Annotated in this window: 44 protein-coding genes (1 of these 44 running past the window's edge); 19 read left to right on the plus strand and 25 right to left on the minus strand. The window is 46.2% G+C overall.

Annotated features, from left to right (window positions below; all coding sequences use genetic code 11):
* Nucleotides 1-87: 87 nt before the first annotated feature.
* The 7 genes from H6F52_RS03685 (at nucleotide 88) to H6F52_RS03715 (ending at nucleotide 10,022) form a co-directional block, all read left to right on the plus strand.
* Nucleotides 88-273 carry a hypothetical protein gene (locus H6F52_RS03685; protein ID WP_190531972.1) on the plus strand — a complete coding sequence of 62 codons (186 nt, stop codon included), beginning with the start codon at nucleotides 88-90 and terminating at the stop codon, nucleotides 271-273.
* Nucleotides 274-516: 243 nt separating this feature from the next.
* Nucleotides 517-1,254 carry a DVUA0089 family protein gene (locus H6F52_RS03690; RefSeq protein ID WP_190531974.1) on the plus strand — a complete coding sequence of 246 codons (738 nt, stop codon included), beginning with the start codon at nucleotides 517-519 and terminating at the stop codon, nucleotides 1,252-1,254.
* 324 nt (nucleotides 1,255-1,578) lie between these two features.
* Nucleotides 1,579-2,898, plus strand: a complete 1,320-nt coding sequence (locus H6F52_RS03695; protein ID WP_190531976.1) for a DUF4331 domain-containing protein — start codon at nucleotides 1,579-1,581, stop codon at nucleotides 2,896-2,898.
* A gap of 192 nt (nucleotides 2,899-3,090) precedes the next feature.
* Complete coding sequence (locus H6F52_RS03700) at nucleotides 3,091-4,506, plus strand: tetratricopeptide repeat protein (RefSeq protein ID WP_190531978.1); 1,416 nt, start codon at nucleotides 3,091-3,093, stop codon at nucleotides 4,504-4,506.
* On the plus strand, nucleotides 4,503-5,933 hold the full coding sequence (locus tag H6F52_RS03705; RefSeq protein ID WP_190531980.1) for a sulfite exporter TauE/SafE family protein: 1,431 nt from the start codon (nucleotides 4,503-4,505) through the stop codon (nucleotides 5,931-5,933). Before H6F52_RS03700 ends, H6F52_RS03705 begins: the two co-directional genes overlap by 4 nt.
* A gap of 884 nt (nucleotides 5,934-6,817) precedes the next feature.
* Nucleotides 6,818-8,152, plus strand: coding sequence for a hypothetical protein (locus tag H6F52_RS03710; protein WP_190531982.1), 1,335 nt, complete (start codon nucleotides 6,818-6,820; stop codon nucleotides 8,150-8,152).
* 145 nt (nucleotides 8,153-8,297) lie between these two features.
* Nucleotides 8,298-10,022 carry a hypothetical protein gene (locus tag H6F52_RS03715; protein ID WP_190531984.1) on the plus strand — a complete coding sequence of 575 codons (1,725 nt, stop codon included), beginning with the start codon at nucleotides 8,298-8,300 and terminating at the stop codon, nucleotides 10,020-10,022.
* A gap of 111 nt (nucleotides 10,023-10,133) precedes the next feature.
* Here H6F52_RS03715 and H6F52_RS03720 read toward each other — a convergent pair whose 3' ends face one another.
* Nucleotides 10,134-15,059, minus strand: coding sequence for a CHAT domain-containing protein (locus tag H6F52_RS03720; protein ID WP_190531986.1), 4,926 nt, complete (start codon nucleotides 15,057-15,059; stop codon nucleotides 10,134-10,136).
* A 1,007-nt stretch (nucleotides 15,060-16,066) separates the two neighbouring features.
* Here H6F52_RS03720 and H6F52_RS03725 point away from each other — a divergent pair.
* Nucleotides 16,067-16,771 (plus strand): DUF547 domain-containing protein, encoded by a 705-nt coding sequence (locus H6F52_RS03725; protein WP_190531988.1) that lies wholly within the window; start codon nucleotides 16,067-16,069, stop codon nucleotides 16,769-16,771.
* 178 nt (nucleotides 16,772-16,949) lie between these two features.
* On the opposite strand, the gene H6F52_RS03730 is transcribed toward H6F52_RS03725, so the two are convergent.
* From H6F52_RS03730 to H6F52_RS03790, 13 genes are all read right to left on the minus strand, one after another.
* Nucleotides 16,950-17,705, minus strand: coding sequence for a TIGR04283 family arsenosugar biosynthesis glycosyltransferase (locus H6F52_RS03730; protein ID WP_190411518.1), 756 nt, complete (start codon nucleotides 17,703-17,705; stop codon nucleotides 16,950-16,952).
* Between the two features lie 80 nt (nucleotides 17,706-17,785).
* A complete protein-coding gene (locus tag H6F52_RS03735) occupies nucleotides 17,786-18,676 on the minus strand; it encodes a M48 family metalloprotease (RefSeq protein ID WP_190531990.1) in 891 nt (296 codons plus the stop codon).
* A 222-nt stretch (nucleotides 18,677-18,898) separates the two neighbouring features.
* Complete coding sequence (locus H6F52_RS03740; protein ID WP_190531992.1) at nucleotides 18,899-20,023, minus strand: nucleotidyltransferase family protein; 1,125 nt, start codon at nucleotides 20,021-20,023, stop codon at nucleotides 18,899-18,901.
* Nucleotides 20,024-20,068: 45 nt separating this feature from the next.
* Complete coding sequence (locus H6F52_RS03745) at nucleotides 20,069-20,995, minus strand: SMP-30/gluconolactonase/LRE family protein (RefSeq protein ID WP_190531994.1); 927 nt, start codon at nucleotides 20,993-20,995, stop codon at nucleotides 20,069-20,071.
* 28 nt (nucleotides 20,996-21,023) lie between these two features.
* On the minus strand, nucleotides 21,024-21,902 hold the full coding sequence (locus H6F52_RS03750; protein ID WP_190531997.1) for an SDR family oxidoreductase: 879 nt from the start codon (nucleotides 21,900-21,902) through the stop codon (nucleotides 21,024-21,026).
* Between the two features lie 2 nt (nucleotides 21,903-21,904).
* A complete protein-coding gene (locus tag H6F52_RS03755; RefSeq protein WP_190531999.1) occupies nucleotides 21,905-22,624 on the minus strand; it encodes a glycosyltransferase family A protein in 720 nt (239 codons plus the stop codon).
* A 179-nt stretch (nucleotides 22,625-22,803) separates the two neighbouring features.
* Entirely contained in the window at nucleotides 22,804-23,514 is a 711-nt protein-coding gene (locus H6F52_RS03760) for a glycosyltransferase (protein ID WP_190532001.1), read from the minus strand.
* A 20-nt stretch (nucleotides 23,515-23,534) separates the two neighbouring features.
* On the minus strand, nucleotides 23,535-24,305 hold the full coding sequence (locus tag H6F52_RS03765) for a glycosyltransferase family A protein (protein WP_190532003.1): 771 nt from the start codon (nucleotides 24,303-24,305) through the stop codon (nucleotides 23,535-23,537).
* Nucleotides 24,306-24,308: 3 nt separating this feature from the next.
* Entirely contained in the window at nucleotides 24,309-25,391 is a 1,083-nt protein-coding gene (locus H6F52_RS03770) for a serine kinase (RefSeq protein ID WP_190532005.1), read from the minus strand.
* Between the two features lie 107 nt (nucleotides 25,392-25,498).
* Entirely contained in the window at nucleotides 25,499-25,960 is a 462-nt protein-coding gene (locus H6F52_RS03775) for a PqqD family protein (RefSeq protein WP_190532007.1), read from the minus strand.
* Between the two features lie 309 nt (nucleotides 25,961-26,269).
* The gene (locus H6F52_RS03780) at nucleotides 26,270-27,517 is read right to left on the minus strand and encodes a nucleotidyltransferase family protein (RefSeq protein WP_190532009.1); all 1,248 of its coding nucleotides are present in this window, start codon (nucleotides 27,515-27,517) and stop codon (nucleotides 26,270-26,272) included.
* Nucleotides 27,518-27,976: 459 nt separating this feature from the next.
* Nucleotides 27,977-28,312: a carbon dioxide-concentrating mechanism protein CcmK gene (locus H6F52_RS03785; RefSeq protein WP_190411529.1), complete on the minus strand. Its 336-nt coding sequence runs from the start codon at nucleotides 28,310-28,312 to the stop codon at nucleotides 27,977-27,979.
* Between the two features lie 214 nt (nucleotides 28,313-28,526).
* The gene (locus H6F52_RS03790; RefSeq protein WP_190411530.1) at nucleotides 28,527-28,838 is read right to left on the minus strand and encodes a carbon dioxide-concentrating mechanism protein CcmK; all 312 of its coding nucleotides are present in this window, start codon (nucleotides 28,836-28,838) and stop codon (nucleotides 28,527-28,529) included.
* A 323-nt stretch (nucleotides 28,839-29,161) separates the two neighbouring features.
* Here H6F52_RS03790 and ubiG point away from each other — a divergent pair, with 323 nt between their 5' ends.
* The gene (ubiG, locus tag H6F52_RS03795; protein ID WP_190532011.1) at nucleotides 29,162-29,917 is read left to right on the plus strand and encodes a bifunctional 2-polyprenyl-6-hydroxyphenol methylase/3-demethylubiquinol 3-O-methyltransferase UbiG; all 756 of its coding nucleotides are present in this window, start codon (nucleotides 29,162-29,164) and stop codon (nucleotides 29,915-29,917) included.
* An 85-nt stretch (nucleotides 29,918-30,002) separates the two neighbouring features.
* On the opposite strand, the gene H6F52_RS03800 is transcribed toward ubiG, so the two are convergent.
* Both H6F52_RS03800 and H6F52_RS03805 read right to left on the minus strand, forming a co-directional pair.
* On the minus strand, nucleotides 30,003-30,857 hold the full coding sequence (locus tag H6F52_RS03800) for a rhodanese-like domain-containing protein (RefSeq protein WP_190532013.1): 855 nt from the start codon (nucleotides 30,855-30,857) through the stop codon (nucleotides 30,003-30,005).
* A 129-nt stretch (nucleotides 30,858-30,986) separates the two neighbouring features.
* Complete coding sequence (locus H6F52_RS03805) at nucleotides 30,987-31,868, minus strand: alpha/beta hydrolase (protein ID WP_190532015.1); 882 nt, start codon at nucleotides 31,866-31,868, stop codon at nucleotides 30,987-30,989.
* Nucleotides 31,869-32,062: 194 nt separating this feature from the next.
* Here H6F52_RS03805 and H6F52_RS03810 point away from each other — a divergent pair, with 194 nt between their 5' ends.
* Together H6F52_RS03810 and H6F52_RS03815 are read left to right on the plus strand one after the other, a co-directional pair.
* On the plus strand, nucleotides 32,063-33,934 hold the full coding sequence (locus H6F52_RS03810) for a tetratricopeptide repeat protein (RefSeq protein ID WP_190532017.1): 1,872 nt from the start codon (nucleotides 32,063-32,065) through the stop codon (nucleotides 33,932-33,934).
* Between the two features lie 71 nt (nucleotides 33,935-34,005).
* On the plus strand, nucleotides 34,006-35,448 hold the full coding sequence (locus H6F52_RS03815; protein ID WP_190532019.1) for a bifunctional orotidine-5'-phosphate decarboxylase/orotate phosphoribosyltransferase: 1,443 nt from the start codon (nucleotides 34,006-34,008) through the stop codon (nucleotides 35,446-35,448).
* 19 nt (nucleotides 35,449-35,467) lie between these two features.
* On the opposite strand, the gene H6F52_RS03820 is transcribed toward H6F52_RS03815, so the two are convergent.
* The gene (locus H6F52_RS03820) at nucleotides 35,468-36,382 is read right to left on the minus strand and encodes a histone deacetylase (RefSeq protein WP_190532021.1); all 915 of its coding nucleotides are present in this window, start codon (nucleotides 36,380-36,382) and stop codon (nucleotides 35,468-35,470) included.
* 441 nt (nucleotides 36,383-36,823) lie between these two features.
* Between H6F52_RS03820 and H6F52_RS03825 the strand changes: the two genes are divergently transcribed.
* The 3 genes from H6F52_RS03825 (at nucleotide 36,824) to H6F52_RS03835 (ending at nucleotide 38,492) form a co-directional block, all read left to right on the plus strand.
* Complete coding sequence (locus H6F52_RS03825) at nucleotides 36,824-37,489, plus strand: ferritin-like domain-containing protein (protein WP_190532022.1); 666 nt, start codon at nucleotides 36,824-36,826, stop codon at nucleotides 37,487-37,489.
* Between the two features lie 276 nt (nucleotides 37,490-37,765).
* Complete coding sequence (locus H6F52_RS03830) at nucleotides 37,766-38,242, plus strand: SRPBCC family protein (RefSeq protein WP_190532025.1); 477 nt, start codon at nucleotides 37,766-37,768, stop codon at nucleotides 38,240-38,242.
* Complete coding sequence (locus tag H6F52_RS03835) at nucleotides 38,232-38,492, plus strand: hypothetical protein (protein ID WP_190411538.1); 261 nt, start codon at nucleotides 38,232-38,234, stop codon at nucleotides 38,490-38,492. Before H6F52_RS03830 ends, H6F52_RS03835 begins: the two co-directional genes overlap by 11 nt.
* 156 nt (nucleotides 38,493-38,648) lie before the next feature.
* Here the strand turns inward: H6F52_RS03835 and H6F52_RS03840 are convergent, their stop codons facing one another.
* The 3 genes from H6F52_RS03840 to H6F52_RS03850 form a co-directional block, all read right to left on the minus strand.
* Nucleotides 38,649-40,667, minus strand: coding sequence for a family 10 glycosylhydrolase (locus H6F52_RS03840; protein ID WP_190532027.1), 2,019 nt, complete (start codon nucleotides 40,665-40,667; stop codon nucleotides 38,649-38,651).
* Between the two features lie 82 nt (nucleotides 40,668-40,749).
* Nucleotides 40,750-41,289, minus strand: coding sequence for a hypothetical protein (locus H6F52_RS03845; protein ID WP_190532029.1), 540 nt, complete (start codon nucleotides 41,287-41,289; stop codon nucleotides 40,750-40,752).
* Nucleotides 41,290-41,359: 70 nt separating this feature from the next.
* The gene (locus H6F52_RS03850; protein ID WP_190532031.1) at nucleotides 41,360-42,346 is read right to left on the minus strand and encodes a threo-3-hydroxy-L-aspartate ammonia-lyase; all 987 of its coding nucleotides are present in this window, start codon (nucleotides 42,344-42,346) and stop codon (nucleotides 41,360-41,362) included.
* 625 nt (nucleotides 42,347-42,971) lie between these two features.
* Between H6F52_RS03850 and H6F52_RS03855 the strand changes: the two genes are divergently transcribed.
* From H6F52_RS03855 to H6F52_RS03870, 4 genes are all read left to right on the plus strand, one after another.
* The gene (locus tag H6F52_RS03855) at nucleotides 42,972-44,843 is read left to right on the plus strand and encodes an NAD(P)H-quinone oxidoreductase subunit F (protein WP_190426524.1); all 1,872 of its coding nucleotides are present in this window, start codon (nucleotides 42,972-42,974) and stop codon (nucleotides 44,841-44,843) included.
* Nucleotides 44,844-45,002: 159 nt separating this feature from the next.
* Nucleotides 45,003-45,716, plus strand: a complete 714-nt coding sequence (locus tag H6F52_RS03860; RefSeq protein ID WP_190532033.1) for a carbonic anhydrase — start codon at nucleotides 45,003-45,005, stop codon at nucleotides 45,714-45,716.
* 199 nt (nucleotides 45,717-45,915) lie between these two features.
* Nucleotides 45,916-47,427, plus strand: coding sequence for an NADH-quinone oxidoreductase subunit M (locus H6F52_RS03865; RefSeq protein WP_190532035.1), 1,512 nt, complete (start codon nucleotides 45,916-45,918; stop codon nucleotides 47,425-47,427).
* Nucleotides 47,428-47,599: 172 nt separating this feature from the next.
* Nucleotides 47,600-48,901: a CO2 hydration protein gene (locus tag H6F52_RS03870; RefSeq protein WP_190532037.1), complete on the plus strand. Its 1,302-nt coding sequence runs from the start codon at nucleotides 47,600-47,602 to the stop codon at nucleotides 48,899-48,901.
* Between the two features lie 149 nt (nucleotides 48,902-49,050).
* Here the strand turns inward: H6F52_RS03870 and H6F52_RS03875 are convergent, their stop codons facing one another.
* The 4 genes from H6F52_RS03875 to H6F52_RS03890 form a co-directional block, all read right to left on the minus strand.
* Entirely contained in the window at nucleotides 49,051-49,452 is a 402-nt protein-coding gene (locus H6F52_RS03875; protein ID WP_190411546.1) for a fasciclin domain-containing protein, read from the minus strand.
* A gap of 148 nt (nucleotides 49,453-49,600) precedes the next feature.
* Nucleotides 49,601-51,397 carry a diguanylate cyclase gene (locus H6F52_RS03880; protein WP_190411547.1) on the minus strand — a complete coding sequence of 599 codons (1,797 nt, stop codon included), beginning with the start codon at nucleotides 51,395-51,397 and terminating at the stop codon, nucleotides 49,601-49,603.
* On the minus strand, nucleotides 51,390-51,782 hold the full coding sequence (locus H6F52_RS03885) for a response regulator (RefSeq protein ID WP_190427114.1): 393 nt from the start codon (nucleotides 51,780-51,782) through the stop codon (nucleotides 51,390-51,392). Before H6F52_RS03885 ends, H6F52_RS03880 begins: the two co-directional genes overlap by 8 nt.
* Nucleotides 51,783-52,226: 444 nt before the next feature.
* Nucleotides 52,227-56,168 (minus strand): PAS domain S-box protein, encoded by a 3,942-nt coding sequence (locus H6F52_RS03890; protein ID WP_190532038.1) that lies wholly within the window; start codon nucleotides 56,166-56,168, stop codon nucleotides 52,227-52,229.
* A gap of 192 nt (nucleotides 56,169-56,360) precedes the next feature.
* Between H6F52_RS03890 and H6F52_RS03895 the strand changes: the two genes are divergently transcribed.
* On the plus strand, nucleotides 56,361-56,936 hold the full coding sequence (locus H6F52_RS03895; RefSeq protein WP_190532040.1) for a DUF924 family protein: 576 nt from the start codon (nucleotides 56,361-56,363) through the stop codon (nucleotides 56,934-56,936).
* Nucleotides 56,937-56,997: 61 nt separating this feature from the next.
* Here H6F52_RS03895 and H6F52_RS03900 read toward each other — a convergent pair whose 3' ends face one another.
* Nucleotides 56,998-57,671: the 3' end of a glycogen/starch/alpha-glucan phosphorylase gene (locus H6F52_RS03900; RefSeq protein WP_242033094.1), read on the minus strand. Its footprint extends 1,822 nt past the window's final position; 674 of the gene's 2,496 nt are visible here — the last part of the coding sequence; the start codon falls outside the window, past its right edge; the stop codon is at nucleotides 56,998-57,000.

Below are 57,671 nucleotides of genomic sequence, written 5' to 3' on the forward strand. Positions count from 1 at the left end.
GTGTTTTCTTGTTCGTATGCTTTGACTACTTTTTCTCGAAAGTCGATGGAGTAAGGTTTCATTCTACCTGTTCATGCACTGACCTCAATGTACTCTATATACCTGCAATCTGCTGTAGCAGGGGCGATCGCTCATCGGTGTTATGCAACGGCGGGTGATGTGAGTGTTGCACTTGCGATCGCTTTCTTTTCAATTGGGCAAATGTGTTCCCCATTTTTCACTAATCTTGCTACCCAATTATTTGTTTGTATCTATCACGAGATAGATTTTTAAAGCAAATTTACAGATGAGTCAAGTTACAGGCTCAACAGAAATATCCAAGGCGTTTTTCAGAACCAAGAACAAGAAATGCCTGCTGGATTTTGCTTTTCTTTGACTCGCGCTTCTAGTTTCATTCTCTATCTTGAGACATATATTGAGCTGTAAAACAATCCATAACCAATCCATCGCCGTATCTTTTTTAGTCAAGAAATCAAAAAGGGAATCCTTCCGATTCCACTGAGGTAGAAGCCGCCAATGAAAAAACTAGCGCAGATAACCGCCATATCGGTACTGGTTACAGGGTTATCATCAGCTTATGCCCAAGCTGCCACATTCACAGAGAAAAGTGATGCTGGGAAGACTCTAAATACAGCAAAAATTATCCCATCAGGGTCGCAAATACTAGAGTTTATTACTGGGACACTTTCTGATAATGATGCTGACTTATTCCAAATTTTTCTGACCGGAGGACAGACATTCTCGGCGACAACAATTAACCTAGATACGCTGGTAGGACTCCCAGTTGATAATGTTTTAGGTACCCCGACCGAGCTGCTTGAAGATCCGCAGTTATTCTTGTTTGATGCGGCTGGTAAGGGCATTTATGGGAATGATGATATTCCTGGCTTAAATTCACAATCAGTTTTATCCTCAGGTGGGTTTTCTCCCACTGAATCTGGTATTTACTATTTAGCGATTGCTAGCTCTGGTTACGATCCTGTAAGTGCATCTGGGAAAATTTTCTCGGCTGGAGCGGATGGAGTTCTAGAACCGACGGGTTCGGGTGGAAACCTTTCCTTGAGCGGCTTTACAGGTACGAGCGCTACCAGTGGAAGATACGCGATCGCACTAACCGGAGTTACAACTAGCGCTGAAAGTAGCACTGCAAGCATTCCCGAACCCTCTGGAACATTAGGCATTTTAGCTTTGGGTACTTTAGGGGCAGTTTCTCATGTGAAAAACAATAGAAAAAAACAAAAAATCACTAGCTGAGTTCCCAGCATTTTCTGGTTGGTTATTGAGGAAAGGTGCAATCGTGCCTTTGTTGGTGGGACGCCAATAAACCAACAGGGATTTGTTTTATCACTGTATTTTTGATAATTGCGATTTCCTCAATGCAGAGGTTAGGGAAAGAGCGAAAATCTAGTGGTAATAGAATTGCCAAAACAAGTTAAAGATTGATTTTTAACTTTCGGAAGAATCCATAACTAGCTCTGAGCCGTACTTCTTTTAAGCCTAGCGATTCAAAAGAAGATAAACCTCCCCATTCCGCGCCAATTAAGTGACTGAATGGATACATATTTAGGAAAAACTGAAATGAAGCAAAAAACTTGTGTTCCTGTGAAAGAAACTGCGGCTCCTCTCAACAAAATTGCGACTTCCCCTAAAAAACCTTCGCGTCGCTTTGGTTTAAGAAACCCAATCGGTTTGGGCGTACTTGTTTTAGGATTAGCTTTGATCGCTGGGATGACACCTCTCTATCTCAAAGCTTCTGACCATGATGATGGTGAGGTAGATGCCAAGGGACGCAACCTTAATTTAACTGACCTGTTTGTATTCCGGGAAAAAGATCAGAACCCGAATGCGTCTCAAAACGATCTGGTCTTGATTATGAATACGAACCCGCGATCGCTAGCGCGTCAGCAGTATTACTTCAGTACCAGAGCGAAGTACGAGTTCAAAGTGTCGCGGGTGAATAATAATGATGCCACTCCCACGGGTAAGGAAGATGTGGTTCTGCAATTCACCTTTAGCCCACCGGATGCAAATCGCCAACAAACCATTACGATGACCGCCATCCGGGACGGTGCAATTGTTCTCCAAACCAAGAACCTCCGCACCACGCCGCTAAATCCTAACCCCAGTGCGCCGCCAATTGTTAATCAGGTATCCGGCGGTGGCGCTAACTTAGCCGTATTTGCTGGACTGCGGGAAGATCCATTCTTCTTCGACGTTGAGCAATATTTCCGGGTTCGCGCTGCTTTTCTTGGCATCGGTCCCGCAGTTTCTGGGTTCCGTCCACCCGAACAAGCTATTGATTTTACCAAAGGATACAACGTCAACGCGATCGCAGTCCGAGTACCGATTAAATTCTTACAAGGCTCGACCTCCGCAACGACTTTTGATGTCTGGGAAACAATTTCAGTGCCCGGAGCAAACGGCAAATTTACTCAGTTTGAGCGACTAGCTCGACCGGCGATCAACGAGGGTCTAGTCGTCACAAACGACTTCCTGAACGCCCTAAACACCGTCAGTCCTGGTTTTGAAGCTGCTGCTTTGGCGGGTCAACAACCGGCTGCGAATATCGCAGGGCCAATCGTCGGGGAAGCGAAAAAGACGCTGCTAGCTTTTGGGAATACCGAGCAACGAGCGAACGCCTTGTTGGGTGCCTTTTTGCCAGACGTGATGCGAATCGACACCAGGGGACCCAGCGGATACGCCAACGCCCTGAATGCCAAAGGTAGTCCGATTCGGGGTCGCTTGATAAAAGATGATGTCATCGACATCACCTTAAGTGTCGTCACCGAGGGGAAGGTTACGAGTGATAACGTGTCCTACGACGGCGCACCTGGTAATCCAGCACAAGGACACAAGCCGTTACAACCCGCATTCCCCTATTTGGCTTTACCCAACTAGGTCAGGAGTGATGAACTGCGTACATTATCAGTGATGAAAATCTAACCTCCTTCTCACCTCTCCCTAACCCTCTCCCAAGAGGAGAGGGAAGCCCAATCAATCTTTTTTACGGGGGAGGGGGAATCACTGAAAACCCGTCCCCTACTAAGGGATGGGTTAGGGGAGAGGTTAACCGAGCTTAGAGACAGAAGCATGAAACGTGCTGAGTATTACAAATCCGAAAACTTGAAAGGTGGGTTGAGTGGGCATCTTGTGCTGAAGCGTTGGTGGATACCGCTCTTAGTGGCGCTACCGATTGCCGGAGTTTTGGTAGGCTGGCGTTTGTGGAATCCCAGTGCTGAACTCGACGCTCCTTATCGTTATCCCTTTTCTCAGTCACCCTCAGACAATATCACCACTGCTTTGGGACGGGAAATCGCTTTCTATCAGGAACGGATTCGGCGAAATCCAGGGGACGGATTAGATCGAACCGCCTTAGCCAAAGCCTATCTGAAGATGGCTCGGGCGACGGGGGATGCTAATTGGTATCTCATGGCGGAGCAGTCGGCAAAGCGATCGCTCGCTAATTTATCCTTTGATAATCAAGGTGCCATTTTGGTGCTGGCTCGGATTGCGGAAGCGAAACATGACTTCACCGAAGCGATTCGCTTGGCAAAACAGGTACTGCAAGCCGAGTCTGGAAATGAAGATGCGCTCTCGGTTCTGGTTACGTCAAACTTGGCAATGGGCAAGGTGGATGAAGCCAACCGCGTCGCCAATACTTTAGTAGATAAAATCCCCACGTTAGGCTCCTTGACACTTAGGGCTTTGGTAAAAGTTGCACAAGGTCAAGATGCAGCAGCCATTCAAGATTTCCAGCAAGCTCTAGCAGCCGAAGAACCAGGCGAGACAGGCAGTTCGGCTTGGACGCGGACGTTGCTGGGTCGGTTTTACTTCCAGCGAGGCAACCATCAACTTGCCAAAGAACTTTACCAGGAAGTTTTACGCATCCTGCCGCGATATCCCTTGGCTTTAGTCAATCTGGCAGAATTAGAGACTCGACTCGGACAGTATCGAGCAGCGGAGCGTCATTACTCCCAGGTCTTCGTTTCCCCAACCTACCAGAATGTATTCGATCACGTTGCCTTGCAGGGCATGGCACGGGTGAAGCATTTGCAGGGCGACGAGTCAGGCGCTCAGGAGTTATGGGGCAAAGCCGAAGCGTTAATCCGCCAGCATCAAAATATCACTTCTTTTGGGCACCGGCGCGAACTGGCACGCCTGTTACTGGAACGGGGGCGTTCCGAGGACTTGCCTGAAGCGCTTTCCCTAATGCAGGCAGAAGTCGCTATCCGCCGCGATGCCGAGACACTGGATACTCTAGCTTGGGCGCTTTGCCGTTCGGAACGCTGGCGGGAAGCTCAGCAAGTTGTTACTGAGGCTTTAGGGCGAGGCACTCGTGATGCGGGAATTTTTGCTCGCGCAGGCACGATTGAGCAGGCATTGGGGAATCGCGCTGAGGCGATCGCTTATTTCCAAAAAGCTGAAGAAATCGACCCGACTTTTGACGAACAGACACAGCGATCGCAAAGACTTAACTCAAATTCTGCAATCGAGGTGAATCAATGAACGCAAAGTGGCATCGATACGGCACGCTGAGCCTGCTGTCGTTTTTGGGAGCGATATTATTTTGGTTCGCTGCTGCTACCCCCAGTTACTCTCACTGGGCTGATTTGTCAGTAGCGGAGATTATGGTGGGCGAGACTGAAACTCAAATGACACTCACCTTTCCCACAGGGTTGATGGCATTTGCAGATGACAACCAGGATAGTCAGGTGTCACCCGATGAAGTCCGCACTCATCAAACTCAGTTGCAGACATTCTTAAGCGATCGCATCCGCCTCAGCGATAACCAGAAGCAAAAAGCTACCCTAACCATTAACGCATCAGAGACCAGCGCCCTACCGCCAAACTTGAAAGTTACCACGGGCACCCACAGCAGCTTACAGCTCACCTACAACTGGTCTCAGCCGGTTCAAGGACTCCAGATCCACTACAATCTATTTCTGCCTGGAGTGCCAACCGCCACTTGCCTTGCAACGATTCTGCATTCCGGACAGGTGCAAAACTTTATCTTCAGCCCCAAAAACCAGACATTTTCATTAATGCCGCCTGGGTTGGCGTGGCTTAACGGGGGAAGCTTGCTGATTGCGATCGCTGGCTCATTTGCGTGGGGTGCAATGCACGCCCTCTCTCCCGGTCACGGCAAGACGATTGTGGGAGCGTACTTGGTGGGTTCCCATGCTACCCCCAAACACGCCCTATTTTTAGGGCTGGCGACGACAATCGCCCATACTACCGGCGTGTTTGCCTTGGGAGCGATCGCGCTGTTCGCCTCACAGTACATCCTGCCCGATCAGTTATATCCCTGGCTCAGTGTCCTCTCCGGTTTGATGGTGGTGGCGATCGGTCTCAACTTGTTCATCAACCGCCTGCGGAGTCATAAAAGCGGCAAATCAGCGACTGCACATCAGCATCTTAGCTTTTCAGCTTCCCAGCGCCATTCCCACAGTCATCACACCCACGACGATTCTCATTACCACCAACCTCATCACCACGATCATCACCACGACGATTCTCATCACCACGATCACCCTCACGAACCTCATCACCACGGCGAACATTCCCACCACGACCACTCGCACTTACCCCCAGGCGCGGATGGATCGCCCGTTACCTGGCGTAACCTGCTTGCCCTAGGTATTTCAGGCGGTTTGGTGCCGTGTCCTTCAGCCTTGGTTTTGCTGCTAAGCGCGATCGCACTAGGACGGATCGGCCTTGGACTGATGTTGGTGTTGACATTTAGTTTAGGACTCGCAGGCGTGCTAACTGGGTTGGGATTGCTACTCGTTTACAGCAAGTGCTTCTTCGATCGGCTACCGATTCAGATGCGGATTGTGAGGATTTTGCCTGCCGTAAGTGCATTATTCATTGCCCTCCTGGGTGTAGGCATCACCACCCAAGCCTTGATGCAAACTGGGTTGGTTCGGCTATAAAGCGTGGCGTGTTAGCGATCGCTCCTATTGCATCGCTTGCCGAACCCGTTCTCTACAAAACTGACATTTATCCCGCTAAGTAGGTATGGCGATCTAAATTGAATTATGAAATATTGGCAACAGTAATGAGTGAGTTCCAATTTCCCATTGACCAAAGTTTTTTAGCCGTTTTTAATCTAAGATTTCACCCATCAAATCAACCATTAAAACTTAAGAAAACCCAATGTTCAGATGCTTTCGTTTAACAGCTACCGTATCTACTGCTCTCATTTCATTGTTTCCTGGTATAGCTTTTAGCCTCCCTTTACAGGCAGATTCTCCCTATCCAGTCGTGCCAGCTTCAAATATAGATATTCCGGTTTGCTATCTACAAACTGAAGATGGTAGAACGGTGGATCTCGGTAAATTATGCATTCAAGCCCCGAAAAATTCTAATGCTCCTTTAAGTAGTAATTTCGGGGCGGGAAATTGCTACTTTGTGGATTCGGCTGGCAAACCCTGTAGAGCTTCTTCAGCCAGTAACCCTCAGCAGTAACCGTCAAGAACTTGAATTGTTGAATAATACCAATTCACTGCTTTGATGCCACATTTACGAGTCCCCAATCCGGTTAAAAAGGGGGCAATATATGGATATGTGTCAGACATAAACTAACGACATAGGTTAGCGATACGACGTTCTTGCTGAGTCACCTGCCCTGAGCGGAGGTGGTTTGGGGCAAGCCGCACTATCAGTCAGTTGAAAAACCACTTTCCTAGTGAACTGACCCTAACTGAAATAGGTACTACCTGAGCAAGGCTTTGCAAAGTTTTTTTACAAGCGGTGTTCGTTCTTGGCTATTGACATCAAGCTTTGGATAGAAATATTTGATGAATGGAATTTATAGATGCCAATCGAAACAGTAGCCGGAACTTCTTTAAAGTATTACCTGCTATCCTTTGATGCCACAGGCAAAGAACGCGATGAATCTGGCGGGTTAATGAGCCAAAAAATCTTGGAAGCGCTGGCTAGCGAACCAATCACAGATGTATTCATCATGAGCCACGGGTGGTTGGGTGACATTCCCGCAGCGCGATCTCAGTACAACGGCTGGATTGGCGCAATGGCAGGGCAAACGGCTGATATTGAAAAAATCAAACAGGCGCGACCGGAATTTCGTCCCTTACTCATCGGACTGCACTGGCCCAGCAAGCCTTGGGGTGATGAAGAATTGACAAGTTCTTCGGTGTCCTTTGACGTGAACGACGAAGATCCAGTTGATCGGTTAGTCGATGAGTATGCCGATCGCATTGCCAACACTGAGGAAGCGCGGCAAGCCCTACAAATAATTCTCAGGTCGGCGATGGAAGACAGCGCACCCGATACCTTACCGCCAGAGGTACTGAGCGCCTACCAAGTGTTGAACCAAGAGGCTGGTTTGGGTAGCGAAGGTGAGGGTGGGGCACCAGGTTCGGATTGGGAAGGTTTCGATCCAGAAGCCATCTATGAAGCGAGTAAAGATGAACCAGTAAGTTTCAGCATCGACAGTAGTTCGGTCTTGGATAAGGTTTTAAACCCCCTGAGGTTACTGTCTTATTGGAAAATGAAAGATCGCGCTCGCCAAATCGGTGAAAGCGCCGGGTTCAACTTGTTAAAAGCACTTCAAGAGAAGGCTGCTCCAACTGTGAGGTTCCACCTGATGGGTCACAGCTTTGGATGCGTTGTTGTCTCTGCCATCCTGAACGGTTCGCAAGGAAAGGGCACGTTAGTCCGCCCAGTGGATTCTTTAGTGTTGGTACAAGGAGCTGTATCGCTCTGGTCTTACTGTTCAAAGATTTCATACGAACGCAATCATCCTGGTTACTTTCACTCAATCATCGCTCAAGGTAAAGTCGCTGGTCCGATCGTTACGACCCAATCTGAGTTCGACTATGCGGTCGGCAAGATGTACCCCCTAGCTGGAAAGATTGTCTTTAGTAGTGTGGACTTTGCCCCCGGTCAATTGCCTAAATATGGCGGAATTGGCAGCTTTGGTCTAGGCGGCGATGACCTGGGAGCGGAAAACACGGATATGCTCCCCTGCGATGCCTCTTATGATTTTAAACCGGGCAAAATCTACAACCTAGAAAGCGGCAAGTTTATTTGTAACGTAGAGCTGGGAGGACCAACCAGCGGTGCCCATTGCGACATTGCTAAGCCGGAAGTCGCTCATGCCGTATGGTCGGCAGCTTATGCCGTGTAGCCGCTAGGGTTAGAACAAATTTATTTGCCTGCGAGAACGGATAGAAACTCAGAAAGTCCCTGTTTTAAAGGTTTTTGGGGTTTTTATCTGTTTGACTCAAAAATTAAATTGTTATTATTCGCCCAACCAATCAGGAACCAAAGAGATGTCCGAAGACCTGCTATTCTTCAATGGAATTGATGGAGCAAGCGGCGATTATTTGCTACCTCCTTTGAGCGCAGAGCAAGTATCTAAGATTGCCCAAGGTGAAGAATTCGATCCAGAACAATTAGAAGATATCCAGTTCAAAAAGCGACAAAAAGAAGAGCCTGACTTTGCTCCTATAGAGGGAGTAGACCCCAAAAACCTCGCAGAAACAGGTTGGGGAGTAATCTTCGCTTACGATGCCGATCCGGCAATCCGAGAGGCACTTAGCGAGCTGCTAGATCATCGCAAAAACCAAGCAACTCAGCAGCACGAGCATTACTACCAGGAATATAGCGGTGCTAAAGGTTATCGTTACGACAAAGCAAAAAATCAGTACGAGTCAAAAAATAAGTTTCTGTCGCGTCAGGGAGTAGGGCCAGGTCCTGCCGATCCAGATAAAATGCCTTACTACCTGATGATTGTCGGAGATCCAGTAACAATTCCCTATCGGTTTCAGTCTCAGCTTAGCGTTCAGTACGCTGTAGGTCGCATTTATTTTGATACGCCACAGGAGTACGCGCAGTACGCTCGCAGCGTAGTAGAAGCAGAAACTAGCAATCTATCCCTATCCCCTAGTGCTGCCTTTTTCGGTGTGTGCAACCCAGGAGATGCTGCCACTAATCTCAGCACTCAAGACCTAATTCAGCCGTTATCTGAATGGGTTGTTGAGGAACATTCCAACTGGGATGTGAAAACGATTATAAAAGAAGAAGCAACCAAAGCGCGTCTGGGACATCTGCTAGGAGGCAGCGAAACGCCTAGTTTGCTGTTCACTGCCAGTCACGGTATGGGTTTTCCCAACGGCGATCCGCGACAGATACCCCACCAAGGCGCATTGCTGTGCCAAGACTGGCCGGGTCGTGAATGGGGACGAAAACCGATTCCGGAAGATTTTTACTTTTCTGGGGATGATATTAGCGAACAAGCACGGCTGTTAGGGATGATTGCTTTTCACTTTGCCTGCTATGGTGCTGGTTGCCCCCAAAAGGATGAATTCGACGGTCACTCTAAATTTCTTTCCGAACGACCAGACATTGCGCCGTACCCGTTTCTTGCCCGCTTGCCGCAGAAACTCCTAAGCCATCCCAAGGGAGGTGCCCTGGCTGTCATCGGTCATGTCGATCGAGCGTGGGGTTGTTCTTTCTCTAGTTCAGATATTCGCGGTTCTAGTGCAGATCGCAGGCAGATAGCAGTTTTTCAAAGTAGCGTGAAGCGCCTGTTGGAAGGTCATCCAGTCGGATCGGCAGTGGAGTATTTTGATGAGCGCTATGCGGAAATCTCCTCCGACCTCAGCTCTGAGCTAGAAGAGATTAAGTTTGGTGCGGTTCCCAATAATCAGAGTTTAGCTGGGATGTGGACGGCTAACAATGACGCCCGCAACTATGCGATTATTGGCGACCCCGCAGTCCGCCTCGTGGTCAGTAGTAGTAAAGATGCGATCGCCGAGCGCCCTACGATTGAAACTGTGCATTTGCCTTCTAATCTGGCACAGGGTTCGGCTCAGGAAACTCCAGAGCAAGTGCCTGATGAAGCTGCCCTGAAGCAAGTTCAGACGCAACTCATCTCATCATTAGAGCAATTTGTCAATACCGTACAAAAAGCTCCGGCTGACAGTGCAGAAAGCTTGCAAACAGCAACATCAATCGCCACCAATCTCTTGAATGTTTTGAAGGGATTGAGTTAATAGCGATCGCACCTAAGTAAACTGCGGCGCGGACTTTGACCGCGCCGCTTTCAGGTTGTTAGGGGGCGATCGCAACAGCGGAGTTGCGTCCTCGTTTTGCTCTAACGCTCCCTACTTTTTTGGTGAACTACTAGCAGTGCTAATACCATCACAAAGCTGGGGATCTCTCTCACTGATATCTGCTCTGGAGTCCTTCAGATAGCCGCGCACCCGATCGCAGTTCATTGCTAGAAGTTCATCCAGTTCTTGTCTAATTTTATACAGGCGAACAGTGCCGTCCCCTCCACTGCTAGCTAGTTTCTCGCCATCTGGACTGAACGCTACACTATAAACAACGCCGGAATGTCCCTGGAATTTGGCTAACTCCTGACCTGTGATGCTCCACAGGCGGACAGTGCTGTCAAATCCTCCAGTGGCTATAAGCTGACCATCCCGGCTAATTGCCACACTTGATATTCTGCCTTTATTGGGAAAGTTGTGCTTTAATTGCCGACCTTTAGTGTCCCACACCTGGATGATGCCGTCGCCTTCATTTACAACAGCAACTAGAAATTGACCATCCCCACTGAACGCCATACGATACACCTTATCCGAGGCTTTGACCAACTGCTGGCCTTTGGTATCCGCAGACCAGACGATGGGGGGGCTATTATCGTTAGTGTTAGTGCTACGAACAGTCAACTGCTGACCATCTGGGCTGATGGCTTCAATTGTTTTTATTTTAGATATTTCCTCTCGATCCCCTTGGAGTTTGACCAACTGCTTGTCTTGAGTGTCCCCAAGCCAGACGCTGACAGTACGGTCTTCGTCATTAGTATCAGTGCTACGAACAGCTAAGTACCGACCATTCGGACTGAATACCACCTGTTGGACGGTGCCTTGATCCCCTTGGAGTTTGAGCGAATGCTTCTTGCCTTTGTTGTTCCACAAGCTGATGATGCCATCATTTGTATTTGTAGTAGTGGCGATTAATATCTGATCATCTGGGGGATTATCTGGGCTGAATGCTACTCCCTTAACCTTGCCTTGAAGCCCTTCGGGTAAAGGTAAATCTTTACCTTGAGCATCATCCCACAAGCGGGCGGCGGACTGCTCATCCGTAAAAGTTTGACCGGCTAGACGCTGACTATCTGGGCTGAATTCTAGCTCACCAATAAGTGAACCCTCAGTCCGGATTACCTTCAACGGCTGCCCAGAGATGTCCCACATACGGACGGTTCTATCATCACTGGTGACCAAAAGCTGACGATCCCGGCTGAACGCCATGCCGCTGAGGCTGTCTTGTCCTTGGAGTTTATCCAACGTCTGGCCTTTGGTGTCCCGCAACCAGATGGTGCCGTTTACTTCCCTGAAGACCAGGATCTGGCTATCTGGACTGAATTTCACGCTATCAAACTCGGTGTTCCCTGATGAATTGATTTCTGCGCTCCATTCCCTATTTTCGGTGTTCCATAGGAGGAAGGTGTTGCTGTTTTCCCCTTTGACGGCCAATATCTGGCTATCCGGGCTGATCTGCACGCTGGAAGCCTTTTGGGGGAGTGTGTACAGCTCCTTGGTTTTGGAATCCAGCACATCGACAGTGTTGTCATTTCGAGTGATGACCCAGAACCGGCCATTTGGGCTGAACTGTGCGTTCTGGTACCCGGATTTATTAGATTCATCATTAGGCGGGAATTTGAATTTGTTCGGCAACCTCTTGGTTTTGGTATTCCACAGGTAGGCAAAGCCTTCTTCCGCGTTAGAGGCGCTCAGGAGCTGGCTATCTGCACTGAACCTCGGTTCCGAGAAGCCCTTAGCCTCGCTCCCTGGGAGTTCCTCCTGCTTCTTGGTTTTGGTATCCGACAGGTAAATTTTGCCTGCCGGATAACCAATGAGGGCGAGCTTCTGTCCATCGGGACTAAGCTGTACGTGAGGATAATACAGTGAATCGGATTTCTCCTCAGTCTTTTTTAGAGAATTGTCCATCGGGATATTTTCCCACTTCTGGGTTTTGGCATCTTCCAAGCTGATTGTGCCTTGATTATCAGCAATAACCAGCCGACCTTCTGAGGTAAACGCCATAGTCTCGACCGAAGATAGATTAGTTTGTAAGCGGTTAACTTCCTGTCCTGCATAAACTGTGCTGGTCAACTTACCTAACACTTGATCCTTTAACTGAGCATCCGGCCACAGTTTTTGCCAGAATGACTGCTTGAGTTGTGTCCCAGCTCGTAAACTGCCTATCCTTGCATCTATTGCTTGATGAGTGACCAAGCCAGTCTCAGCGGATTGTAGAAGAGCCTGAATTCGCTCCATTTCTGCTTCCCTCCACTTACTTCCAGCAAAGATGGCAAATCCACCCAAGACAAAAGCGGCGCTTGCAGTCGCCATGAGCAGACGCTGTTTGCGTTGTTCCTCTTGCTTGCGGATGCGATCGCGCAACTGGACACAAGCTAAAACATATTCCTCCTCAAGTTGATTGAGATGCACAAATTTGGGGTGCTTCCACAACACCTCCGCATCTTCTAATCGTCCCCCCTGATGGATCAGATAAGTGTGTTGACCTGGTTGCTTTTGGTGCGGCTGCCACTCCTCTGCTGCCTGACGTATGTTTTCTCGCAGTTGCAAGTCAGTGCGGTTCTGACTCAACCACTCCTGCAACCTTGGCCAATAGCGGATTAAAGCTTCATGGGCGACTTCTACTTCTTCCTTCCCGGTAGTTTGGTTCCAACTGGTGACGACTAGCCGTACCCCTTCACCAGCTAGCTGCTGCACCAACATCCTAGTCTCTGCCATGTTGCTTCCGCTGGGCACCAGATCCTCTAACTCTACTCGCTGGCGGGTGTCGCGCCGTTTCTCTACCTGGATGGCATTCTTATCCAAGCGAGTTAAGCGCAAGAAAATATTCTGGATTTGCTCTTGTTGCTTAGCTGGTAGGCTAGTGTAAAAAGCATCAGCAGTTTTAGCGATCGCCTTCTGGACTTTACCAATCGCTTCGTACTCCTTATTGCACAGCCAGCGTCCGCACCGTCGCTTCCACAGCTCCTGCAACGCATATTGCAGCAGTGGCATTGCGCCTGGCTCCCCCTGCACGTCATTGAGAACTAAGAGGCTTAAACCCGTTTCAAAGCGCAATCCTCCCCTATCTGCCTGCATCTTCATCGCTGTAATTAGTTCGGCAGGTTCCATTGGTCCCACCAATTTTTGTCGGGTTTCAATCCGCTTTCGCAGTTCGGGGTAGAAGGTACACTCTCCTAAAAAGTCGGCCCGCATTGTTATGACAACTTTCCGCCGCTCGGCAAGGTGTAACAACTTGCCAATAAATTTTTGCCGATTGTCTTTATCCTCGCAGAGGGTGAACAGTTCCTCAAATTGGTCTACCACCAGTACCGAATGCTGTTCCGAGACCTTTAACAGGATTTCTAATTGTTTCAGCGGCTCGTTGCTCGGTGTGATACGAACCGACTGTAGGCTTGGCTCCTGCTCTTTAAGCTTAGGAATCAGCCCAGCTAGCACTACGGATGATTTGCCGCTGCCCGAAGCACCGATAACCGCTAAGAAATTATCCTTCGCCAGTTCCTTTTGTAAGTCTCTAATCAGCTCATCGCGCCCAAAAAAGAACTTATGGTATTGTTCCTCAGCAAAGGAAGAGAGACCCGGAAAAGGACACTCAGCCTTGTATTGTGGTGGTTCCTTGCCCAAAGCTGCCAGAGCATCAAAGCTAATTTCCAGAACTTGATCGCACAGGTTATCGATCTCTAGTATTGCCTTCTGGCGCTGTTCACGCGCTATGCGTGACTCGGCTCCTTGGGTATCATTGAGGATCTCTACCTGCGTTTTAAAGCTCTCATTGAGTACAGAGGCATTAGGGGCGCGTTCTGCCAGGAGTTTGCTTAGCTTTTCAATGCCATACTCGATTTCCTCGTCAGTTAAATCCCGAGCGTCAAGGCGATCGCTAAATAAGGGACGCCCACCCAAGCGGCTAAACAGGGCCGGAACAGCAATATCGTGGCGCTTTCCCAGTCCGGCTGTTGCCTCTTGTAGCGCCGTATCTACCTCTCCAGACTCTCTCAGCCGTCGATAAAAGCTCTGTCCTAGAGCTAAGCCTGTCTCTACGCTCACTTTGCGAGTCATCGCTACTACAGCAGGCATCCCCAAATGTCTAACCAATCTTTGCCCTAATCCACCTAATCCTGCTTCTGCTCTGGGGTCGGCACTTTCGCAAGTGCAGAGAAAGGCAAAGTGAGGTAAACTCCTCTGATGATTACCGATGTTCTTCAGCTCTTTGACTAATTGTTCTCCCGTAACTGACTCAACTTGGTTATCGGCTTCTGCCCAGTACAGAACAGTATCTCCGTCATCCAGCAGCTTGCCGTGGGCGACAAAGTGCAGCAAGGTGTATGGCTTCTTAGAGTTAGTCAGTTGCTTAGACAGTTCTTTTAGCGTTGGCGGTCCGATAGCACCTGCAACATCATTTGCCAAAATTTCGTAAGGAATATCACCAAGCGCTTCCTTGACTCCAGATAAGACATCTTCAACATCAAAAGGTGCTAATTGAAACTTACCGATATTAGAGGGACTCGCTACCAGCACCAGTGCCCGCAAGTCCCGCCGCCCAATCGGGGGAAAGCAGCGATCGATAATAGTGGGAATGTACAGGGAAAAGGGAACGCGCTGGTCGCGGGCTAAAAGATCCCAATCCTCGTCGGCATCAATCGGAGCACACAGCCTTTCCCAATGCAAGGTCTTCACTTCGTCGTTGTCAGCCGCTTCAATCGATAGCAAAATTCGCAGGCGACAGTCCTGACTGCTCTTGGATAGGGCACGAACAAAGGTGTCATAGACAGCCCCTCGAAACAGGGCTTTGCCTAGTAGGGTGCCGTATTTCCTCTCGTTTTCTTGCTGTTGAGTGAGTTCGTTAAAGTCATCCTGACTTAGCTCAAGAGTCTCTTTTGAATGGATGGTTAGTCCATCCGGTTGCTTACACCTGACAACAATAGGCCAGCTACTATCGCCGGATTTGCTCTGGATGGTAATCTCGAACTCAAAGACATTCATGCATTTTTTCCTTTGATTATTTCTCGCTCTCCAGATGCCGGATAACGAATTATTTGTCGTTATTATGAGACGTTATTATGAGCCTATAAGTACAGTGATTAGTTCTTTTGTGTCACACTAGGTAGAAGAAAAATAATATAGCCGTTCTCGCTTATGTACGGTAAAGTTTTGCTCTCTCTTTAAAATCAGAGAGAGGCTTTGAAATTAGCCCTTTTCTCGATTCTGGGAACTCTGTTAGAAGTTAGGTCTTGACTGTACTTGATTCAACCGAGAAGCACTATAAGGTTTTTTTGTCCCTTGCAGCAGAGCAAATTTTGAACCCCTTACAAGGAGGTACTTTTACTGTTCGATAGCTTAACCCATGTTTTTATCAGTTTTTTATCGCTTAAATAATTGTTAATAATAAAACTTATTGTTTAACTATGATTTCTATTTTTATAGATTAATTACCAAAAATAAAGGGTTTAACACTTAAGCTATTGTTAAATATCAAACCAAAAAAGGTTTTTTTTAAACTTAAATAAGTCGAAGAAATGTTTATTATGCGGCTATAATCCGAGTAATAAGCATATAGATAAAAGCCTCCGATGTTTCGAGCAGTTCTTTAATGATCGCCAGATAAACACACGTTAAATTGCGCTTAATATGCGTTAGTTATTCACGTGTGCGTGGTGTTAATGTTTGCAATTTCAGCTTCTGCTTTGTGAAATTTTTTCCAACTAACCATACCTTTCAAAACATCCTCTAAAAGAAGAGGAAAGGTTAGTTGTTCTTCCTTCACTTATAGGGAACCACACATCTTGCATCAGTTGCAATACCGCCAGAGATTAAAATCCCTGGCTAATAGCCAAATTCCTTTTGCATAGGAATCTCATACTGACTAGATAAAGATTTCAGTCCATTAAAAAAAACTTTGGGTATAAGCTGTAGAAATTTATTTCTTGGCGGGTTTTGGGAGTAACTCTAATATGGGGTTAGATTTGTCCGCTCGGAGAAAGTATTGAGCTATGATCGACTTTACAGTTTGGGATGAGTTACTGCGCCGATACGTCGATCTAGAAGGTCGCGTCGATTATCATGCTTGGTCTTCAGAGCGATCGCAAGCGCTTTCACAATGGCTGACTTCCTTGCACCAAGTAGATTTGGGGGATTATCCCAACCCAGATGAACGGTTGGCGCTGTGGCTGAATTTATATAATGCGATCGCGATCAATCAAGTTCTAGAACGCTATCCCATCCCCTCCATCCGACCGAAGATTTTAGGAATTCCCAACTGGATTGCCTTCCTGTTGTTCTTTATCCGTCCCGTCTATTCCTTTGCAGGTAAGCGCTACAGCCTCAATCAAATCGAACATGACATTCTCCGGCGCGAATTTGACGAACCCCTCATCCACTTCGCCCTTGTTTGTGCATCCATCGGTTGTCCGTTGTTGCGAAACGGTGCATACTTTCCGGAATCGGTGCGGACTCAGTTAGAGGATGACGCCAGCCGTTTTATCAATAATCCCGATAAAGTTCGCTACGATTTCCAAACGGGAACGCTTTACTGTAGCAAAATTTTCAAGTGGTACAAGAGCGATTTACTGAAAGTCGCACCTTCAATTCCTGAATACATCCGCTTGTATTTAAAAACCGACGTGCCTCTTGACGCTTCAACGCCGATTTCCTATCTCTATTACGACTGGAATCTGAATGAAAAAAAGAGTTATTAGTTGTTAGTTGAGCGACAGCAGATGCACTTTGATATCAAATTCAGTAATTACCCACTCCCCGGAATCCCACCCCGCCAACGCCTGCGGCTCTGGCTCCCCTCCCCGCAAGCGGGGAGGGGCTGGGGGGTGGGGTTCTTTTATTATGGGAAATTAAACAGATTCTATAACTAATAACGAATTAGCGAATTTCCTCATAAAACTTTTTCAGGTAAGTTGCTTCAACGCCGATACCCCAAAGAAAGCCGATGTAGAGATATATCGCGGTAGCCTTCAGCGAACCCCATTTTGCCACACGGCGATCGCTACTTTGCACAACTCGATTCACTTGACGAATCCGACCTCGTTGCACCAACTTCAGGCACAAATCCGCTTCCTCCATAATTGGCAATGCCGGATCAAATCCGCCACATTTCCAGAAATCGGCGCGACGACAAAACATCACCTGATCGCCAAATAACAATCGCAACCCCTGAAAAAACAAACGAGGTCGGAAAAGCAGCGGCGCGTAGTAAGTTTTGAGGTAATTATGCAGCGAAACTCCCCAGCGCGTCGTCTGGGAACCTGTCATCAAAGAAATAAACCCGCCGCCAGCAACAGATGGATCGGCTAAAGTTTGCTCAACCACTGCCACAAAATCATCTGGAACCGAAGTATCTGCGTGTAAGAAGCACAGGATATCTCCCGTCGCCGCCTCTGCGCCTCGGTTCATCTGCACTGAACGTCCGCGAACATCACAACAGAGGACACGCGCTTGAGATGACGGGGCGATCGCTTGTAAGATCCGCTGGGCGATCGCAACTGTCTCATCGTCACTTCCCCCATCTACCACCAGCACTTCCCAAGCTGGAGGATCTAGCAAATTCAACTGGCGCAGCGTGCGTTCCAAGCACGTCGCCTCATTCAGCGTGGGAATAATAATCGAAACGCGAGACATCTCCGGTTTAGCATCCTCATTCAATAAAAAACCGGCGTTACCACCGGCTAAAATCAAGCATCACCAGCACTGCTTGCACATTATGCGATCGCTGGAGTCATTTGCTTTTGTTGCTTTTGTTGCTGAGCCAATTCTACGAGACGACGAATCCGATCCTCAGTCGGGGGATGGGTACGGAAAAGAGATTGCAACCCTTTTGTCGAGATAGGATTGACAATCAGTAGCGGCGACATCGTGGGATTGCCGTTCATCGGAATCTGATGACCCATTGCCTCAAGCTTCTCCAACGCACTGGCAAGCGCCAAAGGATTCCCCGTGATTTCAGCCGAACCCAAGTCAGCAGAATACTCCCTGGTGCGGGAAATCGCAAACTGGATTAGCGCCGCAGTAATAGGAGCCAAAACGATTAGAAACAAGGCACCCAAAGCGTTTCCACCTCGGCGGTCATCGCGGGTGACAGGGCCGTAGAGCGCTCCCAAAGTGAGAATCCGTCCGACAAAAGTAATCGCTCCAGCGATGGTGCCTACAACTGCCTGAGTTAAAGTGTCGCGGTTTTTGACGTGGGTAAGTTCGTGAGCCAAAACACCTTCAAGTTCTTCGCGGGAGAGTAATTCTATAATCCCTTGAGTCACTGCCACAGAAGCATGATCCGGATCTCGTCCGGTTGCAAAAGCATTGGGGGATTTGGTTGGCACTAAAAACAGTTTCGGCATGGGAATCCCCGCCTTTTGGCTCAAAGAAGCTACCATATCGTAGAGTTCTGGAGCCTCCTGACGCTCTAGCGGTTGGGCGCGATACGCCATCAAAGCGGCTTGGTCAGAATAGTACCAGGAGCTAAAACTACTGAATGCAGCAAAAGCCAGACCTAAATATAGCCCCTGCTCGTTGCCGACCAGATAATAGCCACCCAGAACCAGAAGACCGCTGAGGAGTCCCAGCAATGCTGCTGTCTTGATTTGATTTCCAATCATGATTATTAGAAAGCAGTTGTTGAGAATTTTCTTTATTTGTTCTTAAGTTCTCAGATTCTGGAGTGTCTAGGCTCTATCTCATGTATGAAACTTGCCTCTTCCGGCTGGTAGGGAAATGTGTAAAGGGCTTTAGGAGACGCTTATAGTTATCTGCTAGTGCATTGATGGCGATCGCTTCTACCCTGGTTGTCTTCATCTCTTTTCAGGTGAAAGCGATCGCGATTACCAAACGAGCCTTTTTATACCCCGAATCATTGCTTGCAATGGAACTTCCCATAAATGTTCTAAACCCCAGATATATTGTAGATATCTGGGAAAACCTAAAAATTCTAATTTAGAATTATCCGTATTTACTGCTCTTGAATATTGTATATATCTCATTATCAAACCCTCGGAAAATGATTTTCTTTTTCTACTCGTGAGCTGATATTCGCTGCACTCAAATTTAGAAACGGGTATACTCTGTACTTCTTGTAAAATCGACAGAGGGATTGGGGAATATAGGATTTTATGTAATTTTGTCAGTATATTTTGTATGGGCAAAATTAAGCGATATTTTTGTGCCAGAGTTACCAGTCGGTTCCAATCAATTTCTGCTTGGTATGAGTTGAGAAGTATTGCGGCATCAGCTAGCCTACTAATTGGAAAAACAAAATTACTCATTCCTCCATATACACAAACGTACAATAGCTGATCGGTAGGATTTAAAACATAAGTTGATAAGTCATCCAGCTTGGTTAATATCGCACTATCCCAAAAATATTTTTCAGCATCTTCTTGAAAACCATCTGCGAACAGATGCCAGCGAAGATTAAACTGTTGTTTTAATTCATTGTCAAATCCTAGAGTATGAGAGAAGGGCGTAATTGTAACTGGTATTTTTCCTTTGGCTCTCCAGCCAATTTTTTGTAACAGACTTACGGCTGCTAAAGCATCTGCTGGATGAACTAAAAAATCAAAATTATGTATCATTCGTGAGCCATAATCTTTGTAATAATGTATATTCAAAGCTGCATCCTTGAGCAGCATTGTTGTGATACCATCATTCTGAAAACAACTGATAATAGCTGCGACTTGTTGAAACAAAACTTGGGTTTCACACCATGTGCGTCGGTAAACTCCCTTTAGTCTTGCCATATGCAGATCCGTCACGCCATGTGCGGATAAGTTGCGATAAAGTAAAGGCAGCAATCGATAGGATTCTACATCGAGATTCTCAATATCGGCAGATGCTTTCCATTGATTCCAAGAATCAATTGCCTCTTCTCCCTGCAACAGTGCTGCCCGCAAAAGCAATTTTTGCTCGGAATTAAGCCAGTCACAGCTATCCTTATTATATAGATTCATTTTACGCATCTTTTGTAATTGAAAATTTTAAACGATGGTAATCAATTAAGGCACTTTGATGCCTGGAACATTTACTCGAATTTTGTAAACAGAAGTGCCAGCAGTAATATAAAGACTTTGCAAATCATCATCTCCCCAAGCACAATTCGCTGGCACCTCCGGAGTCACAATTGTTCCCAAATGATTCCCTTCTGGATCAAAAACCCACACGCCTCCTGCACCTGTGCAGTAGAGATGTCCTTGCACGTCTACTTTCATCCCATCGGGTAAACCAGGTTTCTTACCATTCATCTTGTAAAAGATGCGACTGTTGGCAAGTTTACCGTCAGCTTGAACATCGAACACGCGAATATGACGGCGTTCAGAATCGTCGATATAAAGCTTTTTTTCATCCGGTGAAAATGCTAGTCCATTGGGTTTATCAAAATCGTCGGCTACGACAATAATTTCTTTGCCATCAGGCGAGAGGCGGGAAACCCCCTGGATTGGTTGTTCCTGCTGTTCGGGTTTGATGCCATAAGGCGGATCTGTGAAGTAGATAGAACCGTCACTTTTCACGACAATATCATTAGGACTATTCAGTTTATTACCTTGAAATTTATCAGCTAAGACGGTAATCGAACCATCTTTTTCGGTGCGGGTGGCGCGGCGCGTTCCGTGTTCACAAGCAATGAGTCGTCCTTGCTTATCTCTAGTCAAACCATTGGAATTATGGCTAGTCTTTCTAAAGACTGTTACGTCACTACTGGGAGTCAGTTTAAAGATTTTGTTAGCTGGAATATCACTAAAGAGGAGATACTTTTCTTCAGCAAACCAAATAGGGCCTTCTGTAAATTCAAATCCCGTAGCCACACGCTCAACAGTTGCATTTTTAGGGAAAAGACTTTTAACTGCTTGACATTTCGCCTCCAAGTGCCCTGAAAATAAGTGTTTTTCTACTTTTCTTTTTACCCAATTTATGATATGAAACATTTGGTTTTCTTTAAAATAACAAGCTTTTTTATTGATTCAGATATTCGGCATAACGATGATTATATAATGACAACCCAGCATCGATTTTGAGAACGGTTCCAGTCGTAAATTTTGAAAAATAGTCGGAGGCTAGGTAAACAGCAGCCCGACCAATATAACAAGGATTGATTGAACTGTTATGCAGCGGAGTATAGCTGTGACGGAGGGAGTTTCCTTGCTCATCTTCCGCTACCCAGCCGGGAGCGATTCCGTTAACTTTTACCCCAGAAGTTGCCAATTCTAGAGCCAATTCTTTGATAATCATTCCTAATGCAGCTTTTGAGGAGCTGTAACTAGGCCAACGTACAAGTTCCCATTGGTGAATAGACGTGATATATATAATCGAGCCATGAATGCGATGATTAACCATCATTTGAGAAATAAGCTTTGTGAGATACATTGGCCCGAAAACATTGGTATTAAAGGTTTTATGCCATTCTCCTAAATCAAGGTTTTTTATCTGGCTCGTCTCAAATTGGATTCCCACATTGTTGACAAGAACATCAATATTTATTTTGTTTTCTAATAAATAATTGCATAAATAATCGTTATCTTCAGTCTTAGAAATATCTGACACAAAGGCTCTTGACTTAACTGGATAGCAACTTAATTCTTTTTCTAAATTTTCACATCCTTCCCGAACTAGGTCAGTGAAGAAAATGTTTGCGCCTTGTTTTGCCATTTCAAGAGCAATACTTCTGCCAATATTTCTGGCTGCTCCAGTTATCAGAACATTTTTTCCAGCTAAAAGCTGATTATCGATAACTACCGAAGGCTCTGTTGCTGGTTTTGTAACTACCAACTTTGGAGCTGTGGGCGGATTCACGAAGGCTGTTAAGGCAGCTTTGAGGCGAGTTTTCAAACTCATATTTATTGAGAAAATGAAGAATTATTTTCTGGCAAAGTTGCGGCGCGGCGTCGGTCGAGTGAAGCTTTAATCAGCCGGACATAATCAGTCCGCGCTTCACGCTGGCGAATGCTCAGATTGGTTTCGTGCAACCGCCGTGACATCAAGAGGTCTGGTAACATCTTTTCACGCAATCCCAGCTCTGTTGCACGCGCATACCAACTGATAAATTCTCCCATTTGTAAGTTGGTTTCAAATTTTCCTACCCGAAGAAAAGCTTCCCGTTTAAGCAGCATGGTTCCAGGGTGATATCCCGCCATTAATTCAGGAGGACAGTATATTTTATTCTTGATGCTTTCATCTAATTCGGGACTATGAAACTGGTGAACGTGTCCGAAGACTATATCAATATCGGGTTCGCTCTCAAAAACCTGCATTTGACAAGTCAATTTATCTTTGACCCAAAAATCATCTGCATCGAGAAAAGCAAAGAAACTTCCTTGCGCTAATTCTGTGCCATAATTTCGGGCAGCACCAGCACCGCTTTGGGATTGGGAATAGTACCGCACTGATGAGGCAAAGCGCTTTGCTACTTCTGCACTGTTATCCGTTGAACCATCATCTACTACAATGATTTCCAGTGGCTGATAAGTTTGAGCTAGTACGCTTTCAATCGCTTCAGCCAGATAGCGATCGCAATTATAGACAGGGATAATAACGCTAACTAAAAAAGAATTATTCATTCTTAATCAAAGTCTTTCTTTCTAATTTAAGTTGCAATATCTTTAAATAAATCCATTGAATTGAATCTTTTTGATGTTTTTCATTTGCAAAAGTTTAAGCAGATTCTAGTAAATCTACACTTTTGAAAAAAGTATTTGGGTTTTATAAAACTCTGTTGGCTCTAAATAATGCGATCGCTTCATTGTTGAATTGCATCTTTTTTAATTTTGGCACGACGTTGACGATTAACAGATTGCTTAAGTATCTGCAATAATTCTTGATTGTTTATCTCAGCATTGGATGAGAGATTTTGGGTGTGAACTCGTTTATATAGAAAAACTTCGGGGATAACAGCCATAGGTATATTTTCATCTTTGGCTCTAGCAAACCAATCGACATCGCTAGCAATCACCAGGTCAGTATTAAATTTACCAATTGAATTTAGTAGGGATTTACGCACTATTAAAGTTCCAGGAATAGGCCCAACAATATCTTTGTCTAATAGGTCTTTCTTGAAACCTAAGGGAATAGGACATTCTGGTTCTAAAATGAACCTAAACTTAGCGATCGCATATTGAATTGTTGGATTGTTGATAAGGTAATCAACCTGAAGACTTAATTTATTGGGTGTCCATACATCATCGTGGTCAAGAAAAGCAATAAATTCTCCTTTCGCAGCCTCAATCCCAAGATTCCAAGCGTCAGCAAGGCCCTGACCAGCTTGCCAAATATAGCGAACTCGTTCATAAGACTTGGCAAATTTTTCAGTATTATCTGTTGATTTACCATCAACAACAATAATTTCATAGTCTTCATAAGTTTGCGATAGAACGCTTTCGATAGCATCTGCTAATCGATGTTCTCCATTCTTGACAGCAATAATTACACTGACTAGCGGTAAATATTCCATTATATTATTCTTTGAGGATTTTACATTATTTTAGGAATTTCAGGAGAAGTGCCAAGGTACTCATTAATTGGCATATCTAATAAAGAAGCCATTTGAGAATTCCCTCGTTTTCGACACCGATCTAAATGTTTTTTGAAAATCCTTACAAATCCAAGCTCGACTAAGTTTTTTCCAACGGTCATGTTATCTTCGTGCTTGCGATAAAACAAACTAACCCGTTCTAATACAACTTTTGAAATCCCATTTTCCCACGCTCGAATAAACCAATCGACATCTTCAGCATAGTTAAGTGTTTCATCAAATAAGCCAATTTTATCAAAAACTAACCTCCGATAAATTGCGCTTCCTAAATTTATATAGCTATAAGGATTGTAAGCAGGTTCAAAAAGGGGCTGATTGTTCGTTGTAATTTGACATAGCTTCATTTGTTGAATTAATCCCTGGACAATCTCTACTGAGGGGTTATCTACTAAATAACCTACTTGCAGTTTCAGTTTATCTTCTGACCATAAATCGTCAACATCTAAAAAAGCGATTGCATCCCCTTTCGCTATACTTAAAACACGGTTACGAGCCGCTGCTGGACCGCTGTTATCCTGATAAACATAGCGGATACTATTTTTGAATTGTGCTGCTACTTCCGCTGTTCCATCAGTTGATCCATCATCAACAATGATAATTTCTAAAGGCTGATATTCTTGAGTTTTTACATTAAAGATTACTTCCGATAAAAATTTTTCTCCGTTGTAAACAGGGATAATAACGCTAACGAACAATTGGCGGTTTTCCATTGGCTATCGATTGGAAATAAGGTTTAAAATTACTTCAGGAATTTGCCCTAAATCGGTGCCAAGTTCTAAGTAATAACAAGGAAGCTGGCTAACGATTTTCATCATCATCTGGCAAGCTTCCTTGCCAGCACCCGGTAGTTGTAGGATGGTACTTGGTACAAGTGATGCTAAGGCTGCTGCCGATGAGGTGGCTGTTAACTTAGTATCTGTTTCCCCAGTAATGCGTGGAATTAAAATTCCTCGAAGGGGAAAACTGGGCAAGATTTTTTCGGGAAAATGGTCGTTGATGAAATAAAGCGCTTTTTCCGAATCTAAGCGATCGCTATTGCTAATTGCCTTAGCGAGAAACGGCAATCTTTGAACATCATCGGCATTTTTTTTGCCAGTGCTGTAAATGCTAAAAACAGTTGGAGTGGGGTCGGATGCAATCAAACTATAGTCGTCGCTGGCATAGAAAAGCTCAGAGTTAAGGCAGGTTAAAGCTGTAGTTGATTTACCAGACCCCCCTTTTCCCACTAGCAACACGCCGCCACTTGGCATTCCAACTGCACCCGCATGAACCAGTTGCAGTCCCCGCTTACTCATCCAGACGTTAAAAATTGTCCGTAGGGGAGAACCTGCTTCCCAGTAAGGAAGTTGTTCGGTTGTCTCAACCCAATAGATTCCCAGGTTGCGATCGCTATCTAAAATACTTAACGCAAACGCTCCCCATTGGAAACTGGTATGAATGCGCTCATTAGTAAACCCGATAATTTCCCCACGCTTTGGATGATGATGATTTATTTGCCAAGGTGGAGGTGGCATTACGGTGTTTGTCGAGGCGCTATCCCACAAACAAACTGTCAGCGCTGGATCTGAAACGGGTTCTGTAGCTAAATGTCCTAAAGCAGGTGTCATGTAGGAAATTAAAGCTGAACCAGCAAAACGCAACCGAATTTTAAACCCGCCTAAGCAATAAAAACGGTCAATAGAACCAGATGCAGCCTCAGCTTTTTCGTATAATTCATAAACCGTATTAAAAAAGGCTAAAGGGTCTTTCGCTTCTGTTTTAGTGGCAATCTCAGATGCCAACTCGTTAGTCATCATGTTGAAAAAACTTAAGGAATTAGCTGAAACCTAGGGGCAAATCCTGACGGCTGCCCCTTCCCAATACACCTTGAAGCTGCTGATAATGATGCCAAATGCTGATTTAATCAGGCTTCAACTTTAACATTAGGCCAGCCCACCACCTCATTCACTTCGTGAATGGGGTCTAAAGCTAGCAATTCTTCCATATCTGTATATTTTTCTAAAGTTGGGGGTGAAAAGCTGAGCTTTTCAGGATTGTCGTTTGTGGTGCTTGGTGCGCTGTCTATATTTAAATTTTTAGGATCTTCTGTGCTATCGAGAGTAATGAGTTCTTCTTGCTGCAATCTGGCAATAAAATCATTGACAGTATTTTCAATAATTTGGCGATCGCCATCGTAGCACTGGATTATTTTTTGGATAATATTGCTTTTGGAAGTACCTTTAATAAGTTCTTCCCAAATATCAGCTCCAACTTTTACTAAGCTATAATAATCTCCCTTATCTAAGTTGACGATTACAACTTCACCATCAATCGTTTCGTGGACAACTTTAGGAGCATTCGCCTTAAATATCTCTGAATGATTCATGATTTTTTTGCTATACTACCAAGCTTTGTTTCGCTTTTCTTAACCCTAAGCTAACCTTGAGATATTCTAATGTCAAGGTATAACTAATTAGGTTTATTACTAAACTTATAGACTTTATAATGATTCCGCTTATATTATAAATTAACGATTTTAAATAATATTAGTTATTACAAAATACATATTATGAGCTTTTGATTTAGTTTAAATTTAAAGCTCATAATATGTATCCGGTTTAAAATTGAAAAAGATTTATTCCTTACTTACTACCATTTTGATTAAGGAATAAATTTTATAGTTTAAGCATGAAAATTATAATTTTTTTTTACTCACCTTGAATCTTTTTAATATTTGCTCTCCTATTAGCCTGAGTGGTCGCAGCAAATAGTAAAGGAAAGCTGGAAATTCCGCCAAGGGTAGTAGCAACCAGTCGGTAGTAGTCGGCGTGATTGCTAATTTCAGAGAATACCGCACCCTGTCAATTAGGCGTTCTCTGGCTTTTAAATGGAAGCGGGTGGTTGTCCCGTCTTTAACAGATCCGTCCGACGAACGGAAAAGCTGTTCGCATACTTCAGCCGCCAGCAATTCTACCGTTGGGTCAGCCTGAATCTTTTGCCAAACATCATCTGGCAGGGCAGTTCCTAGAAGACGATGTGCCAGCCTTAAACCTATAAACAACATTCGCTGACCGCCCTTGGCGCTAGCTTGCTGCATCAGTTTGACCCAATCTAGCTGCGGATGGCTGCGGATAAGTTCGGCTACGTCGCAGATTCTTGCCAGTTGCGTCCAACAGTCTTTGGTTCCGTGTCCGCAAATCGTTAGCAACGAATTCTCTGGCGAGAGGTTGGGAACTGTCGTTCCAGCAATGGAGACTGGCTCCAGGTCATCCCACAATTCTTTAGAATCGATGGGAAAAGAAAAATACTTTGGCATTACTCCCCAGTGCAGTTCCACCAACACTCCTTTCTGGTGGTTTCTAAATGGATAGGCGGCTTCGCGTACAAATTGATGAATATGAGGCGAAGTCACAAAAGCCGCTTCCTGTTCTTGAGTCACTTCGATGCGCTCGATTTTCATCTGGTATCCTTGAGACAAAAACAGCGCCTTTGCCCTTTCGATGTCTCTTTCTTGCACCAGAATGTCTAAATCCCAGAACTGTCTTCTCAACAAATTACCGTAGGCAGAAGCGGCTAATACTGGCCCTTTGAAAGGTAGAACCGGAATTCCTTGTGCTTCAAATAGATTTACGAGTCTAACCAGTTCGCCGCTCAAAAATAGGCTGCGTCGCGTGAGGGTTTGAAAATCAGCCCGCAACTTAGCCAGAATATTCTTCGGAACCGCTTCCGGACAGGTGCTGTTTAGGTTCCAATACAAAAGTGGCATCACCCTATGCTCAGTCGCCATTTGCATCAGTTCTGCCCAATCTATATGATTTTCCTGGAGTAAAGTGACTAGCCGCTCAACTCTTTCCAATTCCATCCGAGTACTGGCACAGATTAGCAGCACTTCGATTTCAGGGCGAGTACCTACCGATGAAGCTTTAGCAAGTAATGTTTGCAATATCTGGCTCCACTAATTTAGCTAAGTCTGGTAGTAATATTCACAATTCATCAATTTTTATATACAACTACGGCATTATTTGTATAGTTCTGATAAAAATATAGGGAATTTTAGTAAAGATTTAGTAATTTCTAGTTTTTGTCAGTATTTGTACGATGCTAGCGTCACGAAATTTTCACGAGACGAGAAACTCCAAATTTTAGAACCCTGACGAATCAAGGGTTTAAGAAATTACCTTTAGGGTGAGGTGAAAAACGAACATCATTAACCACTTGTAAGAGAGATGTTTTCTCCGGTTTAAAGGGAAAGTGAGTCTTATTCAAAAAATATTGCTAAAAAAACCCATTTTCTTGAAGAAAACGGGTTGTAACAGCAGCTATGATTTTGGACGCTCTCTTGCAGGCAGTCTTTCTACTCAGCAGGCGCTGCTTACGCGCCTTTCGCTAACAGATGTTTCCACTACCTGCGGACTATCGGCTGTTCGACAGCATCTCGGAACTGTTGCACGTCTTCAGTGAAGCCAATTGGCAGTACACTCACGACATTTTCATGGGGACGGGGAATAATCACCCAGGATTCTACAACGCCACCATAAACTTTTTCTACTGCGGCAATTCCCGCCTCCATTGAGGTTTTCACCTCTGAAACATCCCCCCGAATATTGACATTAAAACGGGCGCTACCAACTCGGATATATCCGACTAGGGTAACTCTTCCAGCTTTAACCATCGCATCTGCCGCTGCTAGGACAGCAGGAAAGCCTTTCGTTTCTATCGATCCAACTGCCTGTGGCATTGGCTATCTCCTGAATTTGAATTTAATTGAGTTACGTAGAGCTAAGAACTAATTGTACGAATTTTCGATGCACCTTTGGATGGAAATGCCCCTTGCCTTTACTTTCCCACTTTTTGACTTGACAAAAGACCAAACAATCGAGTAAACAAAATCCCAATAATTGCTGGGATAGCTGGCAATGTCTACTCGCAATTAAGTTCCGATTGTTAACCAACTACGACATACGGAACTGTTCAACTTTTTGGGTGAAATGAATGGGCATAACAGTTTCAACATTTTCCGTAGGATTGGGGATGATGTAGTGGGAGATCACTTGACCTCCGTAGACTGTCTCTGCGGCTTTAATCCCTGCCTCAACAGCGATGTTGACTTCAGAAACTTTTCCCCGAACGGAGACCATAAAGTTCCCTTTTTCTACAAGTGCATAATGAACCAGCGTGACTGCACCAGCTTTAACCATTGCGTCTGCTGCTGCTAGTACAGCTGGGAACCCTAACGTTTCAATCGTTCCCACTGCCTGTGGCATAAAATCAGCTCCTTGAGTCCCAGCAATATTCCCAGCAATATTTCATTGTACGAGGCTTGTGATAATATTTTTGATTTTAGATTATAAGATTTATGCTTCTGGAGACAAAGCGAGAAGCGTGGCTGCGGGCAGTATACGCTAGCTATTATCGCTCAGATGCAGCGAAGATAGCGATCGCTACCTTTCATAAAGGACATCCTACTAGATGCCGATAGGCTAGAAGTGGAATGATTGAGTTCGCAATGTCAGCATAATTTTCCCACTGAAGCAGCGACTAAAATTACCTTAGATGCGTTTGTCCTATCAACCTTCCCAGATACAGGATGCAAAACAAACACTTGAAAAAAAACGACTTAAAATTTTATGATTTGAGTGCAGATAGATGGTGGCAGGAAGATGAGAAAATCTATGCTCTCTATCATCTCAATCAACCCCGATTTGATTTTTTTGATCGCTATGTTTCAAATTGGCAGGGATTGCAAGCCTTAGATGTTGGATGTGGCGGCGGATTTACCTGCGAATTTATGGCGAAAAGAGGAGTAAAAGTCTCAGGAATCGATCAATCGGCTAAATGTATTCAACAAGCTCAAGATCACGCATCTCTAAGCGGACTTCAGATTGACTATCAACACGGATATTCTGAAAACCTCCCTTATCAAGCTAATACTTTTGATATTGTCGTTTGTGTTGATGTTTTAGAGCATATTGCAGATTTACGTCAGACACTTTCTGAAATTTATAGAATTTTAAAGCCAAACGGCTTGTTTCTATTTGACACAATTAATAAAACTTTCGCCTCCAAATTAATAATGATTTGGCTATTAGAAAATATTTTGCAGGAAATTCCTCGTGGTATTCACGATTGGAATAAGTTTATTGAGCCGCAAGAATTAACAAGCTTAATGCATAGCCAGGGATTTAACAGTATAGAAATTAAAGGGTTTAATATATTTGGTGAAAGCGTTTACCAAAACGTGCTTGCTTATATTCACTACAAAAAAACGGGCAAATTTCAAGTAGAAATTAGTAACAATACTTCAGTTATGTATATTGGTAAAGCAATAAAATTGCCTAAATAATTGCTGTTTATTATTGAATTTATGGGTAATCAAAAGAACCTTGATCATTTGTAAAATAGTTACTGATTTTGTTTAATTTATTTTCCTACTTTGGTTCAGATTCTAGAGGATAATGATTTTCTGGCGAAGCTGACCATTCCCACATTGAACCTGCATAGTTTTTTACATGATTAAATCCTGAATCAACAAGTACAGCCGTGAAGAAAGCTGAGCGGATGCCACCCGTACAATAAGTAATGATGGGAGTATGATGCTGAATTCCTAATCTTTCCAACTTATCAATAATCTGGTCGCGAGGCAGCAAATTCCCCTTGGCATCTTTCAAATCTTGGAAGTAGAAATGAACCGCACCAGGGAGATGTCCTCCCCGCTGTTCGCCGTAAGCCGGAGTTCCTGCATATTCCCTCGCTTCACGGGTATCAATAACAATCAAATCTTGGGATATCTCTTTAGCGGAAAGATTGGCTTTGAGTTCATCGCGCTGAATTTCCCATAAGGAAGTTCGCTGTACAAGAAAATCACCAGGTTTGGGTTGAGTCACTCCCCAAACAATCGGGACACCTGCTTTAACAAGTGCTGAATGTCCCCCATCGACAAAGACTGCTTGTGAATGTCCTAGCGTGCGTAACATCCAAACAATGCGCCCTTCTTCACCAAAATTGTGCGCTGGATTGCCAAGGACAACGACAGGTTGATTGTTACAAATGCCGACAGCGCGAAGTTTTTCTTGCAAAATTTCTGTATTCTCAATCAACTTTCCCTTATTCGGAGATTGTTGTTGCGAGAATTGCTGCCAAGTGACATGAACAGCACCAGAAATATGCCCAAGCAACCAGGAAATTGAATTGCGAACATCCAGAAGTGTCGCATTCAGCTTAATCAATTCCTTCGCTTCTTCTGCACTGACTACCCATCGATGGGCAAGAGAATCCTGATTCATAACTTTAACGCTACCCTGAAAACTCCTTTGCGTGCCTTTGCGCTAACCTTTGCGTACCTTTGCGTTAACAATAAATCCTACAATTACCTAAAAGCCAAAATATGCTTAGCGGTAATATAAATCCTACAATTACCTAAAAGCCAAAATATGCTTAGCGGTAATCTCTGGCTGTTCAAATTGAGGAACGTGCCCGCAATTCTCGATCCAAATGAGTTGAGAATGAGCGATCGCTCTCTTAAACCTCTCGGCATCGTCCGTACCCAACATATCATCCGCCTCTCCCCACAGAATCAGCGTCCGCTTATCGATTTGAGGAATTCTATCTGCCAAATTCCAGTAACCGCCACTTTTCATAAACGCGATGATTGCTTCGTGCCAACCGGGCATTTCCATGTGCAGCGCCGCACACCGAATCGCCTCAATAGCAGTCGGTTCCAAGTTGCCAAAAGTGCTGCCCCATAACAGCGCTTGGAGTTTGCGCTGACGCCAATATTCGACTGCCAGAAAATCTAAGGGAGGAAAGAGATAGGAGGCAAGCGGGAAGCTACCGCTGAAACCTACACTGTCAATTAACACCAGCTTTTTGACAGCGTGCGGGTAAGTGAGGGTGAAGTCAATTGCCGCTGCACCTCCCATCGAAGCGCCTACCAACATGACTGGCACTTGGATGTAAGTTTTCCAGAAGTAATACAGGTGCGTCTTGATAGCGTCGGGGTTATACAAAATTCCCTGCACTCGATCTGTAAAGCCAAATCCCAACAAATCTACCGTCCACGTTTCATTTTGGGCGGCGAGTAGTGGTAGCAAGCAGCGAAACTCCAGCACCGAACTATCAAAACCGGGTAGTAATAGAATTGGGGTGCCACCGTTCCCCTGATGGACGTAAGCTGTAGCTATCGGTTGTGGCGAGAGAGGAGTTTTAATCGCCTGACGTTCAATTTTTTGAGCAAGGGCGATGGATGCGGACTCGCGCAACTGCTGAACTTGGGAGGGTAGAAAATCGGCAAACATCAGCGTTAGTGTTTCTCCACACTTTGTAGTATGCGAACTCAGTAACTTATTCAGTACACTGCAAAGTAAATAAGTTATTTTCTTCTCTCTTAAAAAAGAAAAGCTTAACCCCTCTCCCTGCAAGAGAAGCGGCAGCAAAACAGGGGAGAAGCGAACCGAACAGTATTGCCTACAATTCCACTTAACCACTCCCCATGACAGACTCTCTGCCTTTGCGCGATCGCTATCTACAATTAATCGACCAAATTGTACAAACCACCCTCAAAGGGCAGATTCGCTCAAAAGAGCAGGTGTATAAAATGCTCGTCAAGGATGTGACTCCTGGCACGGGCGAAATTTTCGAGCGAGTTTTGGAAGAAACCTTAAGCGCCACCCAGCAACAGGTGGACACGCAAAAGGATGAAATGAAGCTTGCCAAGGCGACTCGTACCTTGAGGGCAATGCAGACGATTCGGGGAGAATGGGAACGGGCGCAGGAAAAAAATCGGGCGACGGATGCGATCGCGACCGCTGTTCAACAAATTATCGCTTCCCCACCAGACGACAAGCTAGCAGCTTTATTACGGGTTATCGACCCTAATTTAGCGCAAGCTTTGAACTTACCGCAGCTGGCATCTGCACTGAAGCAACAAGCGCCGGAAATTACCCATCCCGAACAAGATCGAGATGTGCAGCAACTTGCTGAAGGTCTTGCCCGTGGCTTGGAATCTTGGCAACGCCTGGAAGGGCACCTGGTAAGCTGGATCTACGACCAAAATCGCTCCTTAGGATTTGAAGGCACACCGGCGCAAAGTGGCCCTTGGGGAGTTTGGGAAAAACAAGTCAATAGCCCTTATCCTCAGGCATTATTCCACGCGCTTGCCCTCAACGAATCAGTAACCGAATTGGTCGCAAAACAACCGTCTGACTTGATTTCCTTCGTTGAGTTAGCAGTAATTTTGCAATACTTGCAGCGGGGGCTAGTGAACTGGTTTGACAAACTGGTTTACGACTCCAAAGTGGGCGCAAGGCTGTCGATTTCCACTTTTCTGACTTTTGCCGTGATTTGGTCGCAGTTAGCAAATGGCTTGAATCAGGCGACGATTCTCAATTCTACTTCGCGCGATCGCTTAGTGAATGGCTGTTTTCAAATTACCCTACAAATCCTTAGAACCTTTTCCCAGCGGCAATATTTCCCCCTCTACGGTGGCATTTTTGCCTCATTTTCCGGCGCATATCTTCGCACGACCCTTGACTACCTAGATGCACCGCTGCGACAAGTGGAAGGCACGCAAGAAAAAGCTCGGATTTTGACATTAATGGGTTATTCCCAGCGGGCGCAAGGTCGATATGCAGACGCGATCGCATTTCACGAGCAAGCCTTAGAAATCGCCAGAAATGCAGGCGATCGACCTTGTGAAATTGCCAATTTCAACCACCTCAGCCGCACCTGCGTCGCGCAAAAAAACTATGCCGAAGCCATCAGCTATAGCCAACGAGCATTAATTCTCTCTCGTCAGACGGGAGATAGATTAGGGGAAGCCAATGCCCTCGCCAATCTCGGCTACAGTGAAGTCTTCCAAGCTCAACAATTAGAACAAATAGAACCGGAAATTTACGAGACAGCCATCAACTATTTACAACAAGGATTGCAATTATCAGAACGAGTAGGGGATGGTCAAAGTAAAGCCCTTTGTTGCAGCAGCTTGGGAATTGCCTTGTTGATAGTAGAACAACCCCAAGAAGCAATTAAATACCTAGAATCTGGCTTACAAGCCGCTCAATTTTCCGGCGATTTATACCTGCAAGGACGAAACTTAGCTTACTTATCCGAAGCTCACTATAGTCTGCAAAACATCGATAAAACAATCCTTACAGGTAGCCTGGGAATGTATCTCCTAGAGCAAATTGCTGCTGAAGAGTGGCGGAAAACCGCTGGGTTACTCACCATCTTGCAAGGACAAATGGGAGCAGAAGCGTTCCAGAAAAAATTGCAACAATCGCGCCCACAAATCATCGCTCTCATCGGCGTCGATGGCTACGATTATATTCCCCAAATTTTAGAACAATACAAACAATCCATGTAACCATCTCCCCCGTCTTCCTTTGCGTACCTCTGCGCTAACCTTTGCGTATCTTTGCGTTAAAAAAAACACCTATGAACTTCTTCGATAAGCTACTTAAAGCAATCGAGCGCAATCAAAGCTTACTGTACGCAGGACTCAACCCAGACATCGAGAATCTCGCCAAGCGCGATGGGGCTAGCGCCATTCTCTCTTCGGTCGATCGAAATCTTTTCAGCGATCGCCTACAATTTGTCATTGCCGAAACCGCCGATTTAGTCTGCGCCTATAAACTCACGCTTGGCTTTTATCAAGCACTGGGGGCAACAGGTTTAGAACTCCTTCAGCAAACCCTAGCAGCTATCCCCGCCGACATTCCAGTAATTTTAGACGCCAAGCACAGCGACCTCAACACCAGCACCCTCTTTGCCCAAACTGTCTTTGAAAACTGGAAAGTGGATGCTGTCACCTTAAATCCTTACCCAGGACTTGACTTAGCGGCTCCCTTTTTGGTCTATCCTGGCAAAGCCGTCTTTGTGGTATGTACGACTGACAACCCATCAGCCGCCGTGTTGCAAGAATATCCAGACACCGGGCTACCCTTTTACATCCATTTGATAAAAGAAGCGCAAACTTGGGGCACGCAAGAACAACTGGGGCTGGAAGTGGGCGCTGCAATGCCAGAAATTCTGACTCGCATCCGCAATATCGCACCAGAACGCCTCATATTCGTGCAGGGATGGTCAGAAAACCAAAACTTAAGTGAAATTCTAGCGGCTGGCTTAAATAGCTATGGAGAAGGGCTACTCCTGCCAGTCCCCCCAGATTTATTCACTGCCGAACACCCCGCTGAGGCTGTCCAAGCCTTACGCGACAGTGTTAATGAAGAACGGCTCAGAATTGTCCAGGAAAGCCCCACCTGTGACTTGTGGCTTCCGGATGTCTGCTTCTTGCAACATTCTCCCAACCGAGATTTGATTTTGCAACTTTACGACTTGGGTTGCATTATGTTTGGCGATCGCGTGCAAGCCTCTGGAGCCATTTTCCCCTACTACATCGACCTGCGCGTCATCATCTCCCAACCGCAAATCTTCCATCAAATCTTGAGTGCTTACGCCGAGATTCTCAAAAATTTGCACTTTGACCGAATTGCCGGAATTCCTTACGGTTCCTTACCCACCGCTACAGGGTTAGCGCTGCGCCTAGACCGTCCGATGATTTTCCCGCGCAAGGAGGTAAAATCTCACGGCACCCAACGAGTCATCGAAGGTCATTTCCAGCCGGGAGAAACCATTGTCGTCGTCGATGATATCCTCATCAGCGGCAAGAGCGCCATGCAGGGAGCAACGAAACTCAAAGATGCTGGATTAAATGTCGAAGATATCGTGGTGTTGATCGACCATGAAAAAGGAGTCAAAGATCGGCTTCAGGAAAACGGCTATCGGGGTCATTCAGTGCTACGGATGGGGGAAGTTGCCGAAACGCTGTACGAGGCAGGGCGGATCAATTCTGAGGAATTCCAAATTTTGAGCCATTAGCCCCGCCCATTGGAGGTCATCATACAAATGCGTCTACGCATCGTTTAACAGTCTCAAGTACCGATGAAGAAAGGCTCTCCAATTCATAGCCGCCTTCTAAACCAAATAATATTTTGGGTGTAATCCCTAAACAATAATCAGTGATGATGCTGTAATCTTGGGGCTGTAAATTGATTTTAGAAAGCAAGTCTGTTTGATTCGCATCATACCCAGCACTGATGATTAATATATCAGGACAAAAATCTTTGAAAAAGGGAATGACGCTCTCCTCGAATAACTTACAGTAATCCTGTATATTACTGCCTGGAGCAATCGGAAGATTCAACACATTGTTATACTTACCCCGTTCCTCAGGCTTTCCAGTACGGGGATAGCCTGGTGATTGATGAATGGAACAGAAAGCCATGTTAGGGATATTTTCTACGGCTGTTTGGGTTCCATTCCCGTGATGTACATCCCAATCAAGAATTCCAACTCGCTGAATTCCGATGGATTGAGCGTAACTGGCAGCGATCGCTGCATTGCAGAAAATACAAAAACCCATTCCTTCATTTTTGAGGGCATGATGTCCAGGTGGTCTTGCCAGAACAAAAGCTGGTCGTTTTAACTGCGAAACCACATCAATACCATCTAACCAAGCACTGACTGCAAGGCAAGCAACCTCAAAGCTTTGCGGCGAGATTTGAGTTGATTCAAAACACCCCCAACCCCGCTCAGAATAAGTACGAACTTCCTGAATATAATCAGAGGAATGAATTTGTTCGATCGCTGCGATCGCATTTCTTGAGTTAGAAGGACTCAGCCATCGGATTTTATCGGCTATAGTTGAGCTTCGCAATTTATCGACAATAGCAGTGAGTCGCTCTGGCTGTTCAGGATGCATATATCCTGTTTCATGCTGAAGAAATTTATCTGAATAGAAGATGGTAATCATTCAGTTGTTTCCACAATTTTGAAATTACCGCTAGACCCTTCAGGTTGGGGTTGAACGACCGCCTGCATACGAAATCTATGAGAGAGTAGCTGATTAGCAATCCCACTACTTGTTATACACGGTGTTGAGGCTCACTCAAGCTCACCGTCTCCCAAACTTTCTCGTTTGACTGGTACTCCACCTTTCTTCCGGTATGCACATCGAACAACTTTCCAGAAGAATTAGTCCCTTCTCAAATTTTGAAAGCTTTTAAGTTAGGACTGACGCAGAGTTCCCACTAACTCCCCGATAAATTGGGGGTGAGTGGGGATCTAGGTTTCAAGCTTTCAGTGTGTAAGTCCTGTAAATAATTTCCTCACTCGTAATCCTACTGAAATCCAACCAGATGAGGTGCGCGTATTAACTGTAAGTTACTGAATTTATGAAAGAGGAGACACCAACATGGAGAGGGAAACCACCTTCGCCAAAAGATTCTTGCGTCCCAGCAAAACATTCTCACGGCGTGGGATTATGGTGGCGGGGACTGTGACTGGCGTAGCGAGTGCTTTAGGGCTGACCGCGATCGCAGACGGTGCCAGTGCTGCCTCTAGAGAGGATAAAAGAAATGATGCTGCCATCCTCAATAAAGCTTTGTTTTTCGAGCATCAAGCGATTTGGGCGTATGGTTTTGCGGCAACAAAGCTGAGTGACACCGATGTAGGCAAAGCTGTTTTGGCGTTGGCACTCCGCAACCAAGCCGATCATAAGACGCATCGGGATACTCTGGCATCGGTGGTGAAAAGTTTGGGAGCTACCCCGGTGACGGCAAAATCTAGCTACGATCTCTCGTCCTACATCAAGGCAGGAGAAGGCAACATCGACTCAGATGTGAATATTGCCAAGCTAGCACTCGCTCTGGAGACTGACGCAGCGATCGCTTATACCAGGGAAATTGCAAAGCTAAAAACCCCAGCCTTAATTACCGCAGGCGCAAGCATTGGTTCCGATGAATCTGCCCACGCGACAGCAATTCGTGCCGCTTTCAAGTCACTGGGCGTTGATATCGAAATCGTTCCCGCATCCTTCGTTAGTGCCGATACTCGCAAAGACTGGGTGCTGAAAGTCTAATTCAACCGTAGCCTCATGAAGCCTGTAGGCTTCATCTGTTAGCCTGAGTGCGATTCCACAATCCGCACTCAGGCTGTATAGGAAGCGATTTGATATTCAACTTAAGAAATTCCCAGAGTAATATAAACTCTTAAAAAAATCTCTTTAATTTTAATTTTTTAGTAAAAATCATCAAAAACGTCTTGTAATTGATAAAATTTCAAAGCAAGCAGATTCCGAAGCGTCAATTGCAAAAAAAATTTACCAACGAGCAAATGACTTGGGTGGTGAAGAGAATTGGAACACTTTGAGGTTAGCGAAACCGTCTCCCTCCCCATAGAAACCGTCTGGGAAGCTCACGAGGATGTACATTTGCTAGAACGCATCTCTCTACCATTTCCAGTTGTCAGGGTATTGGATTCAAACATTATTTGTGGTTTAGGGACGCGCTTTACAATCCGGGTAGAACTTTTCGAGCAGATAGGAATCGACTGGCAAGTGCAAATTACTCGCTGGGAACCTCCGAGAAGATTTATTGATAAACAATTGCGCGGCCCGTTCCAATTCTGGGAACATATCCATCAGTTCATTCCCATTTCTGACACAGAGACACGCCTAGTTGATGTCATTAATTTTGAGCTGAACCCGTTTCTGGACAGTACCGCGATCCGCTGGGGTTTAGAGACAATGTTTCAGATGCGGATGAACAACCTCAAACAAACGTTGTTAAACGAAAATTTTCGGAGAAATTTGAAGAACTCTGATGAAAGATAAACTCCTCAATTGGCTCAATCTGATTTTAGTCGCAGATGTGTTCCTAGTTTTGCTCAGTTTTGGGTGGCTAGCGATCGCTGTTGTCGGTCACTCAGTCGGCATTCCCCTCGGTCTTGATTTATGGTACAAGCTCTGGCAACCCTTGTTTACCCCAGCGCTTGGGGTTCTCATGGGAGGGGCAATCTTGAGTGGGATAATCAGCCAAATTTCCAAGCGCCTGAACTCTAAAACCGAGTCTTTAGACTTATAAGGACTGGAAACACAAACTTATTGAGTTGGGTGGTTTAAAACACCCCGGATTAACCACAAAGGCACTAAGGAAACACAAAGTTACTTCCCTGTTATTTCCCTTAGTGTCTTTATGGTTCAAAAAAGTGCTTTCCACGGATACCTAGACGGTGACAAGTTAGACGATGACGACGACTCCCCCACTTTCATTTGCCATCTTATCTACCGCGCACACAGCATAAGTTCCCGGCTCAACTGTGGCAAACGTTGTCTCTCTTGAAAGGATTCTTTGCAGCGTCCAAGTTGTGCCAGTTTGCTTATAAAGCGTCCAGGAACGAATATCGGGAGTGCTAGCAAGATTCCATGTCAGCTTGCCATTTCTCAATCCCAGTGCTGTTGGGGGCGGGGGTGGTGTCGTATCTCGCCACGACATCGCGGGTGCTAGTGCGGGTTTGGTATAAGTCGAGGTTTTGAATTTCTCATAGATGCCCTGACGATTTTCAACGAAGGCTTCCATACTGAAAAAGATATTCCCCAGAGACAAATTCCCGCTCAAGTTGCGAGTAATGTCAACTTGCTTTTCTATCTCCGCAAGCGTCCAAGCCTTGCCATCCAACTGTCCTAAATTATTACCGGCGTAAATATGTCGATCTTTAGGGTTATTCTCCGTCCACCACTTCAGCAATACGGGATAACTTTGTGCGGTTTGGTCGATGCGCCAGTAGAGTTGCGGGGCGAGATAATCAACCCAGCCTTGCTCTAGCCATTTTTTGGAATCGGCATAAAGTACGCTGTAGGCATCTAGTCCCCGAATTTGAGATGGTTGTCCGGGACGATAAATGCCAAAAGGACTAATGCCAAACTTGACGTGTGGCTTGGTTGCCTGAATTCCCCGCGATAGGCGCTGAACCATTTGATTTACATTGTCCCGCCGCCACTCACCCAAAGAGAGTTTCCCACCCGCCGCCGTATAAGCGGCGTAGGTTTTATTGTCGGGAAAAGATTTGCCTTCGATGGGATACGGATAGAAATAGTCATCTAAATGGATGCCATCCACGTCATAGCGACGCACCACATCAAGAATGACGTTGTATGCCCTGTCCTGAACCACTTTCAATCCGGGGTCCATCCACATCTGATTACCCCATACATAAACTGCTTCGGGGTTGGTGATGGCGATGTGAGGACGGACTGGCGGGGAATTGTTGATAGAGACTCTGGCGCGATAAGGGTTGAACCAAGCATGAAGTTCAATATTGCGCTTGTGGCATTGGGCGATCGCATACTCCAGCGGATCGTAAAATGGCTCTGGTGCTTTTCCCTGGCTTCCTGTCAGCCAATAACTCCAAGGCTCTAATTGCGAAGCATAAAAAGCATCCCCTTCCGGTCGTACCTGCAAGACTAGCGCATTCATTTTCATCGCTAGCATCCGGTCAAGGATACCGATAAGTTCGGCTTGCTGTTGTGCAGCCGTCAGCCCCGGTTTAGAAGGCCAATCACTGTTCCAAACCGTTGTCACCCACGCACCCCGAAACTCCCGCTGATGGCTGACTTTGACAGTTTGAGGCTGACTGGGTGGAATGGTTTTTGGAGGCACTACGAGGTAGGGAGATTCAATCCGAGGCGCTTCGTCTAGATACACTAAAGCTTGATAAATAAAAGCTGCAACATCGCCACGAGTTGCTGCTAGATTGGGATTGAATAATTTTAGATTCGGGTAGTTCGCTACCAGCCCTGCTTTCGTGGCGATTGCGATTTCGTCGGTGGCATAGCTAGGAATTCCAGCGGCATCTTGATATATCTGTGGCAGTGCCGTTTTTAGGTCAGATTTTACGTTCGCGGAAATTTGCAAGCCGCTGACTAGAGAAACCAAAACTTGCGTTCGGGTAATCCTCTCTGCTGGACGGAAGCGGTTATCGGGAAAACCGCTAATAAAAAGTGCTTCGTAAGCTTTTTGAATGGCACTTGCCGCCCAGTAAGTAGAAGGAACATCAATAAAGGGGATATACGGTCGTTTTGCCGGTCTGGAAAATGCTGTGGCAATCAGGGCTGCAAATTCAGTGCGGGTGATGGATTGATTTGGGCGAAAAGTCCCATCGGGAAACCCGTTAATAATGCGACGCTGGGCTAAAGCTTGAATGAATAAGCGTGCCCAATGAGTTTGAATATCAGAAAACTGAGTAGGGGAATTTACCATAGTTGTTGGTAATTGGTAATTGGTAATTGGTAATTGGTCACTAGCAACAGACCAAGGATTCAGGACTACTGGCGATTAACCATTACCGCTTGATAAGTTGTTCCAATGCCTCAGAGAGAACCTGCCGTTGTTCGGAATCGTAACCGCGGCGTTCTAAAAATGCTTTGTAGCTACCTTCGCCAGTGACGGCACTTTCCAATAACTTTTGAGACACTTCGTAGACAGAAGGAAGTTCCACCTGTTCGATAATTCGAGTGGTACGCGATCGCACTCTTTGGGATGATTGCGCCATCTCTTCGTTCCCATTGCGATGATGGGCAACGACCATCACCGCAGACATGGCTACATTTTTGACTAATAATTCTGAAACGGTGTCTGGATTTGACTGCAATGCCCGTATAACAGCAGCAGAGGGATTATCTGCGATTGTCCCCTCTGATGTCAGGTAGGTGACGAAAAAGCCTCTCGCACCATTTTCAGTTTTTACTAATTCTGCAATGGCTGTTTCTATTTCTACTTCGGATAATTCCCCCGCTTGCATCTGGGAAAGCAAAGATTGAGTCAGCGCGATCGCACTCTCAAAGCTTACTTTTTCTGGAACTGTAAACGCAGATCCACTCATGATTGTGCCTGAAAATCGTTCTCATGCGATGATAGCCAATTTAGAGTTGTACCAGGTTAAGCGATCGCATTCACAATTTACAGATTTGCCGAATATCTACATTCCCCCCGGTGATAATCACACCAATTCGGGCACCAGGTTCTTTCACCACTTCCGATAGTAAAGCCGCGGCGGCTAAGGCACCCGTCGGTTCCACTACGATTTTCAGACGTTCCCACAAGAAAAACATCGTAGTGCGGATGGCTTCTTCCGATACCGTCACCATATCATCGACGTAGTGCAATACGAGTGGGAAGGTAATGTTTCCCAGGCAAGGAGTGCGTGCCCCATCAGCAATCGTGTCAGGATTGTTCGTAGTATGCAGCGTTTTACTGTGAAAAGAGCGTGTCGCATCGTCGGCGCGTTCTGGTTCTACCCCAATCACTCGGCAATTCGGTGAAAGGGTTTTGGCAGCGAGGGCGCATCCTGATAGTAAACCACCGCCTCCGCAGCAAACGAGAAGTAAATTGAGGGAACCGACTTCTTGAAAGAGTTCTAAAGCAGATGTACCTTGTCCGGCGATGACATGAGGATGATCGTAAGGGGGAATTAAAGTTAAACCGCGCCGATCTACCAGACTTTGCGCCAAAGCTTCCCGCGTGGTTTCCTGACGATTGTACAAAATCACCTCAGCACCATAACCGCGAGTTGCCGCTTGCTTCACGACTGGGGCATCATCCGGCATAATAATCGTGGTGTGGATGCCCAGCAATTGCCCGGAGAGTGCGATCGCTTGAGCATGATTCCCTGATGAATACGTCAGAACCCCGCGTGATGCTTGTTCCTCAGATAGCTGTGCCAGTGCATTGTAAGCACCCCGAAACTTAAACGAACCCGTGCGTTGAAAGTTTTCGCACTTCAAGAATACTTGAGCAGTGGTGCGCTCGTTGACCGTTCTGGAGGTCAAAACCGGCGTGCAGCGGGCAATTCCAGCCAACCGCACCGCCGCAGCTTCCACATCGGCGCTCGTAACAGGTAGGGCAGTGAAATGAATCGCAGACGGGTTGTGTTCTGCCATAACAAAATCCTATCGCCTGTAAAGATGCTTCAGGACAGTCTTCATTGGATTCGATAAACACTTTGCATCATCCAACATCCTTGCATCCCACCGATACCAATCCTAAATGGATTGTAAAACTCTCTCCCTTGTGTCTCTGGAGCGTTCTCTTTGATTCGTGAAGGCAAGATATCCAATTTCTCTCTCGAAATTGGATATCTTGCCTACAACTCAAATAGGACTGTTATAGTAGCCTAAGTAGAATTGCTTATAGATGTTTATCTATAGATGCCATATAAAGCCTTGATGGTAATTTCTAAAATACACTTAAAAATCAAAAAACTTATTTGTTAAAAAATATTTTTACCTATAGACATTTATCTATCAGTACCATATAAATTCTTGATGACAACTGCTCTAGGCATAAAAACCTATGATAGCAAAGAGTTATATAAGTTTTTTTTAGATGATTTATCGCTTAATTCTTTAAATCAATTATTCCCTTTTGGTTACTTGAACCATTAAGATAAGCAGAACGCTTAAGAAATTATTAATTCGGCATTCGCCTTACTGCATAGGTTGGTTAGGGAAATTACGGGTTGGCTGAAAGCAACCCTAGCTTTGCTGCAAGTTTGGAGGGAATTCAGTGGTTCAGGCTCTCATCGATACTATTTGGTTAGTCCCTTGCTATGCCTTAATTGGTGCTATTTCCGGGCTATTATGGTCGCCCGGTGTCATCCGCCGCACAGGGCCGCGCCCCGCTGGTTACATTAACTTGCTGATGACCTTTTTGGCATTCGTTCATAGCTTAGTGACTCTGCAAGCGATTTGGAACCAGCCGTCTCAAGAAATAACGTTTACATGGCTGTCGGCAGCGGGTTTGGATTTAAATTTCCCCCTAGAAATCTCAGTAATTAACGTTGCAGCGATCGCTTTAGTAACCGGGTTAAACCTGCTAGCCCAGATATACGCGATCGGCTACATGGAGATGGACTGGGGCTGGGCACGCTTTTATGCCTTGCTGGGGCTTTTTGAGGCAGGGATGTGTGCTTTAGCTTTGTGCAACTCCTTGTTCTTTAGCTATGTAATCCTGGAAATCCTCACCTTGGGGACTTATTTGCTGGTAGGGCTTTGGTTTAGCCAACCGTTGGTGGTGACGGGCGCACGGGATGCGTTCTTAACCAAGCGGGTTGGGGATTTAATCATGCTGATGCCAGTCATTGCCTTGTATCCCCTGGCAGGAAGTTGGAATTTTAACGATCTAGCAGAATGGGCAAAAACCGCTGATTTAGACCCTACACTAGCCGCGCTATTAGGTTTAGGTTTAATTGCTGGCCCGATGGGTAAATGCGCTCAATTTCCGTTGCATTTGTGGTTGGATGAGGCAATGGAAGGGCCGCTTCCCAGCACGATTTTGCGGAACTCGGTCGTGGTGGCAACAGGTGCCTGGGTGTTGATTAAGTTGCAACCTGTGTTAGCCCTTTCTCCGATAGTGTCGCTGGCGCTGATATCGATCGGTGGTGTGACGGCGGTTGGCGCTTCCTTGATTGCGATCGCGCAAATTGATATCAAACGCGCTTTGTCCTATTCCGTCAGCACCTACATGGGATTGGTATTTATCGCTGTAGGCACTCAACAAGATGATGCAGCTTTGTTGTTGATCTTGACTCATGCGATCGCAATGGCGCTGTTGGTAATGAGTGTTGGTGGAATTATTTGGAACAACATCACCCAAGACTTAACCCAACTCGGCGGTTTATGGTCGCGCCGTCCCATATCCGGGTTAGCCTTTCTGGTTGGGACGCTGGGGTTAATCGCTTTTCCGCCTTTAGGCAGCTTCTGGGCATTGCTGAAATTGGCAGATGGTTTGTGGGCAACTCAACCTTGGCTAGTCGGGTTATTGCTGGTGGTCAATGGTTTGACAGCCTTCAGTTTAACGAGAGTGTTTGGGCTGATTTTTGGCGGAGAACCCAAGCCAATGACTGTACGATCGCCAGAAGCATTTTGGCCTTTAACTTTCCCCATGATAGTTTTGGCCGCCTTCACCCTCCACCTCCCCTTAGTGTTACAAAGCTTGTCGCTACTGCCGAGTTGGGCAACTCTCAATAAAGATATGGCGCTGCTGTTGATTTGGTCTAGTATTTTTGGTTGCAGCCTTGGCGGGATAATTTATCTGAATAAAATGTGGAAAAAACCCGTCCAACTTCCTTGGAAACCCCTGCAAGATTTGTTGGCTTATGACTTTTACACCGCCAAAATTTACCGCGTGAGTATTGTTTTCAGCGTTGCTTTAGTTTCCCGCTTCATCTCTGCCTTTGACCGCTACTTAGTGGATGGCTTCGTTAATTTTGTCGGCGTTGCTTCCCTTTTCGGCGGGCAAAGTTTGAAATACAGCACTTCCGGACAATCCCAAGCTTATGCGATGACGATAGTAATGGGAATAATTGTCTTAGGAATGCTATTATACTGGCGCTTCTTTCATGCCGCTTCACCACTCTTTGTAGCACTCGCTCAATAGGTCGAGAGTGGGCGATCGCTGCCCTACCAAACTAACTGAAAACCCGGTTAGTTTAGAACTTTTTGTCATTAGTCCTTTTTAAATTGCAAAGGATACATAACTAATGACAAAATACAAAGAGAGCAAGTCTTTAACCCTTAGGAAGGAAGCTACGAACCAATGAATTCAAAAAAGCAGAAAGGACAATTCTCCAGACGGAATTTGCTGAAATTTAGCGCAGGCGCAGTAGGGGCAGGGGTCGTAACAGCCGGACTCGGAACCAAGTTGGTTTTCCCCGATCAAGCCGTTGCAGAGAATGACATGACCCCCGATCAAGCGTTGCAAAGTTTAATGGAGGGGAATCAACGGTTTATTACCAGAAAAACTAAAAATATCAACCGAGATTTTCAACGTTTGACCGCCGTTGCGAAAACTCAGAAGCCATTTGCGGCGATTCTCAGTTGCGCGGATTCGCGGGTTCCTTCTGAGATTATCTTTGACCGGGGATTTGGAGATTTGTTTGTATGCCGCGTGGCAGGAAATATCGCAACTCCGGAGGAAACCGGGAGCCTAGAATTTGGGGGTTTAATATTAGGAACAAAGGTAATCATGGTCATGGGGCACAAAAGATGTGGGGCGGTAGATGCCACCATTAAAGGTGCCCAAGTGCCCGGTCAGATTGGTAGCTTACTTGAGGCAATAAAACCTGGTGTAGAAAATTCAAAAGGCAAACCCGGCGATCGGCTAGAGAATGCTAGCAAAGCGAATGTTTTGGTTCAGGTAGAAAGATTGAAAACCTCTCCTGTCATTTCTCAGTTAATTCAGGAAAATAAACTGAAAGTTGTAGGTGGTTATTACGATTTGGACACTGGCAAAGTCACCTTACTGAGTTAGGTAGAGCTATAGCAATCCTATTTAAGTGGTGAGATGTCTTCGATTAACGAAGCGCGATCGCGTGTTAACGGAGGGAAAAAAGAGAGAAGAATATCTCCTACATAAATTGGGATTGCTATATAGCCAAACCGCCGTTTCTATGATTCTCATTCAGCCGGTCAACAGAAATCAGCAATCAGGAATCAGCAAATAACAAACCATGCTCAGCACTTTTATTTGGCTACCCTTTTTAGGTGCCGCTCTCGTCGGATTCTTACCTAACTTATCTGCTAGTCAACTCCGTTTACTTGCATTAGCGATTATCAGTGGAATTTTATTAGAGACAGGATTTCTTTTAACCCAATTCGACCTGAACAATGCCGGGATGCAATTCTCTGAATTTATGCCCTGGATTGAAAAATTGGGATTGAATTACAGCCTTGGTGTTGATGGTTTGTCTTTACCGCTGTTGGCTTTGAATAGCCTGCTGACATGGATTGTTATTTACAGCACCTCAAAGCAGATTACTCGTCCTCAGCTTTACTATTCTTTAGTGCTGCTGGTCAATGCTGGAATTGCGGGTGCCTTCCTGTCGCAGAATTTGATGCTGTTTGTGTTGTTCTACGAACTAGAACTGATTCCGCTGTACTTGTTAATTGCCATCTGGGGCGGAACTGAAAAGCGTGGCTACGCAGCAATGAAGTTTCTCATTTATACAGCGCTTTCTGGAATTTTAATTCTGGCGGCATTTTTGGGTATAACTTGGCTGGGTAACGCTCCTAATTTTGATTACAATGCCAACATTGCTCAAGGTTTACCGTTACAAGCGCAGCTAATCCTGCTAACAATGCTGGTAGTGGGTTTCGGAATCAAAATTCCCCTAGTTCCGTTGCATACTTGGTTGCCAGATGCTTATGTCGAGGCTTCACCACCCGTAGCCATTCTTTTAGGTGGCATCCTGGCAAAGTTAGGAACCTATGGTTTAGTACGGTTTGGTTTAGGAATGTTTCCCGAAACCTGGACAATTGTGGCACCAGGGTTAGCGATTATCGGAGCGTTTAGTGCCGCTTACGGGGCGCTGAGTGCGATCGCTCAAAAAGATATCAAACGCATGGTCGCTTACAGCTCTATCGGTCACATGGGCTATGTTCTGTTAGCCGCCGCCGCCGCTACACCGCTTAGTTTACTCGGTGCCGTCTTGCAAATGGTTAGCCACGGCATCATCTTAGCCATCCTCTTCCATTTGGTGGGTGTTATCGAAAGCAAAGTTGGCACCCGCGATTTAGATGTCTTGAATGGTTTGTTGAGTCCCCAACGCGGCTTACCGCTTACCACTGCTTTGCTAGTTCTAGGCGGAATGGCGAGTGCTGGTATCCCCGGTATGGTTGGCTTTATCGCTGAATTTTTAGTGCTGCAAGGTAGTTTCATCGTATTTCCAATTCCAACCCTGATTTGTGTAGTTTGTAGCGGTTTAACGGCAGTTTATTTTGTGATCCTCATTAACCGCACCTGTTTTGGCAAACTGAACAATGCCGCAGCCTACTATCCCAAAGTTGAATGGGTTGAGCGTACCCCAGCTTTAGTTTTAGCAGCCTTAATCTTCTTCTTGGGAATCTTCCCCAATTGGCTGGTGCGTTGGAGTGAACCGACAACAGCTGCAATGGTTGCTACCATGCCCGCGACTACTACTCAGCAAGTTGCTATCCACTACCAGTCTTCAGTTCAGCAATAGAAAATTACTTTCATTCCTCTCGTTACGGCGCTCAGCCTGGAAACGAGAAACCTAAGCCCCCAGCTCCCTTAAGCGCTAGGGAAGGGGTTGGGGGACAGCTAAAAATACCGTCCTCACAACAAAATAACGACTCATTAAAAAACATTCAGCAATTCACCTAAAAGAACTAAAAATGGTACAAACTCCTCCTAAGCCTTCAACAAAATTACCTCCTTCTAACCATGAATTTGCCGATATTATTCATCGCTTAGAAGCTGGTGGTGCCATGCTGCCAGATACGCCGGAAAATCTCATGCAAATTATCGGTATTTATAAAGCGTATGCAGTACCGATGGATTTCTACTGGCGCGACCTGCTTTATATTGCCGAGCATGTCTTTTTAAATCCCTTTCCCTTCTTTAAATACTTCTTGCCCAAAGAGTATTTAGAGTTACATAATCATTACGCTGGAGACGATGCAGATTTGCGGATCTGGCGCGGAGAAGCTACCGCTCATCCCGAACTTCTAGAGTTTATCGAGAAGGGCGAAACTTCTAAAATGCCCAAGTTATTCCATCACTTAGGGCATGACCGAATTAATATGGAATTTGCCGAAGCTTGTATGCAAGCAATGCTTTGGCACGGCAGAGATATGGGCTGGGGTAAATTCGATGCCTATCTGGATACTGATGAATATAAAGCGAATGCAGATAGAGCAATTAAGGCTTACTTCAAAGGCAATCCGGCGATGCTGGGATTGTATAAACTGTTCCCTGATATGTTCTTAGAACAGGTGCGCCAACTGTCTTACTACAGTAATTTAGGCTTGTTCTGGGAAGTGATGGCTCCAGTTTTCTTTGAGATGTCCGACCTCTACGATGAGGGGAAAATTACCAGTGTGCCGGAAGCGATGAATTTTCTGGTAAATGGAATTTTTGCGATCGCGGGTCGTCCAATTTATCATCACGTTTACATTCGGGGTGAAAAGTATGAAATTATCCCCAAATCTTGCGGTTTCACATGGCTGTACGAAGCAGCATTACCGTATGTGGAAGCTGTATTCTACCGTACCGCTCCATTCCGGGGTACAAAATCTTACAACGCTCAGGCAAAGCAAGTTCCGGAAAATCAGAAAGATTTCCACTATGGAATTCTCTATGCTGATGTATTTCCGGTGGGAACTGCTGGCATTCCGCCGACATTGTTAATGCAGGATATGCTGCATTTCCTCCCACCCTATCTCGTGGATTACTATCGCCAACACTGCCGCGGTGAAGATGATATGTTAATCCAATTAGGGATTACTTTCCAACGCTCGATGTACTGCGTTACTTCTGCTGTTATCCAAGCATTGCGGACTGCACTTCTGTATCCTTTAGATGACTCCAATCCGAAGCATTTACAAGCAAATCGGGAGTTTTTTGAAGCTCAGATGGATCGCTTTAAGCGTCCTGAAGCTCGTTTGCGGGATATTCAGCAGTCGGATTATCGATAGGAAATCCCCCCAAACCCCGCGCTAACGCGCCGCTTCGCTAGAAAAAAGGGGGGCTTTTAAAAGGAGCGATCGCACTCCGATTCCTTGATTCCTCCAACACACCTCAAATAGGGTTTTTAAAAAGGGAGCGAGCGCTCCCTTTTTTTTATTTAACCCATTAAAATTACCGTGTCGATAACGTGAATCACGCCATTATCCGCTTCGATATCTGGTGCGAGAACTGTAGCATTTTTCACCTCAAAACCATCAGAACAATCAATTCTGATGGGTGAACCTTCAACTGAGGTGACAGAACTTACTTTCTCTAAATCGGCTTTCATTAACTTGCCAGGAACGACATGATAGGTGAGAATTCTGGCAAGCTGGGGAATATTTTGCACCAAGGTTTGAATCGTTCCGGGTGGAAGTTTAGCAAAGGCATCATCATTCGGCGCAAAGACAGTAAAAGGGCCAGGACTTTTCAGCGTGTCCACCAACCCTGCCGCTTGGACAGCAGTTACTAAAGTTTTGAAAGAACCCGCACCAACGGCAATATCAACAATGTCAGCCATCTGTTCTCACTTAATAGATTGTATGGAAAAGCTCTGATAACAGTGTAGGGTGAGCCTTGCCAATATTATTGGATTGGCTATTTGCGATCGCTTTAAATCTTTAATGTTCGTTAAAAGCAGTTGTAATCTCTTGATCGCAGAGATTTGTTCACGTAGACAGAACCACCTGATTGCGTCCGCGTCGTTTGGCTTCATAGAGAGCTTTATCTGCGGCTTCATTGAGTTGGGTCGCTTCATCTACGTTGGGAAAGACAGCGATGCCACAGCTAAAAGTAACCGAAAACTCAGCGCCGTCAGACTGCTGCCGAACTTGTGCAAAACCTTCGCGGATTCGATTGAGAACTTGCACGGCTGTTGCACCATCTGTATTCGGGAGGATAGCCGCAAACTCTTCCCCGCCATAACGACCCGTGATATCAGTTTTTCGCAAACGCTGCTGCAACAGACGGGATAAACTTTTCAGTACGCGATCGCCTGTGAGATGACCATAAGTATCGTTGACTGACTTAAAATCATCAATATCAATCATGGCAAAGGCAAGGTTCGTCTTTTCCCGCCGACCTCGTTGCACCTCAATACTGAGTTGCTCTTTAATCGTCGTATGATTGAGCAGCCCAGTCAGACTATCGCGCACCATCACCGAACGTAAAAGACGCGATCGCTGCACTCGCGGCATCACCGACGCAATCAGATGATTTGGCTGAATCGGCTTGGTTAAAAAATCATCCCCGCCTAGCTGAATCGCCGCTAGCTGCTTATTCAGATCCGTCTCCATCGACAGAAACACAATCGGAATGCCCACATAAGCCGGTTGCTGACGGATCACCGCTGCCAGTTCCACTCCATCGCATCCCGGCATATACATATCCATCAAAATTAGATCCGGTCTGAACTCAATTAACGGCGGCATCACCTGCAACGGATCTGTCACCACCAGCGCCGTCATTCCCGCCTGTTCCAAAGTCCAACCATAGAAAGATGCCAAAGGCGCATCATCGTCAACAATTAAAATGCGATACGGCTCTGGTGCTTGCGGCACTGTCAGCAAATCCAGCGCATCAATCAATTCTCCAATGTTAATTGGCTTGGGAAAATACGCCTTTCCACCCGCTCTCACCGCCTGTAAACGAGCCATGAGATCGTTTCTGGCAGAAATAAACAAAACTGGCAGCGGTTGCTCTCGGTGCTGCTGGATGGCAGTAATTGTTTTGGGGCCAGCGAGACTGTCTTGGGGGAAAACAACATCTACAATTGCAGCGGCGGGTGGTGTTTGCGCGATCGCCTCCTCCAGTTCAGCAATTTTGTCAAAAGTGCGAACCTGATAACCAAAACAACTGATTTGCAACGCCAAATCCTGCGATAGATGCGGATCGTCTTCCACCAAAAAAATCAGCCGATTCTCTGTCCAAGGCTCTTGAGACTGCAACGGGGGGAGGTTTAGATCCAGTACACAAGTGTCCTCCACTGCGATCGCCTGTTTCAATCCTCCTACCAGCACGCAGATTTGTGCTTGCTCTTCTGCGGTTGGCAACTTTCCACTATCCAAAATCGCTTTGAACACCAGTTCCAAAGTTCGTGCCGCATTCCCTAACCCCAGCAACCCAAACGTGGCACTAGAACCCGCCAAACGGTGCATCAGGTGGTGTAGCGTTTCCAAAGGTGAGGCAGCGGCTTCTAGTAGGGACTGAGGCGGATTTTGAGAAGACGAAAGGGGCTGAACCTTTGAGGTGCTGAGGGGTTGATGTTCTTGATTCTCTCCTGCTCCAGGCAGGGTTTCCCCGCCCCTACATCCTGACTCCCCAGCTACGGTCCCTCTTTCCTCAAGGCTTCCCAGCAGCTGATTCCAAATTGTTTCAATCTGCTCAATTCGACTCGGCAGTTGTTGCCTATAGGCAAGGCGTAAGGCATTGAGTTGTTCTTGCGGATCTTGAAGCGCATCAATCATGGTACTGAAACCACATACGATTGAGAGTTGCAGAAAGGGTCATGGGATCGAACGGCTTCGCAATCACATCCAATACACCAAGTTGCTTATAATAAGCTACTTCATGGGTTTGCACTTTGGCTGTCAAGAAAATTACCGGAGTGCTTAAAGTTTGCGGGAGTTCCCGCAGTGCCTTTAGGGTGGTCATCCCATCCATCCCAGGCATCATCACATCCAGCAAAATCAAATCTGGGGCAAATATCGGCGCTTTCTGAATCGCTTCGCTCCCAGAACTACAGACTTCTACCGTGAAACCGCCGACTACTTTCAAACCCAAGCAGGCAACGGTCTGAATGTCCGGATCATCTTCCACCAACAAGATACGAGTTAAAGATGGAGTTGTCATATTGCTTTTGATTGATTACTCATTAATTTAAACTGAGTGGGAAGAAAAAGCATATCTATAAAAAAAGAGAAGATTCTACAATTCATTTAGGATGGCGATAGTTTAGGGTTTATTGTTCTTACCTCTACGAATAACGAACTCATTCCCTATCTCCAGAAAGTAGTAAGACTAAATTATTAGTAAGATCTGAAAAGCGCTTTTTACTCCCCGTCTTACCCTTGCCATGTTGAGTTCCTTACCTCAAACTCCACGCCTCTGAACGCGGAGAACCAAGCAGGATGGGAATGGCTCCCCAGTCTACAATATGACATGGTTTAATTCGGTCATCCTACTAAATATTTTGATTTTTAGTTTATAAATTAAAAATTTAATAACAACTATTTAAACTCAATTAAATTTAAGTTTCAATAAACGTTTAATTTATTGAAACTTAAAAAAACAGAATTAAGAAGCGGAATTACCGCGTCCAATTAGGGATTTAATCGTTTCCAGCAACTGCTGATTGGAGGTGCGGGACTTGACGAGTGCCGCAGCTACGTGATGTGCCGCCTCCATGCCAACGGTATTGGCGGAGAAAATGACTGCGGGGATGGAGGAAAAAATCTGATTGTTGAGATCCGCTAGCAATTCTAGACCAGAACCATCCGGTAAACTGAGGTCAAGAATCACTAAGTCAAAAGTTTTAGAAGACAGCTTGTGTCTTGCCTCATGAAGATTTTTAGCTGAATCAATTTCGGCGATATTCTGCAAAATTGTTGAGACCACCTGAGTTAAATCCGGATCGTCCTCAACATACAAAATATGAGGCTTACTGTCTGAGTTCTGCCGAACTGCTTGGCGGACAGATGCCATCAATCGCGCCTGATCGATTGGTTTATCCAGCCAGTCTATCACCGGCAATCCACCGCCACTGAGTTGTTCGCGCCCCTGTTGGGCTTTGGCAGAAACGACCACAATCGGGAGACTCTGAGTATTTTCATCTTCCCGCAGTTCGCGGATCAAAGAGATGCCATCTTGACCGGGTAGCGCCAAATCTACAGTCATCGCTGCATAGCAATTTTCTGACAAAAGCTGCTTGGCTTGGGCTGCATTGTAGGCGATATCTGCACTTAAACCTTCTTGTTTCAGCATCAGCGACAGCAGCGTGGCAATATCGGGATCGTCTTCACAGATAAGGATGGGGAGACTTTCCGGCGAGTGGGAAGTCATAATCTTTGAGATCCGTGCTTCTTGCCATTCTGGTAAATCGAAGTAGAAAGTCGTCCCGACATTCGTTTGAGTTTCAAAACTAATGTGTCCTCCGAGTTTTTCTACGATCGCTTTGCAGATACTTAAACCTAAGCCAGTTCCTCCCTTTTGACGGGTATCTGAGGAATCTGCTTGAGCAAATTTCTGAAAAATCCGAGGGCGAAAGTCTTCGGGAATCCCACAACCGCAGTCGGTAACGGCAACTCGGATGGTATTTGGCGATTGAGTTGGACGGGAAACGGAGAGGGTGACGGTACCATTGGGGGGAGAGAATTTGGCGGCGTTGGAGAGTAGATTCGTTAGTACCTGCATCAGGCGATCGCGATCGACATTTACCTGAACACCGGACAACTCAGACTCCAGTACCAACTGCACCCCAAACTGTTCGCCATAGCCCCGGTTCGCCTCCAGCGCCTGCTCTACGAGGGGCATCAGTTCCAGCGGCTGGAGATGAAAATCCATTTTGCCGGATTCAATCTTTTCAATATCTAAAATGTCGTTAATCAGGAGAATCAGACGCTCGGTATTTTTATAAGCAATATTCACTAGCGCCTTTGCCTCATTGGGAATTTCACCCGTCACACCTCCAGCAATTAAACTCAAGGAGCCTCGCACCGAAGTGAGCGGCGTCCTCAATTCATGGCTGACGATGGAGACAAATTCGTTTTTCAGTCGCTCCATCTCCTTGCGCTCGGTAATATCGCGCACGATTGCCAGCACTTCATCCGCTCCGTTGACAACAACGCGAGCTTCATAATCGCGCACAGAGCCTATCTCTCCGGTTGGGTAAGCGGGATTCAAGGGAGCGAGCAGTTGATATTCAAAAACTTGGATCTCGTTAGCAGACAGCGCTTTGGCTACATAATGCAGCATTTGCTGCGCTACCTCGGTTGGCAAAAGCTCCTGCACAGTTTGACCGATGACTTGAGCGGGAGCGATCGCCCGAACGTCATTTTTAGCCGCTCTGAAGTCTAGAAAGGTGCCATCTTCACGGATGCGAAACATCGAATCTGGGATCGCGTCGAGGAGGGCGCGAGTTTTGGCTTCACTTTGGCGCAGCACTTCGCTTTGGCGGAGGGTTTCCTCTACTTGGATGCGTTCGGTGATGTCGGTGGCGACGCCAATTGCGCCCATGACTTCGTTGTTGGCGTTTCGCAGGGGCGAATAGCGAACCTCGAAGGTCAATTTGCCCATTTTTACCAGGGATGTTAAGGCTTTGCCGGATAGCGCTTGCCGAACCTCTTCGAGAATCTGTGGGAAGCGGCGGTACACCTCAAAGATGGATTGACCAACCACCTTCCCCGCTTCCAGTCCCAAAGTATCCAGACCGCTCCCTTCGGAAAAGGTAATGACACCCCGATCGTCTAAGGCAAATAGAACGATGGGCGCACTTTTCACCACAGTCCGCAGACGTTCCTCGCTATCGCGCAATGCAGTCTGAGCGGCTTGCGATCGCGCTAGTTCCGCTTCTACTTGCTCGAACAAAGCGGCTTGTTGAATGGCGATCGCGATTTGCACGCTCAGCGCCTCTAGCAGTTCGACTTCCTCATATTGCCACTGTCGCGACGATCGACAGTGATGGGCAATCAGCAACCCCCACAAGTGGTCTCCTTGCAAAATCGGCACGACTAGATTCGCTCGCACCTGAAATTGCTCTAGCAATTCAATATGGCAGGGGTTGAGCTGAGCCGTGTAGATATCTTCAATGACACGGATACGACCTTGTTGATAAGCCGCAGCGTAGGTTTTGCCAAAGCACGGATCTTTGATATTGCTTCCCAGCACCGCCAACCACTGGGTACTCACGGACTCTACAACGACGGTGCCACTTCCATCCGGCTCAAAGCGGTACAAGATCGTTCGGTCTGTCTGAAGAAACTGCCGCACTTCCGCCACGGCAGTGTTGAGAACATCCTCCAGCTTCAAGGATTGGCGGATACGCTCTTGCATGGCTCCTAAGAGCTGCTCCCGTCGCAGAAGCTGCCGTAAAACGGCTTCAGCCTGCTTGCGGGCGGTAATGTCGGTGTGAATCCCAATCAACCCGACTACATTACCATTGTCATCGGCGATGGCATCAGCCCGAAGCAAAATCGATATAGTGCGATCGCTCTGGGTACGCATCTCGACTTCACCACTCCAGCAGGAGTTGCCTTGTTTGATCGTGCTGATGACTTCACGAGCGACATTCGGATCGCAGTAGCGGATAGCTGGCCCCCCAGCCGCATTTATTTCGTCTGTGGTGTATTCAAACAATTCCACAAACGCCGGATTGTGATAGAGGGACTGCCCTTTGGCGTTCGTAATGATGATGGCATCACTCGCATTTTCAACGGCTTTGCTAATCCGAATCAGATGTTCTTGGGCTTCCACTCGGTCGGTGATGTCAGTTTGGACACCCACAAAGTTTGTGAGTTTTCCTTGGGGATTCTTTACTGGCGCAACTCGCAGTTCGTTCCAGAAAAGCGTCCCATCTTTGCGGTAATTCCGCAAGGTGACATTGCACTCTTTTCCGTCCCGGATTGCCGTTCGCAATTGAGCGATCGCCGGTTGCTCTGTATCGATTCCTTGCAAGAAGCGGCAGTTGTGCCCTAAAACTTCGCTCTCGGAGTACCCGGTCATTTCCTTGAAACTGGGATTGATATAAATCAGGGGATTGTCTGGCAAGCTCGCGTCGCTAATCACGATGCCGTTATTGCTAGCAGCGATCGCCTTCTCCAACAGGTGTAGGTGTTCCTGTGATGGATGGCGCTCAGCGATCGCTTCTCTCGACACGATCAATCCGCCGATTTCACCTGTGCCAGTGCGCCACGGCTGTACTTCCCACCTTACCCACTCCACAGTTCCATCAGTACGGGGTAAAGATTCTTCAACCTTCTCGATGCTTCCCGCTAAACAGCGCTGATGAATTGTCTGCCAACGGTCTGCTACTCCACGCTCAATTTCATAGTAAGAGCGCCCGATAATATCCTCACCAAGATTTTGCTCCGTCAGCCATCGATGACTGAACAGCAGGTAACGCATCTCGCGGTCGAACATAGCAACGGCTGCTGGCGCTTGCTGGATAAACAGTTGAAGCAGCTCTTGGTTATCGGTGTAATTCATGCGTAGGGCTGGGGGTGAGCGTGAAGTGAAAGTCATGCAGCTAGAGACTTCTATTTCAAGGGTGCCCAAATGTAATCTTCAGCTATCATCGGCATCACCAAATCGCTGCTTCCGGGCGTTGGCAATCCTGCTCAGTGCAGGTGTCGATCCCACCTTAGCCACTTTTTTAAGCGGGGATTGAGCGGAGGATTGGGGAGAGCGAAATTGAGAGCGCTGGAGCCAAAACTCATGTCACAAGTCCATGAAATTTTGAATTTTTGGTTTGGCAAACCCGATGAGGCGGGTTATGGGAAACCCCGTAAAGTCTGGTTTACCAAAAAACCGCAGTTTGATAAGGAGATCCGAACCCGCTTCTTAGGAGACTACGAACTAGCCGCAGCGGGTCAGTTAAATCCCTGGAAGGAATCGCCCCAAAGCTGTTTAGCACTGATACTGCTATTAGATCAATTTCCACGCAATTTGTTTCGCGGGAGTGCCCAAGCCTTCGCAACCGACAGCCTTGCCCTGTCTGCTGCACAGCACGCGGTTGATAATGGCTTCGATCGAGAACTGCTGCCAGTCCAGCGATGCTTTATTTACTTACCGTTTGAACATAGTGAAAATCTCGAACATCAGCGTCAGTCAGTGGAGTTATTTCAGCAATTGGGCGACGATCCTGACTGTATTGATTACATTTCCTACGCAGTTCGACACTTCGAGGTAATTGAACGCTTTGGGCGATTTCCCCATCGCAATCAGATTCTCGGTCGAGAGACAACGACCCAGGAGGCAGAGTTTCTTCAGCAGCCTGGGTCGTCATTTTAACGATTAAGATGCAACTGCATTGACTGTCTTGTCGCGCTGTCCCCTACTTACGAGTTGCTCGTTAAAGGACAGGGCGCTTGGCTTGCACCTTCACCTGCAAACCCGCTGTATGCGGTTGATACTCTTTCAAGTCGATCTTGACTGGCTGGACGTTCCAAATTTCTTGGCAATACTCCTTAATCGTGCGGTCTGAGGAAAATTTCCCCGTGCGAGCAACGTTGAGAATTGACATTCGAGTCCAGTGCTTTGCGTCTCGATAAGCTCGGCTGACTTCTTGCTGGCAGTCAATATACGCTTGGTAGTCGGCAAAGAGCATATACTCATCCCTGTCTAGCAACGATTCCACAATTGGTTTGAAAAGGTCGCGATTGTCGGGTGAGAAGTAGCCGGAAGCGATCGCGTCGATCGTTTGTCGCAGTTCGGCGTTGCTATGGTAATAGTCTCGCGGGTTGTATCCCCTTGCCTTCAGGGCATATACTTCTTGAGTTGTCAAGCCAAATAAGAAAAAGTTTTCAGGCCCGACTTCTTGGCGGATCTCGATGTTGGCACCGTCCAGCGTTCCGATGGTAAGCGCCCCATTCATGGCGAACTTCATGTTGCCCGTCCCGGAAGCTTCTTTGCCCGCCGTGGAGATTTGCTCGGAAAGATCGGCGGCTGGATAAACTCGCTGACCGAGAGAGACCGAGAAATTTGCCAAGAAAACGACCTTAATGCGATCGCGCACATCCGGGTCAT

This window comes from Coleofasciculus sp. FACHB-542 (assembly GCF_014695825.1).
Lineage (GTDB): Bacteria > Cyanobacteriota > Cyanobacteriia > Cyanobacteriales > FACHB-T130 > FACHB-T130.

What these genes read in the sequence shown, in the direction of transcription:
- H6F52_RS03875 (WP_190411546.1), bottom strand. Translation starts at nt 49,452, where the DNA reads ATGGCTGACATTGTTGATATTGCCGTTGGTGCGGGTTCTTTCAAAACT.
- H6F52_RS03770 (WP_190532005.1), bottom strand. Translation starts at nt 25,391, where the DNA reads ATGATGACTAACGAGTTGGCATCTGAGATTGCCACTAAAACAGAAGCG.
- H6F52_RS03730 (WP_190411518.1), bottom strand. Translation starts at nt 17,705, where the DNA reads ATGTCTCGCGTTTCGATTATTATTCCCACGCTGAATGAGGCGACGTGC.
- H6F52_RS03705 (WP_190531980.1), top strand. Translation starts at nt 4,503, where the DNA reads ATGAACGCAAAGTGGCATCGATACGGCACGCTGAGCCTGCTGTCGTTT.
- H6F52_RS03825 (WP_190532022.1), top strand. Translation starts at nt 36,824, where the DNA reads ATGGAGAGGGAAACCACCTTCGCCAAAAGATTCTTGCGTCCCAGCAAA.
- H6F52_RS03815 (WP_190532019.1), top strand. Translation starts at nt 34,006, where the DNA reads ATGAACTTCTTCGATAAGCTACTTAAAGCAATCGAGCGCAATCAAAGC.
- H6F52_RS03710 (WP_190531982.1), top strand. Translation starts at nt 6,818, where the DNA reads ATGCCAATCGAAACAGTAGCCGGAACTTCTTTAAAGTATTACCTGCTA.
- H6F52_RS03735 (WP_190531990.1), bottom strand. Translation starts at nt 18,676, where the DNA reads ATGATTGGAAATCAAATCAAGACAGCAGCATTGCTGGGACTCCTCAGC.
- H6F52_RS03860 (WP_190532033.1), top strand. Translation starts at nt 45,003, where the DNA reads ATGAATTCAAAAAAGCAGAAAGGACAATTCTCCAGACGGAATTTGCTG.
- H6F52_RS03820 (WP_190532021.1), bottom strand. Translation starts at nt 36,382, where the DNA reads ATGATTACCATCTTCTATTCAGATAAATTTCTTCAGCATGAAACAGGA.
- H6F52_RS03755 (WP_190531999.1), bottom strand. Translation starts at nt 22,624, where the DNA reads ATGAATAATTCTTTTTTAGTTAGCGTTATTATCCCTGTCTATAATTGC.
- H6F52_RS03685 (WP_190531972.1), top strand. Translation starts at nt 88, where the DNA reads ATGTACTCTATATACCTGCAATCTGCTGTAGCAGGGGCGATCGCTCAT.
- H6F52_RS03845 (WP_190532029.1), bottom strand. Translation starts at nt 41,289, where the DNA reads ATGAGTGGATCTGCGTTTACAGTTCCAGAAAAAGTAAGCTTTGAGAGT.
- H6F52_RS03800 (WP_190532013.1), bottom strand. Translation starts at nt 30,857, where the DNA reads ATGAATCAGGATTCTCTTGCCCATCGATGGGTAGTCAGTGCAGAAGAA.
- H6F52_RS03720 (WP_190531986.1), bottom strand. Translation starts at nt 15,059, where the DNA reads ATGAATGTCTTTGAGTTCGAGATTACCATCCAGAGCAAATCCGGCGAT.
- H6F52_RS03725 (WP_190531988.1), top strand. Translation starts at nt 16,067, where the DNA reads ATGATCGACTTTACAGTTTGGGATGAGTTACTGCGCCGATACGTCGAT.
- H6F52_RS03880 (WP_190411547.1), bottom strand. Translation starts at nt 51,397, where the DNA reads ATGATTGATGCGCTTCAAGATCCGCAAGAACAACTCAATGCCTTACGC.
- H6F52_RS03765 (WP_190532003.1), bottom strand. Translation starts at nt 24,305, where the DNA reads ATGGAAAACCGCCAATTGTTCGTTAGCGTTATTATCCCTGTTTACAAC.
- H6F52_RS03840 (WP_190532027.1), bottom strand. Translation starts at nt 40,667, where the DNA reads ATGGTAAATTCCCCTACTCAGTTTTCTGATATTCAAACTCATTGGGCA.
- H6F52_RS03745 (WP_190531994.1), bottom strand. Translation starts at nt 20,995, where the DNA reads ATGTTTCATATCATAAATTGGGTAAAAAGAAAAGTAGAAAAACACTTA.
- H6F52_RS03775 (WP_190532007.1), bottom strand. Translation starts at nt 25,960, where the DNA reads ATGAATCATTCAGAGATATTTAAGGCGAATGCTCCTAAAGTTGTCCAC.
- H6F52_RS03895 (WP_190532040.1), top strand. Translation starts at nt 56,361, where the DNA reads ATGTCACAAGTCCATGAAATTTTGAATTTTTGGTTTGGCAAACCCGAT.
- H6F52_RS03890 (WP_190532038.1), bottom strand. Translation starts at nt 56,168, where the DNA reads ATGACTTTCACTTCACGCTCACCCCCAGCCCTACGCATGAATTACACC.
- H6F52_RS03785 (WP_190411529.1), bottom strand. Translation starts at nt 28,312, where the DNA reads ATGCCACAGGCAGTTGGATCGATAGAAACGAAAGGCTTTCCTGCTGTC.
- H6F52_RS03690 (WP_190531974.1), top strand. Translation starts at nt 517, where the DNA reads ATGAAAAAACTAGCGCAGATAACCGCCATATCGGTACTGGTTACAGGG.
- ubiG (WP_190532011.1), top strand. Translation starts at nt 29,162, where the DNA reads ATGCAAAACAAACACTTGAAAAAAAACGACTTAAAATTTTATGATTTG.
- H6F52_RS03715 (WP_190531984.1), top strand. Translation starts at nt 8,298, where the DNA reads ATGTCCGAAGACCTGCTATTCTTCAATGGAATTGATGGAGCAAGCGGC.
- H6F52_RS03695 (WP_190531976.1), top strand. Translation starts at nt 1,579, where the DNA reads ATGAAGCAAAAAACTTGTGTTCCTGTGAAAGAAACTGCGGCTCCTCTC.
- H6F52_RS03865 (WP_190532035.1), top strand. Translation starts at nt 45,916, where the DNA reads ATGCTCAGCACTTTTATTTGGCTACCCTTTTTAGGTGCCGCTCTCGTC.
- H6F52_RS03835 (WP_190411538.1), top strand. Translation starts at nt 38,232, where the DNA reads ATGAAAGATAAACTCCTCAATTGGCTCAATCTGATTTTAGTCGCAGAT.
- H6F52_RS03870 (WP_190532037.1), top strand. Translation starts at nt 47,600, where the DNA reads ATGGTACAAACTCCTCCTAAGCCTTCAACAAAATTACCTCCTTCTAAC.
- H6F52_RS03885 (WP_190427114.1), bottom strand. Translation starts at nt 51,782, where the DNA reads ATGACAACTCCATCTTTAACTCGTATCTTGTTGGTGGAAGATGATCCG.
- H6F52_RS03740 (WP_190531992.1), bottom strand. Translation starts at nt 20,023, where the DNA reads ATGAATCTATATAATAAGGATAGCTGTGACTGGCTTAATTCCGAGCAA.
- H6F52_RS03810 (WP_190532017.1), top strand. Translation starts at nt 32,063, where the DNA reads ATGACAGACTCTCTGCCTTTGCGCGATCGCTATCTACAATTAATCGAC.
- H6F52_RS03760 (WP_190532001.1), bottom strand. Translation starts at nt 23,514, where the DNA reads ATGGAATATTTACCGCTAGTCAGTGTAATTATTGCTGTCAAGAATGGA.
- H6F52_RS03805 (WP_190532015.1), bottom strand. Translation starts at nt 31,868, where the DNA reads ATGTTTGCCGATTTTCTACCCTCCCAAGTTCAGCAGTTGCGCGAGTCC.
- H6F52_RS03850 (WP_190532031.1), bottom strand. Translation starts at nt 42,346, where the DNA reads ATGGCAGAACACAACCCGTCTGCGATTCATTTCACTGCCCTACCTGTT.
- H6F52_RS03750 (WP_190531997.1), bottom strand. Translation starts at nt 21,902, where the DNA reads ATGAGTTTGAAAACTCGCCTCAAAGCTGCCTTAACAGCCTTCGTGAAT.
- H6F52_RS03790 (WP_190411530.1), bottom strand. Translation starts at nt 28,838, where the DNA reads ATGCCACAGGCAGTGGGAACGATTGAAACGTTAGGGTTCCCAGCTGTA.
- H6F52_RS03700 (WP_190531978.1), top strand. Translation starts at nt 3,091, where the DNA reads ATGAAACGTGCTGAGTATTACAAATCCGAAAACTTGAAAGGTGGGTTG.